The sequence below is a fragment of the Rhizobium sp. T1470 genome, assembly GCF_042140505.1.
Classification (GTDB): domain Bacteria; phylum Pseudomonadota; class Alphaproteobacteria; order Rhizobiales; family Rhizobiaceae; genus Rhizobium; species Rhizobium favelukesii.
In genome coordinates this window covers 346029-402966 of the sequence record NZ_CP148092.1, presented here as the reverse complement: position 1 = coordinate 402966, position 56938 = coordinate 346029, and the positions used below count along the sequence as shown (strand labels likewise).

Genomic DNA, 56938 nt, shown 5'->3' with positions numbered 1-56938 from the left:
CAAGCAGGTCGCATTTCCCTTTGCCGGTTATGCCAACGTGCTTGCCTATCGCAAGGATCTCTTCGACGCCGCCGGCCTGAAGGCGCCGACGACGATGGAGGAAATGGTCGAGGCCGCCTACAAGCTGACCGACCCCAGCAAGAAGACCTATGGCTTCGTCGCCAACGGCCAGAAGGGCCCAGCGGTCGCCCAGGATTGGATGCAGTACAATACCGAGATGGGCGGTTCGATCCTCGGCTCCGACGGCAAGCCGGCGCTGAATTCCGAAGCCAATATCAAGAGCCTGATCGTCTATAAGGACCTCTTCATGAAAGCGGCACCTCCCGGCGCCGTTAATTATGACTGGGGCGGACGCGAGGAAAGCTTCCGCCAGGGCATTGCCGCGACCATGCAGACATGGTCGGTCGGCGCGCCCGGCTATTATGATCCGTCGATTTCCAAGATCGTCGACAAGGTGGCGATCACGACGGCGCCCCGCGGCGCCGGTCTGCCGAAGGTCTATGGGATCGGCGGCTGGGGCATGGCGATCAACGCCGGCATCAAGGACACGCAGAAGGAAGCCGCCTGGGCCTTCATCAAGTGGCTGGTCAGTCCGCCGGTGCACAAGGAATTCAACATGATGGGCGCCGGCAGCTTCCTGCGCAAGAGCGAGATGACCGACCCCGATCTGCTGAAGAAGTTCCCCTTCCTGCCTGTCATCGCCGAAACCTTCGAGCATGGTGACGGCGAATATCGTCCGCGCATCCCGCAATATCCAGAGATTCAGGACCTGCTCGGCACCGCCGTCAACGACGTGCTCGTCGGCAATGCCGATCCTAAGAAGGCGCTCGACGCCGCTCAGGAAGCCGCTGCAAAGCTCTTCTAAGAACAAAACGGTTTCCTCCCCAGGGCCGCGGCCTATGTCGCGGCCCTGCCATTTCGAGACCATTGATCCGATGCGCCTCGGGCTTCATGATCGGGTGAGCCCGGGCTCGATCCCCGGGACGCGCATCGAACCAGGAACCCGATGGACATGACGTGACCCTATCCCTCACTTCCGCGCTGAAGCCCTCCCCGGCCTTGAGCGTTCCCTATCTGGAGCGCAGGCGGCTGTTCTTCATCCTGATGACACTGCCGGCCGTCATCTACGTGCTCGTCATCGGCGTCTGGCCGCTGGCGCAGGGCATCTGGTTCAGCCTCTACGAATATAATTTGCTCAAGCCAGCGCGGACGCATTTCGTCGGCCTCGGCAACTATGTCGACCTTCTCTCCGACCCGGTGACACGCGGGGCCTTCGTCAATACCGTCATCTTCACGGTCGGCGCTGTGACTGTCGAACTGCTGCTCGGCTTTGCCATTGCGCTGGCGCTCTGGCGCGACGACCGCTTCAACCGGATCTGCCTGGCGCTGATCCTGATACCGGTGACGATCACGCCGCTGGTGGTCGGACTGATCTTCCGGGCGCTGCTGCTCGCCGACTACGGACTCGTCGGCTATTATCTCGCCGAGTTCGGGCTTTCCGATCCGCGTGGGCTTTTCGCCAATCCGAGTTCGGCGCTGGCGACCCTTATCTTCGTGGACATATGGGAATGGACGCCGCTGGTGGCGCTGATCCTGCTTGCTGGCCTGAAAGCGCTGCCGGGCGATATTCTCGAGGCATCGGAAGTGGATGGGGCAACGGCGCTGCAGCGGCTGAGAATCATCGTCATTCCGCTGATGTTGCCTTCGATCCTGCTGGCGCTGACGCTGCGCACCATCGATGCCTTCCGCATCTTCGACAGCGTTTACGTGACGACGGGCGGCGGGCCGGGCAACGCGACCAACACGCTGATGCTGCATGCGGTGAAGCAGGGGCTGGAATTCTTCAATATCGGCCGCGCCTCGGCGATCTCCAACCTGACACTGGTCTGCATCGCCGTAATCGCGGCAGGCTTCATCCTGTTGATCCGCAAGGCGGACAGAAAGGCGAACGGGCGATGAGCACACGCACCCTCAGCCGCATCGGCGAGCGCGCCTTCATCCTTGTCATGCTCGCCTTTTTCCTGCTGCCCTTCCTGTGGCTGGCATCGACCGCCTACAAGCCGTCGCGCGACATCTTCTCGATCCCGCCAAAACTGACTTTTACACCGACCCTCGAGCAGTTCGCGACGGTCTTCCGCCTGTTCGACGTCTGGAGCCTCGTATCGTCAAGCCTGCTGATCGCCGGCGGTTCGGTGATCCTGTCGCTGCTTCTCGGCGTGCCGGCAGGCTATGCGCTGGCACGCTCGACCAGCCGCTATGCCATTGCAGTTGCCTATTTCTTCATGGCGATCCGCATGGTGCCGGCGGTGGCGGCGCTGATCCCCTTCTATCTGATGATGCGCGATGTCGGGCTGCTCGGCAACTGGGTCGCCGTCGTCCTCATCAACGCGATGCTGAATTCGGCCTTCGTCACCTGGATGATGTTTTCCTATTTCCGCAGCCTGCCGAAGGAGCTGGAAGAGGCGGCGCTAACGGATGGATGTACGCTGTTCGGCTCCTTCTGGCGCGTGGCGCTGCCGGCGGTGCGCTCAGGCGTCGTCGCCTCCACACTGTTCTGCCTGATGTTTTCCTGGAACGACTTCCTCTACCCGATGTTTCTCACCCGGCTCGATTCCAAGCCGATCTCGGTGGCGCTGCTTTCAGCCTATGGAACGAAGGACATCACCTGGGGCACACTCGGCGCGCTGGCGCATTTTTCGACGATCCCGATCGTACTGATCGTGCTCTTCCTCAACCGTTATTTCGTGCAGGGCCTGACAAAAGGCATTCACTAAAGAGACGATGCGCTCAAGCGCTGATCGCCGCTTCGGTCGCGGCATCGAAGACGTGAATGCGGGCGGGGTCGGCGGCAAGCGACAGGCGCTCGCCGATCTTGACGCGGCGGGTGCCGTCAATGATGAGGCGCAGGCGCGGGGCGGACAGCGCTACGTCGTCCTCTTCGGCCGAAAGCGACTTCAGCCGGTCGGCGGCCTCGACATCGACATGAACGAGCAAGTTGGCGCCGAGATCCTCGACGAAGGCAACGGTTCCAGTGAGACCGCCTGCGTCGACCGGCTGGAATGCTTCCGGTCGGATGCCGAGCACAACGGCGCAACCGACGGCGGAGGCGATGCGCGGCCGCTCGGCGAGCACCTCGCCCGAGAAAAGGATGGAGGCCTGGCCGAAGCGGGCCTCGGGGCCGTTCTCCGTCGCGAAGAGATCGGCCGCCAGCAGGTTCATCGCCGGCGAGCCCATGAAGCTCGCGACGAACAGATTGGCCGGCTGATCGTAGAGGCTGCGCGGCGTGCCGAGCTGCTGCAGGACGCCGCTTTTCATGACGGCGACGCGATCGCCCATGGTCATGGCTTCGACCTGATCGTGGGTGACATAGACCGTGGTAATGCCCGACATCTTCTGCATGCGGGCGATTTCAGCGCGCATCTGGCCGCGCAGGCGAGCATCGAGGTTGGAAAGCGGCTCGTCCATCAGGAAGGCCTGAGGGCTGCGGGCGAGCGCCCGGCCCATGGCGACGCGCTGGCGCTGGCCGCCGGAGAGTTGGGCGGGCTTGCGGGCGAGATAGTCCTCGAGCTCCAGGAGCTTTGCCGTCTCCTGCACCTTGCGGGCGATGTCGGCCTTGTCGAGGCCGCGGACGCGAAGGCCGAAGCCGATATTCTCTGCCACCGTCAGATGCGGGTAAAGCGCGTAGGACTGGAAGACCATGGCAATATCGCGATCGCGCGGGGCAAGGTCGTTGACGATGGCACCGTTGATCGTCAGGCGGCCATCGGTGATCTCCTCCAGGCCGGCGATCATACGCAACGCCGTCGACTTGCCGCAGCCGGAGGGGCCGACGAGGACCAGGAATTCGCTGTCGCGGATGGTCATGTTCAGGTTGCGGATCGCCGCATAGCCATCGCCATAGCTCTTGCTGATCTGGTCGAAGACGATTTCAGCCATGCTCTTTCCTTGCTGAACGGGAGGCCTGTTGCAGATCCTTGACGGATCAGGTCGTGTAAACGCCGCCGGTGACGTTGACGCCCTGCCCGGTCATGAAGCGGGCCGAATTCGAGCAGAGGAAAACGACGACATCGGCCACATCTTCAGGCGTTTCCAGCCGGCCGAGCGGCGTCTGGGAGATATAATCCGCAACGACGCGTTCGGGCGTGACACCACGCAGGCTCGCTTCCCAGGCGATCTCGCGTTCCTGCATGCCGGTCTTGACGAAACCGGGGCAGACGGCGTTGACGCGGATGCCCGAAGGCGCGAGCTCGCGGGCGAGCGCCTGCGTCCAGCCGAGCACGGCAAACTTGCTGGCGGAATAATGGGCCAGCAGCGGCGCGCCGATCTTTGCGGCGAGCGAGGCGGTGTTGACGATGACGCCGGTGCCGGTGCTCGTAAAGCGCCGGGCGGCAATCTGGTTGGTCAGAAAGATGCCGCGAATGTTGACGTCGAAATTATAGTCCCACTCCTCGTCGGTCAGTTCCAGCGCATGCTGCATCGTGGAGACACCAGCATTGGCGCAGAGGATCTCGTAACCGCCTGTCCTTTCGACCACCTCGGAAAAGGTCGCCTCGACGGAGGCGCGCTTGCGAACGTCGATCGCATAGGCAGTGGCGCCGTTGCCGATCTCGGCCGCCGTCTGTTCGGCGGCCGCCAGGTTGATGTCGCAGATCGCCACCTGGATCGACTGGCGGGAGAGCGCGGTCGCGATCGCGCGCCCTATCCCAGTCGCCCCGCCGGTTACGATCGCACGCTTGCCGGATAGTTCTGGAAAGCTCGGAGACTGCATGTTCGCCCTCATCGACTGGAAACATCACCGATCATATAACAACAAAATCATACACAACAAGAAAACTTTATGTTTGAATTTGTTCGAGTCATTCGATACATAGGAAGCAACAATCAGACAATCGTAGCCACGAGTTACGACGGCGGGAGGATGAGAACGGTTCATGGACGCGGAACAGCAGATGGTCGCCGCAGCGGAAAAACCGAAGGTTCTGGCCCAGGTGCGGCATGCGCGCATCCTGGAGACGCTGGCGCGCAAGGGCGCGGTCTCCGTCAGCGATGTCGCCTCCCAGCTTGCCGTGTCCGAAATGACCGTCCGCCGCGACCTGATCGAACTCGAAAAGGACGGCAGGCTGGTGCGCACCCATGGCGGCGCGGTGCGCAGCGGCAAGGCCTTCGAGCCGATCGCCAACGAGGCTGTCGACCGCGAGGAGCCGACTTTCGAATCCCGGCTGACGCGCAATGCCGCCTCGAAGCGGACCATCGCGATGGCGGCGGCAGGCGTTGCCGCCGGAGCGCGCACCCTGGCACTCGACGTCGGCACCACGACCTATCTGCTTTCCGGCCTGCTGCTCAACCAGCCGCACACGAAGATCTTCACCAACAGCGTGCGCAACGCCATGCAACTCGGCGCCGGCTTTGGCGAGGTCTACCTGCCGGGCGGGCGCATGCGTGGCGAGGAAATGGCGATCAGCAGCCAATCGGCCGTCACGCAATTCGAGGAGCTTTGGTTCGACATCGCCTTCCTCGGCGTGTCCGGGATTACGGAGCAGGGAATTTACGACTATTCCTTCGAGGACACCGACATGAAGCGGGTCTATCTGCGCCGCGCCACGCAGAAGGTGGTGCTTTGCGATTCCACCAAGTTCAAGCGCATGTCGCTGGTGCATATCGCGCCGCTGCAACAATTCGACATGCTGATAACCGATGCCATGCCGCCGGCCGATCTTGCCGATGCCCTCACCGCCGCTGGCGTCGAGGTGCGCATCGCGCCCGAGGAGCAGCCACTGCTTTGATTTGCTTTTCCACGCATCCGTCCCCCAGCGGATGCCCGTCCACTCGATTCCGCTTCAGGAGTTCTCGCATGGTCTTCGATTTTTTCGGCGTCAAGAAGAAGGCGGTCATCGCCATGGCGCATATCGGAGCCCTGCCCGGCTCGCCCGCCTATGACGCCGCCGGCGGTGTGAACAAGCTCGTCGACGACGTGCTTTCCGATGTCGAGAAGCTGCAGGCGGGCGGTGTCGACGCCATCATGTTCGGCAACGAGAATGACCGGCCCTACGTCTTCCAGGCGCCGCCGGAAGGGCTGGCGGCAATGACCACGATCGTCGAGCGGGTGAAGCCGCATCTGACCGTGCCGTTCGGCGTCAACTATCTCTGGGATCCCTCGGCAAGCGTTGCGATCGGTGCGGTGACGGGTGCAAGCTTCGTTCGCGAGATCTTCACTGGCGTCTTCGCCTCCGACATGGGCATCTGGCAGCCCGATTGCGCCAAGGCGGCACGGTTGCGGCATAGCCTCGGCCGCGGCGAGATGAAGATGCTCTTCAACATCAACGCGGAATTTGCCCATTCGCTGGACCAGCGCCCGATTGAACTCAGGGCGAAGAGCGCCGTGTTCTCGTCGCTCGCCGATGCCATCCTGGTGTCGGGACCACTCACCGGACAGGCCGTCGATCAATCGGACCTCAGGCGCGTTTGCGAGACGGTCAAGGATGTCCCCGTCTTTGCCAATACCGGCGTCAACAAGGATAATGTGCGCGACATATTGAGCGTTGCCAGCGGCGTCATCATCGGCACGCATTTCAAGGTGGACGGCAATACGTGGAACCCGGTCGACGGCGACCGGGTAAAGCGCTTCATGGAGATCGTCGAGAGGCTGCGCTAAGTGAAGGGAGCCGCTATGTCCATCACGCTCGGCCTCGATATCGGCACCACCTCCACCATCGGCATCTTGATCGAACTGCCGAACCGCGTCCTCGGCCTCACCTCACGACCGTCGACGCTTCATTCCCCGCAGCATGGCTGGGCCGAGGAAGACCCGGCGGAATGGTGGTCGAATGTCTGCGAGATCACCAGAGAACTGATTGCAACGAGCGGGATCGAGGCCGGGGAAATCTCGGCCGTCGGCGTGACCGGCATGCTGCCGGCCGTCGTGCTGCTCGATGACGCCGGCTACGTGCTGAGGCCCAGCATCCAGCAGAGCGACGGGCGCTGCGGCGAAGAGGTCGAGGAACTTAAGGCCGAGTGGGATGAGGCGGATTTTCTGCGCAGAGCGGGAAACGGCATCAATCAGCAGTTGGTGACAGCGAAGCTTCGCTGGATCGCCCGGCATGAGCCCGCTGTTTTCGAGCGCATTGCCACAGTCATGGGGTCCTATGATTTCATCAACTGGAAACTGACCGGCGAAAAGGCGATCGAACAGAACTGGGCGCTGGAAGCGGGCTTCGTCGATATCAATACCGGCAAGCTCGACGACGAACTGATCGGGCTTGCCAGAGTTCGGCGAGGCGCCATTCCTGGGAAAGCGGTGTCACATGCGGTACTTGGCCATGTGACCGACGACGCCGCCAAGGCGACTGGGCTTGCACCCGGAACGCCCGTCATCGGCGGGGCAGCCGACATGATCGCCTCGGCCTTCGGCGCGGGTATCAACAAGGCGGGCGACGTGCTGCTGAAATTCGGGGGTGCCGTCGACATCCTGACGGCGACGGATGCCGTGCTGCCCGATCCTCGCATGTTTCTCGATTATCACCTGGTGCCCGGGCTTTACATGCCGAACGGCTGCATGTCGACCGGCGGCTCGGGGCTCAACTGGTTCATCAGCACCTTCGCCGGACGCGAAGAGGTCGCGGCAAAGGCAGAGGGAATATCCGCGCACCGCTTTCTCGACCGGCTGGCCGCGCAATGCACGCCCGGTGCGGACGGGCTGACGATCCTGCCTTACTTCCTCGGCGAGAAGACGCCGATCCACGATGCCGGCGCGCGCGGCCTGATTGACGGGCTGACGCTGTCGCATCATATCGGCCATCTCTGGCGGGCGATGCTGGAAGCCTATGCCTATGCGTTGCGCCATCATATCGACGTGCTGAACGACATCGGTCATCCGACGACGCGTTTCATCGTTTCAGACGGGGGTTCGCAGAGCCGGATCTGGATGCAGATCGTTTCCGACGTGCTGCAGCACCCGCTACAGGGTCTCACCGGCCATCCCGGCTCCTGTCTCGGTGTCGCCTGGGCGGCGGCAATCGGTGCCGGACTGACCGAGGATTGGTCCGGTGTGACCGCCTTTGTCGGCCAAGGTGAAAGGATCGAGCCCAACCCCGACAATGCGGCGGTTTATGATCGGGGCTATCGGACCTATCGTGCGCTGTATAGGCGATAGACCGAGTGGGATTTGATCGCGATGACACTGACGGATCGGGATTCTAAAAAGCAGGTGGCCGGACGCGGTGGTATGGTAACAAGCCCGCATGCGCTGGCGAGCGAGGCAGGCGCGGCGATCCTGCGGGCCGGGGGCAATGCGCTGGAGGCTGCGATCGCCATCGGCAGCACGATTGCCGTCGTCTATCCGCATTTCTGCGGACTTGGCGGCGACTCCGTCTGGATCGTTGCCGATCGTATCGGGCGGAAGACATGTTTTCTTGGCATCGGCCAGGCGGCGCAGAAATTGCCGGATTTCGACGGCAGCATTCCGCTGCGCGGGCCGCTTTCGGCGCTGACCTCGGCCTGCGCCGTCGATGCGTGGCGGCACGCGCATGAGTATTCCGCGCAGCACTGGGGTGGAAAGATCGGTTTTCCTGCCTTGCTTGCCGATGCGATCCGCCACGCTGAACAGGGCTTTCCGATCACGCGCTCGCAGAGCTTCTGGCTTGCCTTCCGGCAAGAGGAGGCGGCCGGCTGGCCGGGTTTTGCCGCGCTCTTCATGCCGGATGGCGCGGCGCTGGAAACAAAAAGTCTGTTTCGGCAGAGGAATCTGGCGCGGTCACTTTCGCTGATTGCCGGCGACGGGCCGCGCTCCTTCTACGACGGCGAGCTCGGGACGAGCATTGCGGCAGGGCTGCAGGCGGCGGGTTCTCCGCTGACTGCCGACGATCTCAAGGCGACCCGAACACGCGAAGTGGCGCCGATCAGCCTCTCCTATCGCGGTTTGGAACTGCTTGCGCCGCCCCCACCAACACAGGGTCTGTCGACACTGGGGATCATGGGCATTCTTGCTCATTTCGATCTCGCCGTCCATACGGCCGGCAGCGCTGACCATCTGCACCTCTGCGTGGAAGCCGTCAAACGCGCCTTCCTCGACCGCGGCGGTATTGCCGATCCCGATGTCGCGCCGCAGCCCGTGGAGGAATGGCTGAGCGCGCAGCATCTCGCGCAGGTGGCGGCCTCCATCGATCCCGTGCGGGCACTCGAATGGCCAGCACTCTTTCGCAGCGGCGACACCGTGTTCTTCGCCGCCACCGACGCAGAGGGCGGCAGCGTCAGCGTCTTGCAGAGCACCTATTTCGACTGGGGCAGCGGCGTGGTGGTCGGCGATACGGGTATTCTGTGGCAGAACCGCGGGGCTGCCTTTTCGTCGGATCCCAAGCATGTCAATGCCATCGCACCCGGCAAGCGGCCTTTCTATACTTTGAATCCCGGCCTCGGCCTGCGCAACGGCAAGCCTGCGCTGCTCTACGGCACGCAAGGCGCAGACGGCCAGCCGCAGACGCTGGCAATGCTGCTGACCCGGCTGATTGACTTCGACGAAGAACCAGCAGCAGCGCTGGCCGGTCCACGCTTTCTCCTCGGCAAGACCTTTTCCGACAGCCGTGACAGCCTCAAGCTAGAAAGCGATGCCGGCGAAGCAGTGCTTGCCGAACTGGCCGCACGAGGCCACGCACTGTCACCGATCGAGGCGCAGAGCCCGCTTGCAGGGCAGGCAGGTGTGATCGTTATCGACGAGGACGGCATGGCGACCGGCGCACATGATCCACGTGGCGACGGACTGGCGATCGGGATCTCTTCCGGAGCATGAGTTATGGGATTACGCAGCGAGACGCCTTCAAACGCACGGAAGCGGGAAAAAGCTAATAGTTGATCAGACGGACCGCTGAAGACCCTTCCGGAGCATCGTACTCCTCGCAGATCGGCGATGTTCTCCGCATTGGAGGTACCACAAAGCAGCCAATGGGTTAGACGACCTCATCTGTCAGCTCACCCATGCGTCCGTCTTGACCCCCGAGCAGAGCGGTCCTACAAGATAGACTATGGCAACACACCTCTGATTGGCCGCGCCTTGCGGCATTGAGCGAAGCGCAGTCCCGCACGACACCGCGGGGCCAGTTCCACTTGCCAAGCCAGAATCAGAGATTTTCCAATGCCCACGCTCTACCTCACTTGCGGTCTTCCCGGTTCGGGGAAGACGTCGCTCGCCGAGATAATCGAATACGAAGCATCTGCCCTCCGGCTGACCGGAGACGACTGGATGCACAAGCTTTACCCCGGCATCTCTACGCCAGAAGCCGAAACTGGTCCGTGCCGAGGTCGGGTCGAGACCCTACAATGGCAGATCGCTCTGCGTGCCCTCAGGCTTCAGTGTAACGTTGTCGTGGATTGGGGAGTGTGGTCACGGGCAGAACGCGAAACCTGCCGGGAGGAAGCTCGCGCAACTGGTGCCCGCGTCGTCCTCTGCGTCCTCGACGTTCCCTTTGACGAGCTTTGGGACCGGGTCTCCCGGCGAAACGCCGAGCTTCCAGTCGGCACGTTCGACATCTCGCGGGCGGACCTGCTTAGGTGGTCGAAGCTGTTCGAGCCGCCAACCGCCGAGGAGTTGGCCCTTTACGATCGACAAATCCATCCAGCCATCACCGCCCTTACATGAAACGCCACAGCGCCAGGGTATTCTCAATCTGCGGTAGTCCGGACCAGCTCGTTGATTTCGCGTAAGATGACAGCGCAATTATTTATAGCAGCTTTCTGGCCGTCGTGCTCATGCTGCGAAGGTCTGCTTTGGGGTCGCGAGGGGTCCGACTGCTTTGCGCCTCATGCACGAACCCGCTTCGCGGGAGGGCGTGCGCGGTGAGGTTGGTGTGATTATCTGAAGTTCTGGGCAGGCTGTTGGTGTTGCCTGACCATTGAGTTCCCTTCAACGAGAGGAACGTTCAATGGCCAGCTTCTCCAATGATGCCCCGACCACCCCGCTTCGCCAGCGCATGCAGGAAGACATGGTGATGCGAGGGTTGGGATCCCACACTCAGCAGGACTACATCCGTCATGTCCGGCGCTTCGCCACGTTTCTTGGGCGTACCCCTGACACCGCAATGGTCGAGGACATACGACATTTCCAGTTGTATCAGCATGAGAACGGTGTGGGTCCGGCCACGATCAACGGCACGGTTTCGGCGCTACGCTTTCTGTTTGCGGTGACGCTAAAGCGGCGGGATCTGGCGCGAGCGCTGGTGATAACCCGCAATCCACGCAAGCTACCCGATGTGCTGAGCATGGAGGAAGCTGCGCGGTTGCTCGAGGCGGCGCCAGGCATCAAATACAAAGCGGCGCTTGGCGTGGCCTATGGCGCGGGCTTGCGCGTCTCCGAGGTCGCGCATCTCAAGGTCGATGACATCGACTCGACGCGCATGCTGATCCGCGTTGAACAAGGCAAGGGACGCAAGGATCGCAATGCCCTGCTTTCTCCGCAACTCCTTGAACTGCTGCGACTGTGGTGGCGCGAAGGAAAGCGGCGCGGCGTGATGCTGCCTCATGGCTGGCTGTTTCCGGGGCGCAGTCGCACCGACCCGATCTCGTCGCGGCAACTGCATCGCGCGGTTCAGGAAGCTGCGGAGGTCGCCGGCATCCACAAGCGCGTCAGCCCGCATACCCTACGGCACAGCTTTGCCACCCACCTTCTGGAGGATGGCACCGATATCCGCGTCATCCAGGTTCTGCTCGGACATAGCAAGCTGGAGACGACCGCGCTCTATGCGAAGGTCTCCACCCGGACTATTCACGCGGTCGCAGGGCCCCTCGACCGGCTGATGGCGCTGATGGAAGGCAAAACGCCCGACGGCTGAGCCATGCGCACCTCGATTGAGGTCGCCGATATCTTCCGTGTTGCCGGGCCGACCTATCGGAAAGCCCATGGGGGACACCTCAGCTTGGCCCAGTTCAAAGTGATGTCGGCGGTCGAGCACTGCCGCACCGCTGCATTGGGCGGCCATGTCGAGGCCTGCGAGGATTGCGGAGAGTGGCGCATTGCCTACAATTCCTGCCGGAACCGGCATTGCCCGAAGTGCCAGGGCGCCGCCGCACGCACATGGCTCGCCGAGCGCGAGGCTGATCTCTTGCCGGTCGGATACTTCCATGTCGTCTTCACGCTGCCTGCCGAGATCGCCGCGATCGCCTTCTACAACAAGGCGCTCGTCTACGACCTTCTGTTCAAGGCCGCATCGGAAACGATGCTGACAATCGCCGCCGATCCGAAGCATCTCGGCGCGCGCATCGGCATGACCGCCGTGCTGCACACATGGGGATCGGCCATGACCCATCATCCCCATGTTCACATGATCGTGCCAAGCGGCGGCATCTCCCTTGATGGGTCACGCTGGATATCGTCACGTCCTGCATTCCTCTTGCCGGTGCGTGTGCTAGGCAAGCTCTTCCGGCGCTTGTTCCTCACGAGACTGCTCCAACTCCACGATGCCGGGCGGCTCGCCTTCTTCGGTTCGGCTGCGCATCTCACTGACCGTCGGGCATTCGTACGGTACCTGTCGCCGGTGCGAAAGAAGCGTTGGGTCGTTTATGCCAAGCCGCCCTTCGCGGGACCTGAGGCGGTTCTTGCCTATCTGTCACGATATACGCACCGGGTGGCCATCTCGAACAGTCGTCTGATCTCGTTCGACGAGACCGGTGTCACCTTCCGCTACAAGGACTACCGCCGCGACGGCCGCGACCGGCAGCAAATCATGACGCTCGCGACCGTCGAGTTCATTCGCCGCTTCCTGCTCCATGTCCTGCCGCGCGGGTTCCACCGCATCCGGCATTACGGTCTGCTCGCCGGCAGCTCCCGAAAGATCAGCATCGCTCGCGCCCGCTGACGACGCAACCGATGAGCCGAACGATATCCGCCCGCCATGCCCATGCTGCGGCGGACGTATGATCGTCGTCAAGGTGTTCGAACGCTGGCGGCAACCGCGCGGACCGCCAGATAAGGCAACAACGAACCGGGAGAGTGCGTCATGACCCGGCATGGCAGATCCATTCATATGGTCCACTCAAAACAGAGCCGGCCAACGGGAGGGCCTGCGCCAGTCCGAATGGCGCTGGCTTCCAACCGGCCAAACGCTCTCCCAATCACCACGAAACTCTCGGCCGTCACACCCGAAAACACCAATCTTCACCCGCTGGGACCGACAAGCGACGCTGCGAGCAGCGGCCCGCCGGAAGATCCGATACACAAAACCCCATAGCTCACGGAATGCCGACCGCGGGTTCCTGCATGAGAGGCTTTCGTACGCCTGACGGCACCCGAAACCCTTCACCATGTCGGTCGTTAAGACACCGGTTTGTCGTTCTGAGAGCTGCCGGTCGACTACGAAAGCGATAATGCCGCCTGTGAGCCGTTCAGACGGCTAGCGTTCCCACAATAATCGAGTGCTCCCCATCCCATTCTCAATACTTTCAGGGCGTCAGGTGAGTTGAGCGAGGATATCGTCGACGACACTTGGGACGGTACCCGCCGTGTCGATATTGATGCCGACGGGAAGATATTCCCGGGTATGATGGTAGCGGAGTACCAACGCCCGCTCGGCCGGCTCGAAGCCCGGCTCATTCGGCCGCCCATCTAATCGTCGGTTCAACGTCTCTACGTCGATGTCGAGTACGAAAACCTTGTCGAATAGGTCCAGGAATTTGTGGACATTGCGCGAGCCGCCACAGAAGAAGGTGGCAGGATATGTGGTGTCGGCAGCAATAGCGTGGACCTTGTCGACAGGCCAGATCCAGTGCGCGTATCCCCAAACGATGCGGTCCGCGCCTTCGGGCGGTCCTGCGAGTGCCTGGCCTGTCTCGGGGTCGCCGACGTAGGCCAAGACCCGGTCACCATGGACGACATGGTAGCCCCGCCGCTCCAGTTCGGTAGCGACCGATGTTTTTCCAGTGCCGGAACCGCCTTCGATCAGATAGTTTTTGATTCCCATAGGCGCCGTTTATCATGGCCTTCAATCTGGTGAGAAGACACTCTACCTGGGAACGCTCCGCCAACGAGCTGACCTGATCAAGGTATTTCGGCACTTTTCGAATTAGCGGCGAATGTCTGGCGGATACGCGCCCACGCTCCGGCCAGAAAGGCCGGTGGGGTCACTTCCCAAGAGCAGACGTTCCCCCGAGGCGAGTTTCCCGACCCGCGCTACTCGCCTATGCTGGAAAGCAATTCGTCGAGCTGATCCAACTGCTCCGGCAATGCGGCCGCCGAGCCCTGTAGTGCTTCCTCAAGCGCCTCCTTGGACGGATAGACTTCGTGGAAATTCACTAGTGTCCTCCCGCCTTGGTCCTCGAAGGTCACGGTCGTGATCGCGCCCTCTTCGCCCTCGTCGTTGGTCCAGACGATGCGCTCGTTCGGCACCACCTCGAGATACTTGCCATAGAAGGCCATGGTGTCCGAACCCGTGGCGGCAAATTCCAGCCGATATTTGCCGCCGGTACGGACGTCCATATCGCACGATACGAGCGAAACGCCGGACACCGATTTTGGCACCCACCAGCGCTGGAACAGCTCAGGCTGGCTCCACGCCCTGTAAACCGTGCTCAGCGGCGCATTGAATGTCCGCGTTACGACGAGTTCGCGATCCCCTCTGCGCTCGACTGACGTGCGGTTCTGCGCACCACCTGCACTGTTAACTTGCTGAGTCATGGCTTCCCGCCTGTTTCATTTCGCTGATGATTTCGTCCAATGCTTCGAAGCGAGCCTCGAAGAGCTTGCGATGCGCCTCGATCCACTCGGCCTCCGCCTTGAGGCCGCGTTTCCCAAGCTTGCATGTTCTCACCCGTCCGACCTTCTGCGTGACGACGAGCCCCGCACGCTCGAGAACCTGGACGTGCTTCTTCATGCCGGTCAGCGTCATCTGGAACTCATCCGCGAGACTGGTGATCGACGCATCCCCTCGCCCAAGCTGATCGATGATCCCGCGGCGGGTCGCATCGGACAGCGCCGCAAACGAGAGATCGAGGGGAGGACTTAAATACTGAACCATCTAGTTCAGCATGTAACCCGCTCGCGCAGAAAGCGCAAGCGTCCCGAACTTTCCTGCCGTAGACTGGTCATTCGAGGTCATGCACCGCGGCGGGCAGCAAAATCGTCTGCTGCGGGTCAAGCGGACCTTCGAGCCGCTAATGAACGAATGTCAGCTTTCAGCGCCTGCTCCCCGAAAGCAGTCCGCCGGCTACGGCCCCGTCGCTCCTTGCGTTCGCACGTTTTTCCGACGGCCAATGGTGGCCGAAGGAGAACTCAAATGGGTACCGCGCAATACGATCCTGCTGCACTCGGTCGACCGGCATGGAACGTCGGCCGGAAGGTCGGCGTAAAGAAGCCCCTGAAGCGGCGCCAGATTTGGGCAATTCGTTTCTTCCTCGCTAGGGAGGGGCGCATGCGAGACCGGGCGCTGTTCGATCTCGCAATCGACAGTAAGCTACAAGGCTGCGATCCGGTTAAGATCAAGATCGGAACCCTCGTCACCGAAGCGACGGGCAATCTTCGTGCAATCCAGATCCTGCTTGGACATACCAAGATCGAGAAACGGTTAGGTACCTGGGCGTGGACATCGAGGATGCGCTGGAACTGGCGGAGCATACAGAGATTTGACAATGTGCGGCCCCGCTGCGTGCGGGGCCAAGCTGCTTGGGGAAAGCATTCTGGATTCTCGCAGTCCTATCGAGCGGCTATGCGCCCTCACTGCGGTCATTCGCGGTACAGATCGACGTTCCCGGAACCGGCCCTTCTTTTGGCGCAGGGAACAGATGAAAGGGCTCGTCGAGGATAAGCGTTATGGTCGGCTATCCAGAAATGACGAGAGGATTGCCATGTGCGTTTCTCCTTCGAGAACTGCTATTTTCACATGGGGATACAGGACTGACGGGCGGGAAAAGAACTGGTCCCTACTTCCGAGGACCACCAATACATCCGGTCCCTCAGCTTCAGGCGTTGCGGAGAGGGTCAGTTGCTCCCATTCCCATTGATGACCTCAGAGCCGGCCATGACACAGATGCCTTACTTGCAGTCCGGACGGTCGGCATATAAATTATCCCAATGCTTGATCGTTCATCCCAGTCTCCGACGCAAATTCCTACGGACGCACTAAGCGAAGTTCTACAGGACTTTCGCCTGAGTGGAGTCAACTACGGCCGCTGCGAGCTACGTCATCCATGGAGCATCGCCTTTCCGCAGCAACAGCTGCTTCGCTTTCATTTCGTCAGTGAGGGGCCATGCTGGATCCATACCGAAGCCCAAGGATGGCAGGAGTTGCAAGACGGCGATCTGGTGTTGTTGCCACAAGGTGTCGAACACCGACTGGCCAGTAAGCCTGATGTTGTCGGGGACTCGCTTAAGAGCTGCCAGGTCACCAAGTTGGGGGGCAATGTCTGCGAAGTGGTGCAGGAAGGAACAGGAGCGACGAGCACCTTGTTCTGCGGTTCCATGGCTTTGGGTGCGAATGCCCTCAACCCGTTGATCGCTCTGATGCCACCGATCATCAAGGGTTGTGATGTTGCTGGCAATGATCCGATCGTCGGCCCCCTCCTCGCCGCCATGACGGCAGAGGCGTCGCAGCCCCAGATAGGCAGCGCCACGGTCTTGTCACGCATGGCGGACGTACTCGTCGCGCGGCTTATTCGCTGCTGGGTCAATTGCAGCGGAGCCTCGACCAGCGGCTGGCTCGCCGCGATCCGTGATCCTCATATCGGTCGTGCGCTGGCAGCCATGCACCGAGATCCCGGCCATGACTGGACGCTTGAGACTCTTGCTGGCGTGGCAGGTCAATCGCGCTCGATCTTCGCGGAACGCTTCAGCGCCATCTTAGGGGAAGGCGCGGCACGGTATCTCGCCCGTCTGCGCATGCAGCTTGCACGAGAGTTGCTCGGTCAAAACATGTCGGTTGCCGAGGTCGCTTCTCAACTGGGCTATGAATCTGAAGCTTCTTTCGCTCGCGCCTTCAAGCGCATCACCAGCGTTTCACCTGGCGTTGTGCGCCGCACCATTTCCGGACGAACGGACATAGAATTCGGACTTTAGGACACATATCATCCTGTTAGACTCCGCTATTAAGACCTCCAAACCTTGGAGGTACTTCAATGACGGACACAACATCACAGCTTGACGGCCCCGCGATTGGCCTCGATTCTACCGTCCCGAGTACATGGAGCCCCACGACCTGGTTTGCCGTTATTTCAATGGCAGCCACAAGCTTTGCGCTGGTGTCGGCTGAATTCCTGCCGGCAGGTCTGTTGACGCCAATGGCGCGTGACCTTGGCGTCAGCGAGGGAACCGCCGGTCAGGTTGTCACCGCCACCGCGTCTGTTGGCGCGGTGACGGCCTTGTTGAGCAATGTTCTCATCGGCAAACTGAACCGGAAGACTGTCCTGGTTGGCCTAAGTGCCTTGGCTATCGGCTCCAATCTCGTGGCCGCGCTCGCGACGGATTTTTGGCTATTGTTGTTGGGCCGAGCCGGGCTGGGCATCGCGCTCAGTGGTTTCTGGGCGCTTTCAGTTGCCGTCGTGGCGAGATTGGTTGGCACCAATGCGACAGGTCGGGGTATGGCTATAGTCACCCTCGGCGTCTCTCTTGCCACCATAGCTGCACCATCTATGGGTGCTTTGATTAGCGATTGGCTCGGCTGGCGTGCCGCCACGGCCATGACTGCAGGGCTCGCAGCGATTGCGATGCTGCTGCAGATACTCAGCTTGCCGACGCTACCCGCAAGCACAAGCAATAGTCTTTCCGACGTCTTCCGGCTGACGAAACGGCGCACTGTTCAACTTGGAATGCTTGCCATCCTCTTGCTGATGACGGGACATTTTGCCGGCTCGGTCTACGTGCGACCCTTCCTCGAACAAGTGACGCTCCTTGGCACCGGGCCGATTGCCTTGGCGCTCCTCGGGTTTGGCATCGCCGCTGTGATCGGCAATGTCGCCGGCGGCCGACTGGCAGACGCAAATATCCGCATGGCGCTCGCTGTCACCGGCGTATTGATGGCGTTTTCGGCGCTTGCTCTCGTACTCTGGGGTGCACATAGCGGCATCGCGTTTGCCCTGGTTACACTTTGGGGTTTCGCTTTTGGGATGGCTCCGGTGGTACTGCCTACCAACTTGTCCCGGGGCGCAGCGGACGCCTTGGAGGCTGCTGGCAGCCTGATGGTCGTTTCGTTCCAGGTCGCCATCAGCATCGGTGCGCTATTCGGCGGCTATGTGGTCGATCACTATGGTGCCTCAGCGCCATTGACATTTACAGCCGTCTTAGCGGCATCGACTATCGTTCTGGCGTTGCTTCAGCCCCGCAGCTGACTCTTGGAGCTCCGGCCAAGGTGAGCAGAAGAGGCGAGGTCTCAAGTGGCCGGAGTGTCGGGTGAGGCTAAATCCGTGACATGGCGGTGCTTTCTCGTTCCGGCGAGGAAGCACCGCCCGATCGCCGATGACCGCGACAACAACAATCTCGATTAAGCGGCGTGGAAGATCGGCGCTCACGACTAGCACGGCCGGTGTGCGCCTCATGTCGATCGTTAAGACACCGGTTTGTCGTTCTAAGAGCTGCCGGTCGACTACGAAAGCGATAATGCCGCCTGTGAGCCGTTCAGACGGCTAGCGTTCCCACAATAATCGAGTGCTCCCCATCCCATTCTCAATACTTTCAGGGCGTCAGGTGAGTTGAGCGAGGATATCGTCGACGACACTTGGGACGGTACCCGCCGTGTCGATATTGATGCCGACGGGAAGATATTCCCGGGTATGATGGTAGCGGAGTACCAACGCCCGCTCGGCCGGCTCGAAGCCCGGCTCATTCGGCCGCCCATCTAATCGTCGGTTCAACGTCTCTACGTCGATGTCGAGTACGAAAACCTTGTCGAATAGGTCCAGGAATTTGTGGACATTGCGCGAGCCGCCACAGAAGAAGGTGGCAGGATATGTGGTGTCGGCAGCAATAGCGTGGACCTTGTCGACAGGCCAGATCCAGTGCGCGTATCCCCAAACGATGCGGTCCGCGCCTTCGGGCGGTCCTGCGAGTGCCTGGCCTGTCTCGGGGTCGCCGACATAGGCCAAGACCCGGTCACCATGGACGACATGGTAGCCCCGCCGCTCCAGTTCGGTAGCGACCGATGTTTTTCCAGTGCCGGAACCGCCTTCGATCAGATAGTTTTTGATTCCCATAGGCGCCGTTTATCATGGCCTTCAATGTGGTGAGAAGACAAGGCCCCTCAGCTCACCGCTGACGGGAAACCTGTCGTTGACAAGGTGACTGCGATCCGATCTGCGCGGGGTTCATGAACGGCTCCCTGGGCGTCGTCACGAAGTCTCATTCTAAGGGTGCCTGGGTACGGTTCGACGACGGCGCTGAAGATGTGATCACTACGGCCGACCTTGAGAAGCTCACCCACGGCTGGGCGATCAGCGTCCACAAGGCTCAGGGATCGGCGTTCAAGCGGGTCATAATCCCCGTCGTCCGGTCGAAGCTGCTGGACCGAACCATGCTCTACACCGCGATAACACGCGGCATAGAAACCGTCGTTCTCGTCGGCGACATCGATGTCATCAACGAGATAGTCGCGGCGGCTCCAGCGAGCCTAGCCAGAGGACACGGTCTTGAGTTTGATGTTTAAGTGCATGATTATGTTCCTTGGTTTTATAATCAGATATATTTGAATTGGGGATTGTATTGGAACGCTTCGCATTACGCCGCCTCCGCAGTGATGACGCGTCGGCATTCAGGCAAGTCCGCCTCCGGGCACTTCGCGAGCATCCCGAGGCGTTTGGAGCCTCTTGGGAGGAAGAGCAGGATCAGCCCGAATCTCGCTTTGCCGAACGGCTCGAAAACGGACATGTCATCGGCGGTATATCCGAAGGGGAAATGATCGTAGGGACCATAGGCATCTCCCGCTCCAAAGGCCAGAAGACGCAACACATTGGGTCCATCTGGGGAATGTACGTGAGCCCGGCTGCGCGGGGAAAAGGTTTGGCTCGGCAGTTACTCAACGCGGCAGTAGCGGAATTTGGACCATCAGTAAGATCGCTTCGGCTTTGCGTAGAAGCAAACAACGATCCGGCTATCAAGTTGTATGAATCAGCGGGCTTTAAACGTTGGGCCCTGGAAGCGGAGGCCCTCAAGGTCGGCGACACATTCCATGATGAAATATTGATGCGCTTGGACGTGAGATGAAATCGGGGAAATAGGTCTCGACGGCCCCGAGATCGGTCCCCCCAACCACAGCCTCCACTTAGGTGGATAAAAGACTGATAACTTCATCTGTCGGCCGCACATCGCCAAAGCTCCGATAGATATTGTGAAGTGCTGCGTTGTGGTCCTGATCGCGCCTTGCAGCCGTCCCGTCAGCTACGAAAACTACCCGGAACCCGCTGGCGTAGGCGTCTCGGGCCGAGGACTCACAGCAGATGTTCGTCACGGTTCCGGTGATGATGACCGTGTCGATTCCGCGAGCGCCAAGGGCCGCAGGCAGGTCTGAAGAGCCAGGGAAAAACGCGCTATAGGCGGACTTCTCGAAATACAGGTCTTCCGCTTGCGGTGACAGGCCAGCCCACACTCTCCCCGATATCGGGCCAGCGCCGCCTGACGTCCTGAATACTTCGGTTACCTCTTCGCCAAAGAACTCCCGTGTGAGGTCTGGGTGAGGTTGATCGGAGCCCGGAACAACCCACGCCACGGTGCCACCAGCGCTGCGAAGGGCGTCTCCGAGGCGAATGACGTTGGGCAGTATCCCTCTGCAGTAGCCGCTTTCCTCAACGAAAAACGGGACCATATCGATTACGATCAGGGCCGTGCGGCGGGCGTCGACAGATTCATATGCATACCGTCGCCCACGTCTCTGCTCCTGCCGGTCATACTCACGCTCCTCAATCATCCAATTGTGGAGCTTTGGGCGTGGACCGGAAACATTCGGCACAATTGCTCTGCCCTGATCAGAATCCATCTCGGCGAATCCTCGTACGATGCAAGGATGATCACCGTCCTTTACTTGCGCGTCAACGACTTCACACCAAGCAGTCTTAAAGCCACAGACGGGTGTTTGGACCTAGACCGTATGTTCGCTTGGTGAAGGTGGCCCGCCCCCGCGTTAAGCTAAAATCGGGGGTTGCTCTGGATAGGCCGGAGCCTTGCCCCATGCTTAGCGAGGGCGAACCATGAAAGAGGATAGCGTAATTTTCATCGGCTTGGATACGTCGAAGTTGAAGATTTCGGTGGCGATTGCTGACGGAGCACGCAACGGCGAGGTACGGTTTTTAGGCGACATCTCCTCGGAGCCGGCGTCGGTGGCATCAATGGTCAATAAGCTTTCCAAGCGCGGAGCCAAGCTTCACTTTTGCTATGAGGCGGGTCCCACGGGGTAAGGATGCAGCTTGAGACAAGTCGCCATGAACCCGGGCTGTTCCCCCGACGCCGCCAAAGGTGATATTTCAAATGACCTTCAAACCGATCATGTGTCGGAAAATTAGTCCGGTCAGTTGGAGCGAGCGCCTTTAAATAAGCATCAAGCCTAGATAAGTGCGCTTAATTAACGAGACGACCGTCCATCTCCCAAGCGCGGATTCAGAGCAAGCCGCATAGATTTCAATGACAATGGATTTGGCCAGCATTCAACGTGCCGCGTCCCACTCCGGAGTGCGCGCTGCTTCCTCCGCTATTCCCCGTTGCCGAAGGAAAGCCGTTTACACCATTGGCAAGTGAGCGTTGGTTACGAGCTGCGCTTTTAGACGCGCCGTCTCCAACCCGAGCTCCATGAACCGCCGCGCATGCTCGGCAAGTGCAACATTGTCGCTCCAGAGGTTCCTCCAGATCGCCGTTTTTAACGACAGGTCCTTGTCGACGATTGTGGTGGAGAATGACTCAAATGTGACAAAGTCATCCCATCCAATTGATATGAGGGCGTCAAAGATCGCGACAAAATCGATGTTCCCCGTACCGAGGTAGCCACGGTGGCTTTCACCGATGTGAACGTAGCCGATCTTGTCCGCAGCATTGCGAATCGCCAGACCCACGTCGGCCTCCTCGATGTTCATGTGGAATGTGTCGAGGTGAAGAAAGACGTTCGAGGCGCCTGTGTCCTTGATGTAGGCAAGACCCTGGGCGGCGGTATTGAGCATGTTGCTCTCGAAGCGATTGACGATCTCCAGGTTCAAGGTAACGCCAGCCGACTTCGCACGTTCCGCGACTTTCGACAGCGTCCTTACGCTTGTGTCCCAGGCCTTTTTGGTCAGCGCGTTCTCCTGCTTCCCATGTGCGGAACTCAGGATACCTGCAAGCTTCGATCCGCCGAGGTCCCTGACGAGGGCAACCGCACGGTCGAGAATATCGACACCGTTGGCGACGACGGATGCATCGTCACTGGAGATATCCCCTTCCGCCGGCAGCCCCATGCTGATCGCGACATCCAGGTCGAGTTGTTCGATACGCGAGGCGAGCCATTTCACGTCGACCTGTTTTGGATCGAGATACGAGAATTCGACAAGCTTGAAGCCAAGCTCGCGGGAGCGTTCAAGAGTTCTCGCCAGCTCGTCTTTCGAGGAGCCGGCGCTCCAGACGAAGGAGTGGACGCCGATTTTGGACATAAGACCGTATTCCTGATTGCTTGAGATCACGACCCGCCGAGCACAGAGGCATCGGCGGGCCGCGCGGGAGGAGACCTTAGCGAGCTGCAGTCCAGCCCTTGTAGTCCTTGATGTTGTCGGCCGTGATCAGCTTCGGATCCAACAGAACGGTGTTTTCGGCAGGCTTCTTGCCGTTCAGCACGTCGACAGCCATCTTGAGCGAGTCACCTGCCATGACGTAGGGGTCCTGGGAGGCCGAGGCCTTGATCATCGACTTGCCGCTGGCGAGAGACTTTTCGATATCAGGGGCGCCATCGACGGCAGTGATGATGAACTCGTTACGGTTCAACTGCTTTGCCGCCAGTTCAGCGCCGATACCGGTCGGGTCGTTGATCGCGAAGATCGCGTCAATCTTGTCGAAGCGGGTTAGAAGCCCCTGCATGACCGCAAGGCCGCCGTCGCGCGAGCCCTGGCCGTTCTGATCGTCCGAGAGGATCTTGATATCAGGGCTCTTGCCGAGAACATTCTTGCATCCCTGAACGCGGTCGATGATCGACGACGATGCCGGTCCGTTGATGATGATCACGTTGCCCTTGCCCTTCAGCTGATCAACGATGTACTGGCAGGCTTCCTCGCCGGCCTTCACGTTGTTAGTCATGACGGTGACGTCGGCACCCGGTGCGGAAACGTCGAATGCGGCAACGATAACACCGGCAGCCTGTGCCTTCTTGACGGCTGGAGCGATCGCCTTGGCGTCGACTGCGTTCAGCATGATAATGTCGACACCGGCAGCGATGAAGCTGTCGATCTGCGATACCTGCTTGTTGAGGTCATAGTCCGCGGAAACCGAGGTTACCTGAACGTTCGGATTGATTTCCTTGGCGCGGTCCTCGATGCCCTTGATGGTGGCGACGAAGAAGGGGTTGCCGAGAAGGCCGACGGAAATGCCGATCTTTTCGAGGTCCTTTGCAGCCGCCGGCATTGCGATCGATGCAGCCAGCGCGCTGGCGGCGAGCAGTTTCGAAATCATGCGCATTCTTTCCTCCATTGGGCGCCTCCTGCGCCTTGTTATCCGGTAACCCCCGGTCCCATCAGCCGCACCTTACGTGCGGCTAAGCCCCTTCAGCCGATAGCGGTCGAGCGCCACGGCCACGATGATGACAAGTCCCTTGATGATGTACTGCCAGATGTCCGAGACACCGACGAGGATGAGACCGTTCGACAAGACGGCGATGATCAGGGCACCAATGAGCGTGCCCCAGATCGAGCCGACGCCGCCGACGAAGCTGGTACCGCCAAGAATGACAGCTGCAATCGCATCGAGTTCGTATGCCTGGCCAAGCTGAAGACCATTGGCCGCGTAAAGCCGCGCTGCCGACATAACCCCGCCAAGACCGGCAAGAAGACCAGACATCGAATAGACGAACAGCAGGACGAGCGGCACCTTGATGCCTGTCAGGCGCGCGGCCTCGACGTTGCCGCCAACCGCATAGATCCAGGTACCGAGGACGGTTCGCTTGAGGATGAACCCGGAGATCAGGATCGTCGCAAGCGCGATGATGGCAAGCCATGGCACGCCGAGGAAGCTTCCGTTTCCTATGAAATCGAAGGGCAGATCGGGATTGAACACGGTCGTGTCGTTTCCGATCAACCGCGCAATGCCGCGCATGGCAGTCAGCGAGCCGAGAGTCACGATGAACGGCGGCAGCTTCAGAGCCGAAATGATCGTCCCGTTGATAACGCCACAGGCAAGGCCAACGGCGATCGCAGCCGGAATCCCGAGCATGCCGATATCGGGCCAAAGTGAAACGATGACGCCGACCATGGCGGATGCCGCCAGGATCGAACCCACGGAAAGATCAATCCCGCCGGTAAGGATGACAAAGGTCATGCCAGCGGCAAGCACCGTATTGATCGATGCCTGCTGCATGACGATGGACAGATTGTTGACGCTTAGAAAGCGTCCGCTGAGAAGATGGAATCCGATTGCCAAAATGACCAGGACTGGAAGCATGCCAAGCGCCGTCAGCGTTGATCGGAACCTGGCCTTGCTGGCGTTCAGCTGTTCGGTTGATGTCGCGGTCATGCTTCTTGTCCCGTCTTTTTGAATGGGCGAACTCAGGCGACTTTCGGCGCAGAGCCGGTCGAGAACGCCATGATGGCTTCCTGGCGGATTGGTTGCTCGGGCGTCGACGACACCTCGCCTGCGATGTGGCCCTCGCGCATGACAAGAACGCGATCGGCAATCCCGATGATTTCGGGAAGGTCGCTGGAAATGACGACAATCGCGATGCCGGTCTGCGCAAGTTCGTCAATGATCCGGTAGATCTCGGACTTCGCGCCGACGTCGACGCCGCGCGTCGGTTCGTCGAAGATGATGGCCTTCGGCTTGGTTTCCAGTAGGCGCGCGATCAATGCCTTCTGCTGATTTCCACCCGACAGCGCTCCAACATTGATGCTGGCACTCAGCGTTCGGATGGAAAGTGAGGAGATCGCCTTTGCCGCGCGTTCGCGAGCCGCCGCGAAATTCAGAATGCCACCCTTCGCCGCGTCCTTGCCGATCACACCGATGTTGATGTTTTCGTTGATCGTCATGTCCAAGAACAGCCCCAGACCCTTCCGGTCTTCGGTAAGATAGGCAATACCGGCATCCATGGCATCGCGCGGGCCGCCGATCGTCAATTCGCGGCCTTCGAGCAGCACGGTTCCCGAGATCTTTCTGTCGGCCCCGAAAATCAGGCGGGCGAGCTCGGTTCGGCCGGAACCAACGAGACCGGCGATCCCGAGGACTTCCCCGGCTTTTGCATCGAAGGAACATCCGTGGACGCGTCGGCCGTCTCCGATATCGCGGACGGACAATATCGTCCGAGCGGCCTGCTGCGGCGCGCGGTGCTCCTTCTTGTAGAAAGACGACAGGTCGCGACCGACCATCATAGAGACGAGTTTTTCGGCCGAAAGCTCGGCGCGCTCCAGCGTTCCGACATAAGCGCTGTCGCGCAGAACGCTGACACGATCGGCGAGTGCATAGACCTCTTCCATACGGTGACTGATATAGATGATGGCGATACCGCGGGCCTTGAGGCCGGCAATGACGTCGAACAGGCGCTCGGTCTCTCTCGACGTGAGGGAGGTCGTCGGCTCGTCCATGACGATGATCTTCGCGTTGGTCGTCAGCGCGCGCGCGATTTCCACCATCTGACGCTCGCCGAGAGACAGGGCCGCGACAAGCTGTGACGGGCCGAACTCAATGCCGAGTTGCTTGAGGATCGGTTCGGCGCGCTCGCGCGCTGCCGACTTGTCGATCACCCCGAAGCGAGCGGGCTCCGCACCGAGAAACATATTCTGGGCAACCGTCAGGTTCGGCGCGAGAGACAGTTCCTGATAGATGACCGCAATACCATTTGCCTTTGCGCGAATGGGATCGCCAGAGACGATCGGCTGACCATCAACCGCAACAGTGCCGCCTGGATCAGCCGTATAGGCGCCTGACAGCACCTTCATCAGCGTGGACTTTCCAGCACCGTTCTCACCCATCAGGGCGTGAACCTCGCCTGGGTAGGCTGTCAGCGACAAGTTGGTCAGAGCTCTCGTGTTGCCAAACGTCTTGCTGATGTTCTTCATTTCAAGAACGGGCGCATTCGCCCTTGGCGCTGCCGCACTCATGCGTGGAGCTCCTTTTCTGGCTGCATCGCGGACGCGTCTTTGATTTCCAAGAAGCCGCTCCAGCCGCGCCGGTAGGCATCAAGGCCCTCGACACCGAGCGAGGCAGCCTCAACCGTCTCGTTGGCGAACGGATGCTGGCCGAGTTCATCGAAAACGAGCGCGGCGGCTCCGAAAGCGCTTCCTTCGGCAGTCGTGCTCGTGAATATCGGCTGGGCCGGACGCAATTGGGCAAGCAACTGTGCAAACAAACCGGTCTTGACGAGGCCGCCGTCGATAACGATGGGGTTGCTTGAGCGTATGAGGTCAAGCGAGAGGTCGGTCATCAGCACGACATAGAGAAGAGCAGCAGCCGCCCTCTCTTCGCCACCGACAACAGGCCCGACAAAGCGACCATCGAACCCTTGCATTGGCCCACCGGGGGCAAATGAGGGCAATGCGAACGCGCCCTTGGCAATCACGCGCAACAAGGCTTCCAGGCTGACGGGCTTGTTCCAGCCACCGCTCGCGATCTCGTATTCCCGACCACCCATGAAGCGAATGGTCGGCGCGGGCCTACCATCGACAGTCACATTGGCGAGCATGTCGCGGTGTTCATCCAGCGCCTCAAGAGGGCAAGTGGAGTTGAAGATCACAACCCAGGTCCCCGTGGACACCAGCGTGAAATCATCGAACCCGACCGAGCGATAGAAATAGAGGGCCGCGTTGCTGTCGTGGACTCCGTTATGAACCGCGACCGGAACAGCCTCACCGGATTTCGTCTCAACCGGAAATGTGCCGAGCTCGTCGCCCGCCTTCGCAAAGGCCGGCATTTTCTCCCGCCAACCCCTGTTGTCGACCAGACTACTGAAATCTCCGATCAGAGGCGCCCAGAGATGGGAATGGCAACCAATGTAAGAAACTTCCGACACCTTCCGGCCTGAGAACGTCCAGGACCAGAATTGAGGATAGGACAAGATGGCATCTGCCTGAGCCAGAAGCCCAGGCCTCGTCGCCTCGACCCAGAGAATGTGCCGACCATAATTGAACCCGAGTGGAAGGCGAGGCGAATAGGTCTCGCTGAAGGTCGGAACCAGCATGTCGATGCGATCGGTGACCTCGCGGGGCGGCTCCTGCTCGTAGTCGAGGATCGGATGGACAAGGCTGTCACCCTTAGTCAATGCGAAGGTGCAGCCATGTCCGGAAAAGGTCACGTGCCGTGCCCCATGATCTTCAACAGCCGTCTTCAATACGTCCTTCATCCACGCGAAGAGCGCCTGATCGTCAAGAACCCGAATTCCATCATGATCGACCCAGCTTGGCTTGCTGCGAGCGTCCCAAAGTATCGAGCCATCGTGACCGAGGACGAACAGTTTCGAGTTCGTCTTGCCGAGGTCAAAGACCGCTACTGCTGCCTGCCCGGTCATGACGGCACTCCGATCGCAGCAATCAGGATGGTTATGCCGGCATCCTCGAGCATCTTTGCGCCAGAGTCGGACAGGCTATCGTCGGTGACGATCGTCCCGATCCTGGAAAGCGGCAGAACGATGTTACGCGGCTGGATCGAAAACTTCCGGCTGTCGGCCAAAAGGACGATCTCGTCAGCGCAGGTGCTGAGCTCGCCAATTGCCTTGGTCAGGAGCGGATGCGATTCCAACAGTCCTTCGGCACTGATGCCTTGCGTGCCGAGAAAGAAGCGAGACGCAAAGAAATCCGGCGCGCCAGCGGAAGGGTCGTGAATTATGCCCGGCTCGCGATAAAGTTCACCGCCGGCGAGCGTCAGGTGACACGTTCCGTGCTCCCCGAGATAGGCAGCGAGCGGCATAGAATTGGTGTAGATGCGGACGTTGCGCCGAGCAAGCTGCTGCCCGAGCTGATAGCAGGTGGAGCCGGCGTGGACGATTATGGAGTCCCCGTCCCGGACAAGGCCGGCCGCCTTCTCCGCGATTGCACGCTTTGCGTCCACCGCAATGTCGCGATTTTCATCGTAGGGCCGCGCGGAGAGACGCCCGGTCGCAGAGACATCATTTGCGGAAATGCCGCCATAGACTTTCCGCGCCTTGCCGATCTCGTGAAGCTTGTCGATATCACGCCGAATGGTAGCCGGAGACACGCCAAGGCGCTCCTGCAGATCGCGCACCGATGCGAAAGGCGTTTCGAGCAGCATCTCGGTGATCAGGCGATGGCGATCGGAATCGTTCAAGAAGTGCCTCCATTCGCGCTTCTCCTCAAGCGCTATGACGAACTATAATCACACTGACGTAACTGTCGCAATAGATTAGACTGAAAATCTTCACAGTTGACGATCTTCGATCACGTTTATAGGATCGCGCCAAAGTTTGCTCAGCATATCCAGCACGGTTGAGCAAATGCGCATTAGGAGGAGAACCAGATGACAATCCCGGACTTGCGGAAAACCGACCTGTTCGGGGATTTCCTCCACCTCTCAAGCGGGATCGGCAACGACATACAGAAAACCCAGGGCGCCGGCGGCAATACCTCGATCAAGCATGACGGCGTCATGTGGGTGAAGGCCTCGGGAACCTGGCTTGCGAAGGCCGGCGAACAGGACATCATGGTTCCCGTTCTTGTGGATCCGCTGGTCACGGCACTGCGGGAAGGCGACGCCAGGGCCGAAAAGTCGATCGATTTCGTCGTTGACGAACTGAACTCGAGCGGCCTGCGGCCGTCGATCGAGACAAGTTTCCATGCCGCGCTGCAGAGCCCGGTTGTCGCCCACTACCACTGCGTGAACGCAATTGCGCTTGCGGTGCTGGACCGGCGCGACGAGGTGCTGGCGGCACGGATGGCAGCTGTTCCCGACCTGAAATGGGCCTCTATACCTTACAGGCGCCCCGGCACCCCTCTGGCTCGAGAGATTGGAAAAGCCGCGTCAGCAAGGCCCGATATCCTGATCCTCTTCAACCACGGCATCATCGTTTGCGGCGACACGGTAAGCGAAGTCGCCGAACGGATTGATCGCGTCACCGAGGCCCTTCGTTCAGAACCGCGTGCAACCGCTGCACCCGATCTCGACGCCCTGGCCACTGCGGCAAAAGGATCAACCTTTCATGCCGCAAAAGATCTCGAAAGCCATGCGATTGCGCTACCGGGGATCAACCAGGCGCTCGCCCTTGGCGGCTCGCTTTATCCCGACCATGTGATCTTCCTCGGAATCGAGATCGGTACGCTCACGCCCGGACAGAACGCCACCGATCTGGAAGCGGCCTGCGCCAGGGAGGGACGCGAGCTGCCCAAGCTGGTAATCGTTCCTGGCAAAGGCATCCTGTTGTCGAATACGCTGACGGCCGGAGGCGAGGTCATGGCCCGCTGCCTTGCAGAGGTCGTCGGCCGAATTCCTGATGGCGAGAAGATCGCCTATCTCTCTGATGCCGATGAATACGAACTGACACATTGGGAAGCGGAACAATACCGCCAGGCACTCGACCGACAGTCAACGAGGCACTCGGCGTGAACACCGGTTCTGAGCAGGCATATGCGCTTGGCATCGACATCGGCACGTCGGGTGCGCGGGCGAGCGCCGTCGACCGGCATGGAAACCCAATAGGCTTCGCGGCTGCGCCATTTGAAAGCCCTGCCGAGACTCGGCAGCCCGACGCGTGGTGGACACGTGTGCGCCAGGCCGTCGAAAACCTCAACTCCAAGGTCGACCTGACAGCTGTCAGAGGCGTTGCCGTCGATGGCACGTCCGGCACCGTGCTAGCACTCGACAGCCGCGACCGTCCGACGGGCTCGGTGCTGATGTACAACGAGCCCTGCCCCGAGTCTGAGATCGCCAGCCGGATCGCTCGCCATGCTCCTGCGGGCAGTACTGCGGTCGGCGCCAATTCGGGGCTTGCACGGGCCATCTACCTGTCCCGGGGGCAAGACGCCGTTACCGCCGTTCACCAGGCTGATTGGATCTTGATGATGCTAGGTTGCCCGGCGCGCATCAGCGACGAGAACAATGCTCTGAAAACAGGCTATGATCTCGCCTCGGAGCGTTGGACTGAGTGGATCGAGCGCGCCGGGATGGATGTGGGCGCACTGCCCAAGGTCGTGCGCGCCGGCAAGAAAGTCGCACCGGTCGCAGGCTATTTGCGTGACCTCGGCCTTCCGAAATCGGCGTTTTTCCATGCCGGCACGACGGACGGATGTGCGTCATTCCTCGCGACGGGAGCATCGGAGATTGGCGACGCGGTAACGGCGCTCGGCTCGACGATCGTGCTGAAACTCGCCTCCGCCCGCCCGATCAACGCCCCGGAATTCGGCGTCTATTCCCATCGGGTGGGCAAGTTTTGGCTGCTCGGAGGCGCTTCCAACAGCGGTGGCAACGTGGTTCGAGCCTTGATCGGCGATAGCAAGCTCGGCGAATTGACCGCCCGGACCAACCCCGAGCAGCCGCTCGGTCTCAACTACTATCCCCTTCTACGGCCGGGCGAACGGTTTCCTTTCAACGATCCTGATTATCAACCTCGGCTAGATCCGCGGCCTGCCGATGACGCGCAATTCTTCCAAGCCATTCTGGAGGGGATGACCGAGATAGAACGTCTTGGCTACCGACGCCTCGAGGAACTGGGCGCCATGCCTCTCAAGACCTTGAGAACTGTCGGGGGCGGCGCACGCAATCCGGCCTGGACGTTAATGCGGTCGCGCGCCCTCGGCGTCGAGCCTTTGACGGCCAAATCGCTGGAGGCCGCCGTCGGCACGGCATCTCTGGTTATTGCCGCGCTGGAGCAGGAAGATGCCTAGACCTGTCACAGTGAACATGGCGTCGCGATTGAGCGCTGAGTATGACGTGTTCTTCGTCGATCAGTTCGGCGTCCTTCGAGACGACATCGGGCCGTATCAGGGCGCGGTCGATGCCCTTCGGCAACTGAGCCACGCGGGCAAGAGGATCGTGATCCTCTCAAATTCAGGGCGGAGCGGCGAGTACAACGCCGAACGGCTGGTGAAGCTCGGCTTCGCGCCGGAAAGCTTCGACTTCTTCGTGACATCGGGTGACGTTGCATTTGAGATTCTGTCACGTCCCGGTGTCGCCATCTACCAGGGATCGCGAGCGCTGACGATCTCAAGCGGTGGGGATACCAACCTCGCCGATCGATTGGGACTAACCTCCATACGTAGCGGGAAGGAAGCAGACATCGTCATCATCTCAGGCAGCGAGGCCGAGCGCATTTCCATGCACGACTACCGCGAGATGTTGAGGCCGGCTGCCGAAAACAATGTGCCGTGCTACTGCACCAATCCTGATATCCACAAACTCCACGAGGGTTCCGTTGCGCCGGGTGCTGGCAGCATTGCCATGCTCTATGAAGCGATGGGCGGAAAAGTGGTCTGGATCGGAAAGCCCTATCCTGAAATCTACGATCACGCGCTTAGGCTTGCCGGCGTTGAGGACAGGAGACGCGTCGTCTGCATAGGCGATAGCGTCGAGCACGACATCCTCGGAGCGGCGTCTGCCCGGTTGGACAGCGTACTCGTCAGAACCGGAATACTGGCCGACATGAGTGACGGCGAACTCGACCGCATCATCACCGACACCGGTGCGTCTCCGACCTATGTGATGCAAGCCTTCGTGTTTTAAGACACAAGCTCCAAGGACCGTCGCGTCGGACCGAGTCTTCACCAGGGGCCTGGGCCTGAAGGTTCGTTTCATCGGATTCGACGTCTCAAATGACCCTGCGTTCGCAACCGAGAACGGCAGGCACGCAGTCGAGGACACCTGCCTCTGCTTCCTGACAGACGATGGTCTTGCTGATGACGCAGCAGGCGCCGCCGAGCTAGTCGATCGGCGGATGCTTGACATCGACGATCTGGCGCTCTGCCAAAGTTAGATCAGGAGTGTTTTCGGCCATTGTTCATCTCTCCGGCAGTAGCTTGAAGGGCCTGCTTCGCCTCTTGAAACAGATTAGGTGTTCTCCCGCATAACATTCCTTTCTGCCGGCTCTATTTCGTTGTTCGGCAGAATTTACTCGCGGCTTCGAGCAAAGTGGACTGATCGTAAGGCAATATCCACACGACCGGCAGTCGCCGCATGTTCGAAGAAGCGGTCACCCGCGTCACGACGCTGCTGGTCCGCCACCCAATGGCGTGCTTGGAGCAGCAATGTGCCTCGTTGCGATTTTTCTGCCCGGATTCTTGCTACTCGTCGGTTCCTTGCCGTTCTGGGACAGCTTTCCGGAAACGACCCCATGCCCCAGGCTGCGATGCGCGGCGCCAACGCCGCCGTCGTCGGAATTCTCGGGGCGGTTCTCTACGGCCCGGTTTGGACCAGCGCCATCCTGAACCCCTACGACTTCGCGCTTGCACTGATCGGCCTCAACCTGCTGGTCGTGTGGAAGACCCCGCCATGGGTGGTTGTCCTGCTGATGGCGGCAAGCGGAACAGTGCTTCACCTCATCAGAATTTTGCGCGAGCTTCCACGAGCAGCGTCCCGGAGCGCATGATGAACCCGGCATGTGACGCCCGAAGACTGCGACCGGCATTTCGCCATCAACACGCGCGGCGAGCGCCGGATCCTGCGATAAGGGCGAATGTACCTGTGGACCGGCAAGGACAATCAGACGTCCAGCCCTCATGTCCGTCTTTGAGACGAGCCAACCCGACAAGCCCTTGGTGAACAAAATTGGGGCACTTCAGACGAGCGCTAGCGTCCGTAGCAAGCCATCGAAAGTCACGTCCGATTTCATATTATCCTTCATCCCACGCAAGGCTTGATCGCCGGGGGCATTTCGCTTGAATATGTTGCTCGGGCTGTATCCAAAGTGTTGTGTGAACGCGCGGCTGAAATTCGCAGCGGAATCGAAACCAATTGTCAAACCAATTTCAGCGACTTTACGATTATCCGCGGGATCCGCGAGCATGGCGTGAGCTGCGAGGAGACGGCGGCGGCGGATATAATTTGCGACGCCACCGGACGCCTCAAACAGTTCGTAGAGACGCGTTCGTGAGATCGCGAGCTCTTTGCAAATACCTTCGATAGTCAGATCGGGAGAAGATATATTCCCGAGGATAAAGCGCCTGGCCCGCGTCATCAATCCAATTTGCGAAATATGATCGTGGCCTTGATCACGGTCCACCAAAGGAGTCACTGCATCGAACACCATGTCTCGCATACGATCCTTCACGGTCGGCAAATCGCCCTCCGTGAAATGTGTGAGATTTGTTTCCACGCTGGAAATATAATCCAGAAGCAGCTTGACCCGATGTCCTCCCAAGATGACGTTGTTGCACGCAGCCGGCAGTCCGCCGTGATTGGCAAATAGATCGGCAGGCATTATCAAGCTGACGGTCGTGGTTGCTTGTTTTCGTCCACGAAATGGACGACCAAGCGAACGAATAGACATCATACCCGGTTTGTTTTCGGCTACATGACCATCCGCTTCTACCCAACTGCATCCCGTTCGAAGAAATGTAATGTACCAATGATCGATCGGACTGAGGCGCACCATTTCGGGTGAGCGGACGAAGCTGAATGCCGGGGTTGTTTGCTGCAGGAGCAATACCCCGCCCAAATTCCAGATCGCTTGTTCCGCGAGAAACCCACTTTCTGGGTCAGCATGGTCCGGCAACCGACAATCCATCAGCGCTGCCATGTGTTCCCTCCACGTGGGAAACTGCCGAAAAGCTGGAAGCGACGACGTTTCAAATCGCAACGGAGTGAGGGTTCCTTCTTTGCCCTCCTCGACACCCAGGGCTTCTTTGGCCACACGCGGGTGGCGCCTGCGTTCAACAAATCCTGGTGATAATGGGTTGTCCTGATTACTCATCAACTAACTCCCAGCTGCCACGCGAAACGATGGAATGTCCTTTTAAGTATTCAGCCGATCTTGAACCGACCTTAAAAGCCGCCCTCACGCAAGAGCTGCCCTACGACATAAAAGATGTCATTGACATGTAGGGAGAGCACGACCTGCGGAGGAGCTTAGGTTGTACGGGGCTATTAGTCGAGCATTCAGCAAGGACTTTGCCGCCATCCTCGGGCAGTTTTGATGACTGCCCAGTGTAGCCAGACGTTCGACGTGGCGACATCCAATGCGCCACTGGGATAGCCAAGCTCGTCTGTAGGCTCCTTTCCGGTACTTGCGCTGCCGCCGACATTCCGACCCTGATAAAATTCACAAGGGCATTCAATGCCTTCGCACATCCAATTGCGACAACGATTGCCGTGGATGTCCAATTAGCGACAAGAAAGATCCGCTCACAGTTGATGCAATGACGGGGATCGTGAGCGACGTAGTGGGCCGGCGAGGGGTGGTTCTGGCTCTCCCCTGCAGACGACTTCATCAATGCCACTCCGGCAGGCAAGAGCTCCGCCTTGCGGAGCAATGATTGATCGCGTTGCGTCGTCCCCCTCCAAGCCGCGAATCAAAAATGGATGTTTTGAAAAGTTCGCGGATTCGTTGATATCGCCGCTTTAGGTAGTGATCGATATCTATTGGACATCAAATTCGCAATAAAAACGAAGAGCGAGATAAGAACTGAAGAGTTGGCGGTAGTAGAAATCTATTCGTCGCTTGGACGCTTAGCAAAGCACTTCTTCATATACTGGAGGACTCTTGGAAATGATTTCCAATATATCGAACGGAAATTCCCTGAACACATCCGCCCGCCGCATTCTCGTTGCCGGAGGCGCAGGGTTTCTTGGGTCCCATCTTTGCGAAAGACTTCTGAATCAGGGCCATTCCGTTGTCTGCCTGGACAACCTTTCCACTGGACGAATGGAAAACCTTAGCCATCTTCTGAGTTTTGACAGGTTCAGTTTCGTTCGACACGACATTGTCGCATCACTCGACCTGCCGGTGGACGAAATCTACAATCTTGCCTGCCCAGCATCGCCGCCACATTATCAGGCCGACCCGATCCACACGATGAAAACGAACGTGATTGGATCGCTCAATCTCCTGGAGCTGGCCACTCGCTACCAGGCCAGAATCTTCCAGGCTTCCACCTCGGAAGTGTACGGAGACCCCCATGTGCACCCGCAGCCGGAACACTACTGGGGAAATGTCAATTCCTTTGGTCCGCGCTCCTGCTATGACGAAGGCAAGCGTTCCGCCGAAACCCTGTTCCACGACTTCCATCAGCAGCACGGTGTCGATATCCGTGTTGTGCGTATCTTCAACACCTACGGTCCGCGCATGCGCCCGGACGACGGCCGGGTCGTATCCAATTTCATCGTGCAGGCACTGAAGGGCGAGGATATCACGGTCTATGGCGACGGCTCCCAAACCCGTTCCTTCTGCTACGTCAACGACCTGATTGAGGGTTTTCATCGTCTGATGTACAGCCCGAACGCCATTCACACGCCGGTCAATATCGGCAATCCCGACGAATTCACTGTCGGGGCGCTAGCAGAGCAGATCATAGATATGATCGGGTCGCGCTCCAAGGTCGCCCATCGGCCATTGCCCGTTGACGATCCGCGCCAGCGCCGTCCGGATATCGAGGTGGCGAAGCGAGAACTTGGATGGCAACCGACAGTCGAGCTGGCTGACGGCCTGAGGTCGACGATCGCTTACTTCGAGCGTCAACTGGCTAAGCGGACAGGGAAACTCGCAGCGGCAGCCTAAGGGGCCAACGTCCATTCACACCCCAAAACACAGATGAACAGCAATGAACGATGCGTATCTGTCAGATGCGCAAACGGTTCGATGCGCTCCGGGAAATTACAATAATGACCAACAAGACAGTATTTGTGGTCGGGGGGGCAGGCTTTATCGGCAGCCACACCGCTAAACTTTTGGCCAAGCAGGGCTATGAGCCAATCGTCTACGACAATCTTTCGACCGGACATCGCGCATCCGTTCGCTGGGGAACCTTGGTCGAGGGAGACATCCTTGACACACCGCGTCTGATCAAAGCCGTTGAAAGACACGACCCGATCGCGGTTATTCACTTTGCGGCTTCCGCCTATGTTGGGGAATCGGTCGGAAACCCCGCAAAATACTACCGGAATAATGTCAGCGGCACGCAATCCCTACTCGAGGCATGCCGGTTGACCGGCGGCCGGAACATCATCTTTTCATCCAGCTGCGCGACATACGGGATTCCAGAACGGCTTCCTATCCGCGAAGGTGAGGTTCAGCGTCCCATCAATCCCTATGGCCGCACGAAGCTGATCGCGGAGCACATGCTCGCTGATTACGCGGCTGCCTACGGATCGCGCTATGTGGCCCTTCGTTATTTCAATGCGTCCGGAGCCGATCTGGACGGCGAACTGGGGGAAGCCCACGATCCGGAAACGCACCTCATTCCGCGCGCGTTGATGGCCGCTGCCGGCAATATCGATTTTCTTGAAGTCTACGGCGAAGATTACGACACAACAGACGGCACCTGCATTCGCGACTACATTCATGTTACCGACTTGGCGCGCGCACATGTGCTCGCGGTCGAGCATCTGGTCAATGATGGAGACAACCTCGCCGTCAATCTCGGCAGCGGACACGGCACGTCCATCAAGGAAATCCTTGACGCCATCAGCCGCCTGACTGGCCGCGAAGTGCCGGTTGCGATGCGCGCGCGCCGTGCAGGCGATCCGCCTGCACTTTACGCCGACCCCGCTCTCGCTGCCGAGAAACTCGGCTTCCAGACTGTCTATTCCGACCTCGACACCATTATTCGCACAGCCGCTCCACACTTCGGGCTGGAGGTGCGCGCATGAGAATTTTCCAAAAGAAGAGGAAACCCACAAACGCTGAGCCCCTATCCGTGTCGATTTTCACGGGCTGGCAACGGAAAGAGTATCTGGTCAGTGCAGGGCTTTGGGCGATAGCACTAGCATATTTCTGGCGCTGGTGGCTTTCCCCCGCCAATCATATCCATCTTCTCGGATCCATCCTAGTGACTGCTATCCTGGCATGGGTCACACTCTTGCCCGCCTATTTCATTGTCGTGTTCTTTCGCGCGCGGCGCCCAAGCGGTCCTTTGAATCTTCCTTCGGGTAGCCGTTTTGCTATGGTTGTGACAAAGGCACCGTCCGAACCGTTCCCCGTCGTCGCCGAAACACTCCGCGCCATGCTGGCCCAGGATGTGCCGCATGACACATGGCTTGCCGACGAGGATCCAACTCCTGAAACACTCGCATGGTGCGAGGCTCACGGGGTCTTCGTTTCCACTCGCAAGGGCCGGTCGGATTACCATCTCCAGACTTGGCCGCGACGCACTCGCTGCAAGGAAGGCAATCTTGCTTTCTTCTACGATCAATATGGCTACGAGCGTTACGATTTCGTGGTGCAGCTCGACGCCGATCATGTTCCGGAGCCAGGCTATCTGTTCCAGATGCTGCGCCCGTTTGCCGACCCCGCGATTGGCTATGTCTCTGCGCCAAGCATCTGCGACCGAAATGCGGCTGAGAGCTGGTCGGCACGTGGCCGCCTGTATGCAGAAGCCAGTATGCACGGCTCACTTCAGGCCGGATATAACAGTGGTCTTGCCCCGCTTTGCATCGGATCGCATTACGCCGTTCGCACTGCCGCATTGTGCGAAATTGGGGGTCTGGGCCCTGAGTTGGCGGAAGATCATTCCACCACGCTCATGATGAATTCCTATGGTTGGCGTGGAGCGCACGCGCTCGATGCTATCGCTCATGGCGACGGACCGCGTACGTTTGCCGATCTCGTCACCCAGGAATTCCAGTGGTCGCGCAGCCTTGTGATGCTTCTGCTGCAATATTCGCCCAGGTTCGTTCGCCCCCTGCCAGCGCGACTGAAGTTCCAATTCCTGTTTTCGCAGTTCTGGTATCCGCTGTTTTCCTTCTTCATGGCGCTGATGTTCCTTCTGCCGATCACGGCACTGCTGACGGGAGATAATTTGGTAGGCGTCACCTATCCTGATTTCCTCAGCCATTTCCTGCCTCAATCGCTCATGCTGATCTTTATGGCCTACCGCTGGCGCGCTTCGGGAACCTACCGCCCTTACAACGCGAAAATTCTCAGCTTTGAGAACACGCTCTTCGTGTTTGCACGCTGGCCATGGGCGCTCGCAGGAACGCTTGCGGCGGTGCGTGACTGGTCAACCGGTTCGTTCGTGGATTTCCGCGTGACGCCGAAGGGGGCAGCCGATGTGGATCCACTTCCGTTCCGTGTGCTGGCCCCGTATGGCTTCCTTGCGCTGACCTCCGTCCTGCCGGTGCTACTGGTGCCGAATGCCAGCGATGCCACGCGTGGTTTCTACGTTTTCGCCATCTTCAACGCAGCCATCTATGCCCTGCTGCTGCTTGTCATCGTCGTGCAACACGCTCGCGAAAATCGGGTGCGCTATCGTACTCGCATCTATCGGCCTGCGCTTGCAGCCAGCCTGCTCGCCCTTGTGACACTGCCGGGTTTGGCGGCTGTTGAACACGGACGCGATGGCGTTGAGGCGCTTGCCTGGGGCACTCGCAGTTTCTCTCTTTTTGATGACCACTTCTCAGTGGCCGGAGCAGGCATTGGCGGCAAGAACGTACACAAGACCGTCTTCAACCCCCGTTGGCGCGGCTACGCCGGCAGCAATTCGATCCAAGAATAAAAGGCAACTACGTATGAAGATCGCAGTTATTGGAACCGGCTATGTCGGATTGGTCAGCGAGACCTGTTTCGCAGCTTGGGGCAACGAAGTGGTGTGTGTCGACAAGAACACCCAGAAGATCAACGCTCTGGAACTTGGCGTTGTGCCAATCTATGAGCCCGGTCTCGACGAACTCGTCGAGCGGAATGTAGCTGCAGGCCGATTGAGCTTTACTTGCAACCTGGCAAACGCCGTAAAGGGTGCAGCCGTTGTGTTCATCGCCGTCGGTACACCGCCCCGCGCCGGTCACGGCGATGCAGATCTGTCATTCGTTTACATGGCAGCACGCGAACTCGCACCTCTAATCGACGACAATGCCGTCGTTGTGGTGAAGTCTACCGTCCCGGTCGGTACGGGCGATGTTGTGGAGAAGATTATCGGTTCAGTGCGCAAGGCTGGAACGTTCTCCGTGGCATCAAATCCGGAGTTCCTGCGGGAAGGCGTTGCAATCCGCGACTTTATGGAGCCTGACCGCGTAGTGATTGGCGTCGAGGATGAGCACGCGCGCAAGGTGGTCACGGAACTCTATAACGCGCCGCTCGAAGTACAGATGACTCCGATCGTGGTCACACAGCGCCGCACTTCAGAACTGATCAAATATGCCGCCAATGCGTTTCTGGCGACCAAGATTACCTTCATCAACGAGCTTGCCGATCTGTGCGAACAGGTGGGAAGCAATGTCAGTGAACTAGCACTCGGTATGGGGCTCGACAAGCGTATTGGAACAAGCTTCCTCAATGCCGGCCCAGGCTATCGCGGCTCGTGCTTCCCCAAGGACACGATGGCACTTCTGCGCACCGCCCAGGACTACGGGGTTGCTGTGCGGATCGTGCAGGAAACCGTTACCGCCAACGAAGCACGAAAGCGTCGCATGGCCTTGAAGGTGATGGACGCGCTCGGAGGTGAGGTCGATGGCCTGACCATCGCGGTTCTCGGTCTCACGTTCAAGCCCGATACGGACGATATGCGCGACGCTCCTTCGGTTCCGCTTATCGAAACCCTACAGCGCTTTGGCGCTCGCATTCGCGCCTATGATCCAGTCGGGATCGAGAATGCCCAGCAGATCCTATCAGATGTCGAGCTAATCGAAGACCCGTATGAATGCGCCCGAGGAGCCGATGCTGTTGTCGTCATTACTGAGTGGGGCGACATCCGGTCTCTTGACCTCTCGCGCCTGAAGACGATTGTTCGCCAACCAGTTCTGGTCGATCTCAGAAATGCTTACGAGCCGGGCGCCGCTGAGAAGGCCGGGTTTCGGGTTTCGGCAATTGGTCGCTCCACTTCGGCGCGACATGATGCGCGGAGCTCCGAACTCCTGCCGCATCCAGCAGATGTCGTCACTTCCAGCCGAGGCGCCAGCGGGGTTCATTGCGACGTGATGGGAGGCTCCGTTGACAATGGCTAAGTTCCAACAATCTCGAACTCAAAGCGGCGTCCGATTGCTGACGGCGATCGCTACGTTGGCGTTGGCTCTCTCCGGATCGACCTACGAAGCTACGTCCCAGGACGCTGTTTTACCAGCGAGCGCGCAGGCAATGACCGCCGGCGAAGTTCACGAACTTTTCAGCAACAAAAGCTGGAAGTGGGAAAACGGCGCCGGACGGATGAAAGCCGAAGGGCGGCGATTCAGCGCATGGGTCGATGGCGAGAATGACAAATCCTGGGCAGAGGGCCGATGGCTCGTTACCAAGACTGGTCAAATGTGCCTCGATGCCACATGGCATTCGGCAAGCGGCGCTTTTCCCGCCAGAACGTGTTTCTCGCACATGGTTGACGGCGGAACCATTTACCAAAAGCGCGAACCCGACGGCAAATGGTTCGTGTTCCGTCATGTCCCACCCCAGGGCGGGGATGAGGCGAACACGTTGCTTGCCACAGACCTCGTGTCCGGACGGCTGAAAGACATGAAGGCTGCCGTCGGTCCAACAATGCAACCGTCCAAGGAATAGAAAGGAGAGAGCTATGAAAGGTCTCTTGAAACTCAGCGCGGTCTTGCTCGGGAGTGGGATCATTTCCGGTGCGGTCTACGCCGCCAGTGGCGTATCCGGTGCCAGTGTCGACAGTCGCAATCTTTTTCACGACAAACGGCCTGTTATCACCGCGGATTCAGTTACGGCTGGTGCCTATGATCCCAACGGAGACTACACCAACGACGCGAACTCGAAAATTGAGCACCTCTTCCTTCCCTGGGAAGATGTGGATTTGGCAACCCTAAGCGCCGCAGATGACTATGCCGGCCAGCGCGGCCGATCCCTGCAGATCACCGTTGAACCGTGGTCATGGGCTCGTGACTGGCGTGTCAGCCCGGACGACCTGTTGGACGGGATTCTTGAGGGTCGCTACGACTCGAACATGTCCGCTGTCTGTTCGGCAGCCTCCAAGCTGAAGAGCCCTGTAACCATCCGCTGGGCGCAGGAAATGGATGACAAGGAAGGGCAGTTCAGCTGGTCCTTCTGGAAGCCGGAAGACTATGTGAAGGCCTATCAACACGTCGTCGATATCTGCCGCAAGGATCTTCCTCATGCTCGATACATGTGGTCGCCGCAAGGGGATGAAGGTCTGGAAGCTTACTATCCGGGCAACGAATATGTTGACGTTATCGGATTGTCCGTCTTTGGCTACCAGCCCTACGACAAGTTGGTAGTGGGTCGGGACACGACGTTCGTCGAGCGCACAAAGCCGGGATACGATCGTGTCGCTGCCTTTGGTAAACCCGTCGTGATTGCCGAGCTCGGTTATGCCGGCAACGACAACTATGTACGAGACTGGGCGAAGGAAGCCAACAAGCCGCACGCCGAATTCCCTGCGTTGACAGCCGTTGTCTATTTCAACGATCGCGAAGTCTATCCGTGGCCGCAAGGCGTCGGACGGCCCGATTGGCGCGTCGCAAACCATCCGCTGGATTGACCGACGTAACGACCAGAGCGGTTCGCGTTCGCAGGCTACGCTGAGCCGCTCTTCTCTTTGCTCTGTGCAGTTCCGCCCAGGGCAGTTTGCTGAAACCACTCGATCGACAGGAAAGAAAAATGATACGGAAGTGTTTCACCATCGCGAGCGCAGTCATGTTCGCTCTCTTGCTGGTAGGCAATGCGAGCGCAGCCCCCAGGCCCAAGGCTGAGGATCCGATTGCCCGGCTTGCTGTGAAGGCGAGCCCGATGAAAGCCAATGCACTTGAAAAGCTCTACGCCGGGCGCACGTGGAAGTGGACTAGTGGAGGAGGATATTTCTCTGCCGAGAAAACCAAAGTTTGGCTGCTCCCAGCAAGCCGCAATAAGTTTGCAGCTCAAGTCCGCAACGGTACCCATTGGTCCTATGCGGAAGGGACTTGGCGCGCGACCGACGACGGTGAGCTATGCATGCGTGCGAGTTGGTTCTCCAACGACTACAGAGCCGGGACGCAAGCGGTCACCTGTTTTCTGCACCGCGAAACAAATGGCGTGATTTACCAGAAGCCGTCAATCGGCGGGAAATGGTATGTCTTCCGGAACAATCCCGTTCGGAAAGACGATGAGGTGCGCAAGCTGGTCAATGGTGACCGGGTGAGCACGGCTGTCGCACGGATCAAAGCCAGCGGCCGCTAAGAACGAGACGCCGGTGTGGGTTTCCTGAGTTCGCTCGGGAGCTCTTGTAAGTCTACCTGTCCCAGCCTCTCCGCATCAATCGATGAATAGTTTAACGTAGAAGGTGAAATCATGATGATGAAGAATAGCGTCTCCCCATATTTTGCATCGCGCCTCGGCAAGAACTGCGCACCGATCATGGCTGCCTTGGTAGGTGCGATGTTGACCTCATCAAATGCGATGGCTGAGGACCTTGCATGCGGCACGCCGGAAACTGGCCAAGAGCGTCTGAGTCTGCGTCTGCCGGAAAATGTCCGGCCAATGACGGCGGTGGAGCTTCACGAGCTTTACCGCGACAAGAGCTGGAAGTGGTGCGATGGCGCAGCCTACATGCAGGATAAAGGCCGGGTCTTTAAGGGATGGTCGGGTTCGGGCGATCGCGCGTCCTGGGCTGATGGCCATTGGACCGTGGCCAACTCGGGAAAGCTGTGCTTCGAGGCTGATTGGCACGTTAAGTCCGGCCCAACGGGCGGCACCACATGTTTCCTGCACATGACAGATGGCCAGACGATCTACCAGCGCAAAGAGCCGACCGGCGGCTGGTATGTGTTCAAGCATTCCGAAGCCCAGGACAATGATGAGATTTCGAAGCTTGTCCCCGAGGACCTGGCGTCGGAAAAGATCAAAGGTATCCGCAATCAATAGGCCGCTGTGCTGTACATGAAAAGAGCTGTCGGACACCCGTCCAACAGCTCTTTGATGATGCCCCAACGTAGCGGAGGAATTCGCTCTAGAGCGACAGGCCACGCACGTAGCAGCGCGCCTTCTGGCCAAACCCGCTCGGCGTACAGACATAGGGATTGCTTTTGATATATTCAGAAGCAGAAACGTTGATGATGACTTTCTTGCCTGGATTCTTGTTGTATCGCACCTGACTGCCTGAGCCGGACTTGACGAGGTACACCGCGCGAACCACCGGATTGCCATTTCTGGCTCCGCCGGCTTCAGCTCCGGTGGCAAGTATTGCTGCCACTGCCAACCCGAGCGCCACGGCCTTGGCGAAGTGCTTGCAAGCTCTGTTTGCACTGGTGTGATTCATATTCTACCGCCTCCAGATGTGTGTCTGGGGATGTTTTACCCATCCCAAATTAATGTATCGGGTGAACAATCATTAGAATTGTCCTCATTGACAATGATGACAACGGTCGGATGCCGGACAAGTGAAAATACCGAGGTTACGACCTTCCGGTGTCGGTCCGGGGCCACCGCCAAGGCGGCGCACAAAAGGCGTGCGTCATTGCGGCTGCTGCAAAGTCCGTTCTACGACATCGCAAAATTCGGCTTTGATGAACTGATGTTCCCGGGTGAAGAGCAGGGACGAGCATGATGAACGAATGTCGGAGGCCATATTCTCCTTCTCTCTGGCCATCCGGTCCGCCTGGTCGCCATTCTCTGACGAGCCTGTCCATGAATGAAAGCCGTCTGTCGCAGCTTCTCTGCAAAGCACGTCCAGTTCATCCGGTAGGGCGATGTCACGTTGTTCGCTTAATCCCCGACAAGGCGTTTGCCGATGAACTTACGCAGTTGCGCCGGTCACGGCTTTCCAATGCGCTATTGTGCGGATGCGATGAATGCGAGTGGCGAGGGCTGAGCGTTTCTGGTGCGACGGGACGAAAAGATTTCTGATTGCTGAAAAGACCGAGATGAAGCGCGCCCTGGCGCCGCCCAGCCATGCTTGCGGCTGCCGCCGCCGCCAGCCGGGCATAAGCCTTGATATTGACATCGAGCAGCCGATCGAGACCCGGCGTATGACCATGAGCAAGCAATCCAGCCGACGGCAGTTCGAGATTGTTGACAATGAGGTCAACCCCGGCGAGCGCGGCCTCGACATCTTGTAAGCCGCGCTCCCTCGTCAGATCGTTGACGCTGACGTCGATCGCTGCCCCGGTTTCGCGTCGAAGATCACGCGCAAGCGCGGCCGAGCGCTCGCGATGGTGTGTGAGCAGCACAAGATCGTATCCGCGGCGCGCCAGGCGATCGGCGTAGACCAGGCCAATCGCACAGGATGCATGGATGATGAGAGCTCTGGGGCGTGTTCGCGACATGACGGTTCGTCCTTTCGCGGTCGGTCTAACGCGTTCCCTGCCTTTGGGAACTTGCCAAATTCAAGAGGCTGCCTCTCGGCTTGACTCGCTACCGCCGGCGCGGGAATTGCGCGATCTTCGCAGCACTAACCCGAGATCGTGGCCTCAAGAGGTAGCTACGATCTCCCATCCAGCCAGGAGACCGACGTGAACACGCATCTCAAACGCAAGATCGCCTTCGCCCTTTCGATGGGTATCCTAACCACGGGACTGATCTCTTTCGCGCTGCTCGCGCTCAATCTGGGATTCTGGAGCGGCTTCGTCCTGACATGGCTACGCTCGTGGAGCATCGGCTACCTCATCGTCATCCCCGCCATCCTGCTGATCGGCCCTCGCCTTCAGGCGCAGGTCGACCGCGTCGTCCGTTAACAAGCCGAATGTGGAGCAGCCGACATGACAATGGGTACCCTTAGAACGCTGTTTGCCACCACCGCGATCGTTTCCTCCATCGCGACCGTGACCCACGCCGACGGCCGCTCGCAGCAACCGCTGGCGAATATCAGCTTTATCCAGATCGACAACGATATCACGCTGAGAAGGATGGTCGTGCATAGTCCCGACCCAAAGGGGACCGTGCTCTTCCTGCATGGCTTCCCGGAAACCATATATGCCTGGAAGGAAGCATCCCTGGCGCTTGCCGACGATTACGAGGTCCACGCTTTCGATTGGCCCGGCTATGGGTTTTCATCGCGGCCGGCGACGGACCGCTTCTCCTATGCGCCGATCGATTACGCACGCGTCCTCGACGGCTATATCGAGAAGGCTCGCATCGACCGATCCAGGCTAACGATCTATGCCACAGATATCGGCGCCCTTCCGGCCCTGTTGCTGGCCCTGGAGAAGCCCGACATTGCACGGGCAATCATCGTTGGCGACTTTGCGCCCTTCGACCGGCCGGACTACATGTATGACAGCCTGCTGAAGCTGAAGGTGAAGCAATCGGCGGCTCAGGCTCGCGAATACTTCAACAACAACAGTGCCGAGATTCTGGAGGACACATTCAGGAGAGGTCTGGCGAAGGAGGCGCAGTTCGAGGTCTCCGCGCAGTTCAGGAAGGACATGGCGGGTGGCTGGTCCCATGGCGCGCTGACAACAGCAGATGCCTTCGCGAGCTACTACGCGCATTTCACCCGGGACCAGGATTATTTCGAGGCCAACCTGGACAGGCTCAAGACGCCGGTAAAGGTGGTCTGGGGTGAGAAGGACCTCTACATCAACAAGGCCATGGGGGCAGAACTAGCCGAACGGATCGGGGCCGAATTCTCGGTTCTCCCGGGCATCGGGCACTATCCGCACCTCCATGACCTGGATCGGACGGTCGAGGAAGTGCGCGCTTCATTCCGCTGACGGCACATCGCCATAGTTGCCGCAAGCCGCGCGAAGTCGGGGCAGGACCCAATCGATGAAAGTGCGCACCTTGAGCGCAAGCAGGCCCTGACGGGAATAGACGATGTGGATCGGCTTGGGATCGCCATCGTAGTCCTTTAGGATCTGCACCAGCGCGCCCGAGGCCATTTCCTCCGGAACCTGATAGTCGAAGAGGCGGGCGATCCCGGCACCATGTCGCGCGGCGACGACGCAGTTGGCCGCCGTGGTGACCTCGATCCGGTTCCGCGGCATCACCTCGAACGGCGCCCCGTCGATCTCGAAATTCCAGAAGAACGACCGGTTGTGGAACATGATTCCGTCGTGGCCGGCGAGCTCGCTGGGATGCTGGGGGGTGCCACGCCGTTCCAGATAGGCTGGGCTTGCGCAGGTCAACAGACGGAATTCGCCGGCCTTGACGGCATAGAGCGAACTGTCGACCAGTTCGCCAAGCCGGATCGCGACATCGACCTGCTCGTTGACCAGATGAACGGTACGATCGATGGAGAGAATGTTCAATGTCACTTCCGGATGCCTGTTCATGAAGTCGAGTGCGATCGGTAGGACGTAGCGGTGGCCAAACTCGATCGGCATCGTGATGGTCAGCAGTCCCCGCGGCGTCTGATACTCGCCCGACGCTCTGCGTTCGACCTCCTCCACGTCGGCGATAATCTTGCGCGCCGCCTCCACATAGTCGCGGCCGGCATCGGTGAGCTGCAGGTTGCGGCTTGTCCGGATAATGAGGTTTGCGCCGAGATAGCGCTCGAGATCGGCGACCTTGCGGCTGACACTCGGCAGCGGCGCATTCAGCTTCCGACTGCCCGCCGACAAGCTGCCGGAGTCAACCACCGCAAGCAGAACCCGCATTGCATCAAGCCGATCCATGACACCCCGCCGACTGGAATCCCCGATGTCGAGGATAAGGGAAATCGGCTCTGCTGAACAGGCGGCACGCCCGTCCGCGTGAATCCAATCCCGATGATGCCGCGATCACCACTTCGAAGCGTTGCACACGCATCGCGACCCCGCGATGCAGCACCGGGTCACGACCCAGGTGATGACCATCGAGAGGGTGGTTCTCATTTTCGCCGGCTACCGACCAGGGCGCGTGGCCGGTAAATTTTCCCCATTCGATCAAGCATTTCACTTCATTGCCAAACGGCACAGTCGGTGCCGCGGAGGCCAGGGCTCGGTGACGCAACTTCAAAAGGGTGAACACTATGGACAGACTTTTCTATGTTGGCGTGTCGGCCGCTCTCTTCGCGGCCTTTGCCTTTTCGCTCAACTTCGTCGTGCCCTTCATCATCGGTGACTATTCCACCTTTGATTTTGCCCTCATCCGTCACATCGTCTCGGCGCTCGTCGGGCTTTACATTCTGTTTTCCGAGAAGGGTGTCATACGCCACATCACGCTTCGGAACTGCCTGCAAGCCATCTGGCTCGCCTTCGTCGGCTATGTCGGCTACTTCCTGACGGTGACCGGAGCGGCAGTCTTTGCCGGCCCGGTCATCGCTCCGGCCTTTCTCGGTCTGGTACCGATCGTATTGATGGTGGCTGGCAATCAGCGTCAGGCATCATTGCCATGGCGATCCCTCATGGTGCCTCTGGCGCTGGTGCCGGTTGGCCTCGTTCTCGTCAATGGCACGGCATTCACGGCCGATGGACTGGACTCTGTGCAATCGTTGTGGATTGGCGTGCCACTGGCTCTTGCTGCCGTGGGACTTTGGGTCTGGTTCGCGCTTGCCAATCAGGCAGCGCTCGCCGCCCGGCCGGACATGCCCTCCGGTGTGTGGTCGGCGCTGATACTGGTCGGCGGCGGCGTCCTGATGCTGGCCTTCTATCCCATCGGTGCTACGATGGACCTCTTCCGCCTTCCGACATTGGGATTCGGCTGGAGCGCTGCCGGAAACCTCTATGTCTGGGGCGTATCTCTCGCGCTGCTGGCCACCGTAGGCGGCGTCTGGGCCTGGAATATTGCGTCAAGGACCCTGCCGGTTGCCTTGGCCGCGCAATTGATCGTCTCCGAGACTGCCTTCGGCGTGATCGGCGGACTTGTCGTGCATGCGCGCTGGCCAACGCCGATCGAAGTCGTCGGCGTTGTTGTCCTGATCGCCGGCGTCGTTCTTTCGGTTCGGATGTTCTATGATCGCCAATTTGCATCGGGAAAGACAGTGCTTGCAAACGAGTGACCCGCTGGACGCAGGGCCAAAACAGGCGCAGGCATCAGAGATGCAATCACGTTCAACGTAGTATTCGCTTTTGACGCAAACATACCGCATCGCCAGTCCAATGCATTGTCCGGCGATGTCACGTTGTCTGCAGCTTAACGGTTGAGGGATAATTGGGCGAGGATGAGCTCGACGACGATCAGTTACAAGAACCACCGCTTTCCACCGCAGATCATCGCCCATGCGATGTGGCTGTACTTCCGGTTTCCTTGAGCCTGCGGTTGGTCGAGGAAATGCTGTTGGAGCGTGGCATTGTCGTATCGTACGAAACGATCCGGCGATGGGGCCGTAAATTTGGGGCGGCTTATGCCAAGCAGTTGCGCAGAAAGAAGCCGTCGCAAAAGGATATCTGGCATTTGGACGAGGTGGTGATGTCCATCGGCGGCCGGAAACATTGGCTTTGGCACGCGGTTGACCAGGACGGCTACGTTCTCGACGAGATCGTCCAGGCCCGCCGCGATACCAAGGCTGCCAAGCGATCGCTGGTCAGGCTGCTGAAGAAGCAAGGCCTGTCGCCGCAGCGCATCGTCAGCGACAAACTGCGCTCATACGGAGCGGCAAGGCGCGATGTCATGCCCGGCGTCGAACATCGATCCCACAAGGGCCTGAACAATCGCGCGGAGAATTCTCATCTACCACTACGAGAACGAGAAAGAATGATGCAGTGCTTCCGATCCGTCGGCGGCTTGCAACGCTTCATCTCGGTCTTTTCAGCAATCAGAAATCTTTTCGTCCCGTCGCACCAGAAACGCTCAGCCCTCGCCACTCACATTCATCGCATCCGCGCAATAGCGCATTGGAAAGCCGTGACCGGCGCAACTGCGTAAGTTCATCGGCAAACGCCTTGTCGGGGATTAAGCGAACAACGTGACATCGCCGTGCAGGCCGATGAGAAGGCCTAACAGCCACCGAACTGACTGAGACGCGTGCAACTTCCCAACCCCGGTTTTCCAGGGTTTTTTTGTTTGTCATAGCCCTGAAGTATCAGGTCGGGCTCTGTTATAAGGTTTTGGCAGAAACTTATAACGTTGACATCAGAGGTGGGAGTTATAAGGTTTTGGCAAACACTTATAACAGCGGGTATTAGATGAGCGGAGACGATTTCGTCAGAAGAAGGCAAGAGCGCATGGACAAGGCGTGGGCCGAGTTTGTCGCCGAGAGAGCCGCCGCACTCCAGAAGGAAGAAATGCCAATGATGAAAGAGATCGACATCAGCTACCGAACGATGTTCGCGGAGCTGGCGCAGCGTACTCTCGACGCGCAATTCGCGGCAGACTTCCCCATGGAGGGATGGTTCGTAACCGTCACCGTGAAGGACCGCGATTACTGGTATTTCGATCTCCCTACTCCCGAGGGAAAGGACAAGCGAAGCTATGTCGGCCCACACAGCGACGAAGCGATCACGGCGCGGGTAAAGGCCCACAAGGAGATCAAGGACAACATCCGGGAGCGGAGGCGCATGGTGAGTACGCTGCGCCGTGCTGGCCTTCCCGGTCCCGATGCATTTGCGGGCGACGTCACGAAAGCCCTCGCTGATGCCGGATTGTTCCGGCTGCGTGCTGTCCTAATCGGGTCGGTGGCATTCAGTACCTACGCAGGGATGCTAGGGGTCCGATTGCCCTCGTCGGCAATGCAAACGGGCGACGCGGATTTCGCGCAAGACTTCGCGATCTCGGCCGGGGTCGAAGACAGCCTGCCTCCGGTGTTGGAAGTCCTCCAGTCGGTCGATCCCGAATTCCGAGCAGTTCCGCACCAGGCGGACAAAGCCAAGGTGGTCGCCTTCCAGAACGCCAAGGGCTACCGGGTGGAATTCCTGACGGGAAACCGGGGATCGGACGAATACACGGGCAAGCCGTCGCCCATGCCTGCCCTCGGCGGTGCGTCGGCGGAAAACCTGAGGTTCCTCGATTACCTGATCTATGAACCTATCCGCACGGTGCTTCTCCACCGCGAAGGCGTGAACGTGCTAGTCCCCGCCCCCGAGCGGTATGCCGTCCACAAGCTGATCGTGTCGTCCAGAAGGCTCACAGACACGCTTGGACGCGTGAAAGCGGACAAAGACCTGACGCAGGCCGCCTTGCTCTTCGAAGGCCTCGTGGAGACGCGGCAGAGCGATGCAATCGCTATTGCGTGGGAAGAAGCATGGGATCGAGGGGATGCGTGGAAAGAGGCTATCGGCAAGGGCATCGCGAGGCTGCCGGAAAAGGGCATCAAAGCCCTCGGAAAGGCTCTCGGTCCCGAAGTGGTGGAAGACCTGGTAAAAAGATAATCGGACCTATGGGAGGCAGGGAGTAGGAACATGACGGCTGTCGGGATCGATTGACATCTACGTGGCGATCCGGCCAGACCTCGAATGGAATGGCCTGCCGATCCACGGTAGCGCTGGCCTACTAGGAGACGCCGAACTTCCTTCGCAACATGCCCACGCTGTTCCGCAGCGGCTGGGGTTCGCCGAGGTCGATCAGATGTGGAGGCTCTGTGAGAGATAGTCGCGGATCTCGAACAGATTGACGGCGAAGCGTTCGGCGTCACCGGGATAGATGACGATCGTGAGTTTGTTGGAGAACACCTTCTCACGAGAGGCGTCCGCGAAGGACTGCGCGATCCTTTCCGCGATTTTCTTTCGAGACAGCGCCACTCGACCCCGACCTGTGCCGACCAATGCGATTGCGATATCCCCGAACTCACCCTGGGTGGCGATATACTCCCACAGACCCTCAAGGGCTGCGTCTATAATCTTCGGCGTCGATTTCGCCGTTCCCTGCGCGTTAAGCTCCGACATGGCAAGAAAGCAGAAGGCCTTTCCCGTGTGTCGAAATTTTCGCAACGCTGCCGATGGGGTATCGCTCTTTCCGGTTTCCGCTCAGCCTACGAATGGTCGAGGATATGCTGGCAGCTCGAGGCATCATGGTCTCTCATCAGACCGTGAGATTGTGGGCGGAGAAATTCGGCAGGCACTTTGCCAATAATATCCGGAAGCGTTCAGCCGGCAGGCTCGGTGACAAATGGTACCTCGACGAGGTCGTCATCACCATTGGGGGAAAGAAACACTGGTTGTGGCGCGCCGTCGATCAACATGGCTTCGTCCTCGACGTTCTGGTCCAAAGCCGCCGTGATGCCAGGGCTGCCAAGCGTTTGATGCGCAAGCTTCTGAAAGGCCAAGCTTCTGCCCCGCGCGTTATGATCACCGACAAGCTTCGGTCCTATGGTGCGGCGAAGCGGGAGATCATGCACGGCGTCGAGCATCGTTCGCACAAGGGCTTGAACAATCGGGCGGAGAATTCTCATCAGCCTATTCGACGACGCGAGAGGATCATGAAGCGGTTCAAGTCAGCCAGACAGCTTCAGCGCTTCGTCTCGATCCATGATCCAATCGCCAACCTCTTCCAAATTCCCCGCCACGAGATCCCATCTCCCCATTACCGCGAGCTGCAAGGGGCCGCGATGCAGATGTGGAGCGAGATCGCCCATCTGCAGGCCGCTTGATCACAGACCTCCTGCCCTACCTTGACCCGACGCCGATAAGTTTACAGTGCCCAGTGAGGCGCCTTGAGCCGCCCTGCCGCATCCATTTTCGGCAGAGACAACCCTACCTAAATCTTGTCGGAGCCGAAAAGCTGTCGAAAAGGCCGAAATCGATGGAACAACGGCGCTGGGTGGCAGTTGTGCCTGCGACCCGGTCGACCCGTGCTCTCTGCATAGGACTGTCTGGCAGTAATGCCGACCGGCTTTCTCTCCTTTGTGGGTTGAGACGACGTCCTGGAAACGGACGTCCATCATTTCTTGCACGGGAACATCCACCATCACGCGGAGTTTCGTGCCCGCAAATGCCATAGGGAGGACACCATGGCTGCCGAAAAGACCCTCAACGACCTTTTCCTTGATACTCTCAAGGACATCTATTTCGCTGAAAAGCAGATCCTGAAGGCCCTTCCCAAGATGGCTCGGGCGGCACAGTCCGAAGAAGGCAAGGGAGGTTTCCTGCAGCATCGCGACGAAACACAGGGACAGATTGAGCGCCTCGTGTTCGAGTTAATCGGCAAGCCAGCTCGTGGCAAGACCTGCGAAGCGATCCAGGGCATCCTCGCCGAAGGCGAAGATATCATGGAGGAATACAAGGGCTCGATCGCGCTGGAGGCCGGCTTGATTTCGGCTGCTCAGGCGGTCGAGCACTGCGAGATTGCGCGCTATGGCACCCTGATCGCCTGGGCCAAACAGCTCGGCCGCAACGAAGCGGTCCCGCTTCTTCAGGCAACCCTTGCCGAAGAGGAAGCCACCGACAAGAAGCTTACCCAACTCGCACAGGCGTCAGCGAATCCCAAGGGCAAGAAAGCCGCCTGAACAGAGGCAAGCCGCCCAGGAAGGCCGGTCCTTCGGGCGGCCTTTTCCTATTTCGACCTCGTGCGACATCCCAAGGGAGCCAAGATATGGCCAAGAAACCTAGAGCCACACAGTCCAACACCGTCACCATTCACGATCAAAAGCTCCACCGCGGCGAAGGCAGCGAGCTCCATCAGTTCGCGGAAGCCGGACAGCCGATTCTCACAACCGCCCAAGGCGGGCCAGTTGCCGATGACCAGAACTCGCTTCGCATTGGTGCGCGCGGTCCCATCGTAGTCGACGACTTCCATTTCCGCGAGAAGATCTTCCACTTCGACCACGAAAGGATTCCCGAGCGGGTCGTCCATGCTCGGGGGTACGGCGCGCACGGATTCTTCGAAACGCATCAATCGCTCGCGGCGTACACCAAGGCGGATCTCTTCCAACGGCCAGGTGAGAGGACACCTGCCTTTGTCCGTTTCTCGACTGTCGCGGGCAACAAAGGATCTGCAGATCTCGCCCGAGACGTTAGGGGCTTCGCGGTGAAGCTGTACACCCAGGAGGGTAACTGGGATCTGGTGGGGAACAATATCCCGGTGTTCTTCATCCAGGATGCAATCAAGTTTCCCGATCTCATCCATGCTGCCAAGCAGGAGCCCGACAGAGCGTTCCCACAGGCACAGACCGCCCATGACAATTTCTGGGATCTCATCAGCCTGACGCCGGAGAGCATGAACATGATCATGTGGATCATGTCGGATCGCACCATCCCGCGCTCCTTCCGATTCATGGAGGGCTTTGGCGTCCATACCTTCCGCCTGGTCAACGCCAAGGAAGAGTCGACCTTCGTCAAATTCCACTGGAAACCAAAGCTTGGCCTGCAGTCAGTCGCCTGGAACGAAGCGGTCAAGATCAACGGCGCCGATCCGGACTTCCATCGCCGGGATCTCTGGCAGTCGATACAGTCCGGCAACTTTCCGGAATGGGAACTGCAGGTCCAGCTCTTCGACCAGGACTTTGCCGATAGCTTCGACTTCGATGTGCTCGACCCGACAAAAATTATTCCGGAGGAAATCCTACCCCCGCAGCCGGTCGGTCGCCTGGTGCTCGATCGTATGCCTGACAACTTCTTTGCAGAGACCGAGCAGGTGGCATTCATGACCCAGAACGTCCCGCCGGGCATCGATTTCAGCAACGATCCGCTGCTGCAGGGCCGCAACTTCTCCTACCTAGATACACAGTTGAAGCGGCTTGGCGGGCCGAACTTCACGCACCTGCCGATCAATGCGCCGAAGTGCCCTTTCGCACATTTCCAGCAGGACGGGCACATGGCGATGCGTAATCCGGTTGGCCGGGTCAACTATCAGCCGAACTCCTTCGGCGAGGGACCTCGGGAGTCGGCCGTCAAAGGGTATCGCCATTTCCCCGCTGAAGAGCAGGGTACGAAGGCGCGGCTGCGCCCGGAAAGCTTTGCCGATCATTACAGTCAGGCCCGGCAGTTCTACATCAGCCAGACATCAGCGGAACAGCGCCACATCGCGGCCGCGTTTACCTTTGAACTCGCCAAGGTCCAAACATCAGCCATCCGCGAACGGATAGTTTCGCACCTTCTGAACATAGATGAGACCCTCGCCTCCACCGTCGCCCACAAGCTCGGTTTCCAGTCGATGCCGAAGCCGGCTGATGCAGCGGTGCCAACTCGCCAGGACCTCCACCCTTCGCCGGCCCTCAGCATCGTCGAGCGTGGGCCGAAACGCTTTGAAGGACGAAAACTCGGCATACTCGTGACCGATGGCGTGGACGCACAGCTTCTGAATGGCCTTGCGGCAGCAATTACAAAGGAAAAGGCCGACTTCGAGCTAATCGCGCCGAAGGTGGGTGGTGTTACGGCCTCTGACGGGACATGGGTAGAGGCCCACCATATGATCGATGGCGGGCCATCTGTCCTCTTTGACGCTGTGGCTCTTCTCACGTCGTCCGCCGCCATGGACGACCTCGTGAAGGAGGCAACCGCGCGTGACTTCGTCGCCGACGCCTTCCAGCACTGCAAGTTCATCGGCTATCACCAGTCGGCGCTGCCGCTCCTTGAAAAGACTGGTATTGCGGACGCTCTCGACGAGGGCGTCTGGATGCTACCGGGAGACGAGGGCCTTGCTGCCTTCGTCGTCGAGCTTGGCAAGCTGCGAGTGTGGGGACGTGAGCCATCAGTGAAGCTGGGCAAGGCATCGGCGGAGATCAAAGCATGACTGGCGAAGCCACGCACCGTTTCCGCGCCAGCGGCGGCCTCAACAGTCTGGGATAGCCAAGATCTGGCACACGCCGTCGCCACCCAAAATCATCTCGTCCGATCACCCTGGTCGTCGCTGGGTTTGCGAACGGCTCGTTCCAGGGAACTGTCGCTGGGCTGCATGGTTCTCAGAGCAGTACCAACCCCGTCGCAAAGTGTTGCTTGCGGCGGTCGGCGTTGCGGGGAAGGTGAGTTGAAGGAAGTCGAGAGTCGGAGGTTGCGCCGAGCAAAGCGTCGCGAAAAGCAGCGGCAAGCAAACGTCTTGCGCGCCAGTAAAATGCATCATCTCAGGTTCACTAATCCGTCGAGCGCTTCAACGGCCGGACAGGGTCTCTGCCGTCCCATCCACATCGGTTGCTCCGGGTGGTACTACTGGCACTTGAAAGGGAAGTTCTACCCGGCGGAAGTGGCTCCAGACCAGTGGTTTTCCATTTATCAGAACGAATTCGATACGGTGGTGCGGATTCCGACGTGAAGCCGGCCGCCATTCCGATCAAAGACCGGCCGGTTTTCGGCACTGAAGATTACCTCCTGGGTCAGTAACTTTGGCATCAAATACCTCGCGATGAACGGGGACATTTTGATGCCGGCAAAGAGAAGGCCGACCATGAGACAGTTAAGACAAATGCTTCGGCTTGCCGGAAGCGGGACGAGCTCCCGCGAGATTGCAGTCGCATTGGGAATAGCGCGCAGTACGGTGCAGGATAATCTGCAGCGCGCAGCAGCAATTGGATTGAGCTGGCCGTTGCCGGGCGAACTCACTGACGATGCTCTCGAGAACAAACTCTTCGCTCGCAACGGCATCAAACAGGGCACGAGACGACGCGTCGATCTTGCCGTCGAGCTCAAGAAGCCCGGCGTGACGTTGCTCATCCTGTGGGAGGAGTATCGTGGGTCGCACCCCGAGGGTTACGGTTACAGCCGTTTTTGTGAGCTCTTCAGAAGCTTCGAGCAGCGGCTTTCGCCGACAATGCGCCAGGAGCATGCGGCCGGCGACAAGGTCTTCGTCGACTATTCCGGCAAGAAGATCCCGATCGTTGATCGCAAGACCGGTGAGATCCGTGAGGCAGAGATCTTCGTGGCTGTGCTCGGTGCATCCAACTTCACCTTTGCGGAAGCGACCTGGACGCAAACGCTCTCCGACTGGATCGGCTCGCATGTGCGAATGTTTCGTTTCTTCGACGGCGTTCCGCGACTGATCGTCCCCGACAATCTGAAGTCGGGCGTCAATCACGCCAGCTTCTACGACCCCGAGATTAACCGCAGCTACGGCAGGATGGCATCCCATTATGGCGTCGGTGTTCTTCCGGCACGGCCAAAAAACCGCGGGATAAATCGAAAGTTGAGAACGGAGTCCGTTTTGCCCAGACCTGCATCCTGGGGCGGTTGCGTAAGCTGACTTTCTTCTCGCTGGCTGAGGCCAATGCCGCTATTGGCCAAGCACTTGATCGCATCAACGATCGCCTCATGCGTCGATTGGGTGTTTACCCGGCGGCACGTATTTGAAAGTGTCGAACGTGCTGCGCTCGCTAGCCTTCCGGTGAAGACTACGAATTCGCCGAATGGCGTCTGGTCCGTGTCTCGACCGATGATCACGTCGAGTTCAAAAGCTTCTTTTATTCCGTCCCCATGCCCTCATTCGCCAGCAGGTCGATCTGAGAGCAACGGCGCGTACCATCGAGATCTTTTCACCGCGGCAAGCGCATCGCCGTCCATCAGCGCCGCTATGGCGGCCCTCGTCATGGAACCGACCCAGATCACATGCCCAGTTCCCACCGGCGATACGCTGAGTGGACACCGGATCGCTTTCGGCGCTGGGCCGCATCCATCGGGCCCCAGACAGAAGGATTGGTCATCGCAATCCTTTCCAGTCGTCCGCACCCCGAGCAGGGCTTTCGAACATGCCTGGGTGTTCTGCGCCTGTTTCGCGACATCGACCGCAATCGTGCCGAAGCGGTATCAGCCCGCGCTGTCGAGATCGGTGGGCTGAACTGCAAAAGCATTGCGTCGCTCCTGGCCAATCACAAGGCCGCCCGCCATTCCACCGAACCGACCGCCATCGTCGATCACGCCAATCTGCGTGGCCCTGATTACTTTCATTGAGGAAACAAACCAATGCTGATCAATCCTACCATCGATATGCTGCGCGAACTCGGCCTTTACGGTATGGCCACAGCCTTCCAGGAGCTCGACGCACAATCTGAAGCGCGCGGCCTCGAGCATGGAGGGTGGCTTGCCATACTGCTCGAACGAGAGGCTACCATGCGCGGCCAGAAACGTTTCGAAGCCCGCGCCAGGGCT

Annotated in this window: 49 protein-coding genes and 8 pseudogenes (2 of these 57 only partly in view); 38 read left to right on the top strand and 19 right to left on the bottom strand. The window is 59.3% G+C overall.

The window, feature by feature from the left end:
* From WGT02_RS22990 to WGT02_RS22980, 3 genes are all read left to right on the top strand, one after another.
* Positions 1-865: the 3' portion of a sugar ABC transporter substrate-binding protein gene (locus tag WGT02_RS22990; protein ID WP_024318459.1), read on the top strand. The gene continues 422 nt to the left of window position 1, outside the view; the window shows 865 of its 1287 coding nt (coding positions 423-1287); its start codon lies beyond the left edge, outside the window; it ends in the stop codon at positions 863-865.
* A 152-nt stretch (positions 866-1017) separates the two neighbouring features.
* Positions 1018-1959, top strand: coding sequence for a carbohydrate ABC transporter permease (locus WGT02_RS22985; RefSeq protein ID WP_225039988.1), 942 nt, complete (start codon positions 1018-1020; stop codon positions 1957-1959).
* Positions 1956-2774: a carbohydrate ABC transporter permease gene (locus WGT02_RS22980; protein ID WP_024318457.1), complete on the top strand. Its 819-nt coding sequence runs from the start codon at positions 1956-1958 to the stop codon at positions 2772-2774. Before WGT02_RS22985 ends, WGT02_RS22980 begins: the two co-directional genes overlap by 4 nt.
* A 13-nt stretch (positions 2775-2787) precedes the next feature.
* On the opposite strand, the gene WGT02_RS22975 is transcribed toward WGT02_RS22980, so the two are convergent.
* Together WGT02_RS22975 and WGT02_RS22970 are read right to left on the bottom strand one after the other, a co-directional pair.
* A complete protein-coding gene (locus WGT02_RS22975) occupies positions 2788-3936 on the bottom strand; it encodes an ABC transporter ATP-binding protein (RefSeq protein WP_024318456.1) in 1149 nt (382 codons plus the stop codon).
* Between the two features lie 46 nt (positions 3937-3982).
* Entirely contained in the window at positions 3983-4768 is a 786-nt protein-coding gene (locus WGT02_RS22970; protein ID WP_024318455.1) for an SDR family NAD(P)-dependent oxidoreductase, read from the bottom strand.
* 163 nt (positions 4769-4931) lie between these two features.
* Between WGT02_RS22970 and WGT02_RS22965 the strand changes: the two genes are divergently transcribed.
* The 7 genes and pseudogenes from WGT02_RS22965 (at position 4932) to WGT02_RS22935 (ending at position 12984) form a co-directional block, all read left to right on the top strand.
* Positions 4932-5783 carry a DeoR/GlpR family DNA-binding transcription regulator gene (locus WGT02_RS22965; protein ID WP_024318454.1) on the top strand — a complete coding sequence of 284 codons (852 nt, stop codon included), beginning with the start codon at positions 4932-4934 and terminating at the stop codon, positions 5781-5783.
* Between the two features lie 68 nt (positions 5784-5851).
* Positions 5852-6652, top strand: coding sequence for a BtpA/SgcQ family protein (locus WGT02_RS22960; protein ID WP_024318453.1), 801 nt, complete (start codon positions 5852-5854; stop codon positions 6650-6652).
* 15 nt (positions 6653-6667) lie between these two features.
* Positions 6668-8149: an FGGY-family carbohydrate kinase gene (locus WGT02_RS22955; protein ID WP_024318452.1), complete on the top strand. Its 1482-nt coding sequence runs from the start codon at positions 6668-6670 to the stop codon at positions 8147-8149.
* Positions 8150-8221: 72 nt separating this feature from the next.
* Positions 8222-9781 carry a gamma-glutamyltransferase family protein gene (locus WGT02_RS22950; RefSeq protein ID WP_024318451.1) on the top strand — a complete coding sequence of 520 codons (1560 nt, stop codon included), beginning with the start codon at positions 8222-8224 and terminating at the stop codon, positions 9779-9781.
* A 342-nt stretch (positions 9782-10123) separates the two neighbouring features.
* A complete protein-coding gene (locus WGT02_RS22945) occupies positions 10124-10627 on the top strand; it encodes an AAA family ATPase (protein WP_208246928.1) in 504 nt (167 codons plus the stop codon).
* 283 nt (positions 10628-10910) lie between these two features.
* Positions 10911-11816: a tyrosine-type recombinase/integrase gene (locus WGT02_RS22940; RefSeq protein ID WP_040680778.1), complete on the top strand. Its 906-nt coding sequence runs from the start codon at positions 10911-10913 to the stop codon at positions 11814-11816.
* A 3-nt stretch (positions 11817-11819) separates the two neighbouring features.
* Positions 11820-12984, top strand: a pseudogene (locus WGT02_RS22935) (IS91 family transposase).
* A gap of 446 nt (positions 12985-13430) precedes the next feature.
* Here the strand turns inward: WGT02_RS22935 and WGT02_RS22930 are convergent.
* The 3 genes from WGT02_RS22930 to WGT02_RS22920 all read right to left on the bottom strand — a co-directional run bounded on the left by WGT02_RS22930 (position 13431) and on the right by WGT02_RS22920 (position 14993).
* Complete coding sequence (locus tag WGT02_RS22930) at positions 13431-13940, bottom strand: nucleoside kinase (protein ID WP_040680883.1); 510 nt, start codon at positions 13938-13940, stop codon at positions 13431-13433.
* Positions 13941-14149: 209 nt separating this feature from the next.
* The gene (locus WGT02_RS22925; protein ID WP_024319143.1) at positions 14150-14653 is read right to left on the bottom strand and encodes an SRPBCC family protein; all 504 of its coding nucleotides are present in this window, start codon (positions 14651-14653) and stop codon (positions 14150-14152) included.
* On the bottom strand, positions 14637-14993 hold the full coding sequence (locus tag WGT02_RS22920; protein ID WP_024319144.1) for a helix-turn-helix transcriptional regulator: 357 nt from the start codon (positions 14991-14993) through the stop codon (positions 14637-14639). The genes WGT02_RS22925 and WGT02_RS22920 overlap by 17 nt, the downstream gene beginning before the upstream one ends.
* A 258-nt stretch (positions 14994-15251) precedes the next feature.
* Between WGT02_RS22920 and WGT02_RS22915 the strand changes: the two are divergent.
* The 3 genes and pseudogenes from WGT02_RS22915 (at position 15252) to WGT02_RS22905 (ending at position 18294) form a co-directional block, all read left to right on the top strand.
* A pseudogene (locus WGT02_RS22915) lies at positions 15252-15601 on the top strand (hypothetical protein).
* 444 nt (positions 15602-16045) lie between these two features.
* Positions 16046-17026 carry an AraC family transcriptional regulator gene (locus tag WGT02_RS22910; protein ID WP_024319145.1) on the top strand — a complete coding sequence of 327 codons (981 nt, stop codon included), beginning with the start codon at positions 16046-16048 and terminating at the stop codon, positions 17024-17026.
* A 59-nt stretch (positions 17027-17085) separates the two neighbouring features.
* Positions 17086-18294, top strand: a complete 1209-nt coding sequence (locus tag WGT02_RS22905; protein WP_024319146.1) for an MFS transporter — start codon at positions 17086-17088, stop codon at positions 18292-18294.
* A 351-nt stretch (positions 18295-18645) separates the two neighbouring features.
* Here WGT02_RS22905 and WGT02_RS22900 read toward each other — a convergent pair whose 3' ends face one another.
* Positions 18646-19155: a nucleoside kinase gene (locus WGT02_RS22900; RefSeq protein WP_040680883.1), complete on the bottom strand. Its 510-nt coding sequence runs from the start codon at positions 19153-19155 to the stop codon at positions 18646-18648.
* Between the two features lie 113 nt (positions 19156-19268).
* Between WGT02_RS22900 and WGT02_RS22895 the strand changes: the two genes are divergently transcribed.
* Both WGT02_RS22895 and WGT02_RS22890 read left to right on the top strand, forming a co-directional pair.
* Entirely contained in the window at positions 19269-19604 is a 336-nt protein-coding gene (locus tag WGT02_RS22895; RefSeq protein ID WP_024317137.1) for an ATP-binding domain-containing protein, read from the top strand.
* Between the two features lie 56 nt (positions 19605-19660).
* Positions 19661-20161 carry a GNAT family N-acetyltransferase gene (locus WGT02_RS22890; protein WP_024317138.1) on the top strand — a complete coding sequence of 167 codons (501 nt, stop codon included), beginning with the start codon at positions 19661-19663 and terminating at the stop codon, positions 20159-20161.
* Positions 20162-20219: 58 nt separating this feature from the next.
* Here the strand turns inward: WGT02_RS22890 and WGT02_RS22885 are convergent, their stop codons facing one another.
* On the bottom strand, positions 20220-20930 hold the full coding sequence (locus tag WGT02_RS22885) for an isochorismatase family cysteine hydrolase (protein ID WP_024317139.1): 711 nt from the start codon (positions 20928-20930) through the stop codon (positions 20220-20222).
* Between the two features lie 211 nt (positions 20931-21141).
* Between WGT02_RS22885 and WGT02_RS22880 the strand changes: the two are divergent.
* Positions 21142-21345 (top strand): annotated as a pseudogene (locus tag WGT02_RS22880) (IS110 family transposase); the annotation flags it as partial.
* 321 nt (positions 21346-21666) lie between these two features.
* Here the strand turns inward: WGT02_RS22880 and WGT02_RS22875 are convergent.
* The 6 genes from WGT02_RS22875 to WGT02_RS22850 form a co-directional block, all read right to left on the bottom strand.
* Entirely contained in the window at positions 21667-22566 is a 900-nt protein-coding gene (locus tag WGT02_RS22875; protein WP_024317141.1) for a sugar phosphate isomerase/epimerase, read from the bottom strand.
* Positions 22567-22642: 76 nt separating this feature from the next.
* On the bottom strand, positions 22643-23581 hold the full coding sequence (locus tag WGT02_RS22870) for an ABC transporter substrate-binding protein (RefSeq protein WP_024317142.1): 939 nt from the start codon (positions 23579-23581) through the stop codon (positions 22643-22645).
* A 66-nt stretch (positions 23582-23647) separates the two neighbouring features.
* A complete protein-coding gene (locus WGT02_RS22865) occupies positions 23648-24631 on the bottom strand; it encodes a ribose ABC transporter permease (RefSeq protein WP_024317143.1) in 984 nt (327 codons plus the stop codon).
* A gap of 32 nt (positions 24632-24663) precedes the next feature.
* Positions 24664-26208: a sugar ABC transporter ATP-binding protein gene (locus WGT02_RS22860; protein ID WP_208246926.1), complete on the bottom strand. Its 1545-nt coding sequence runs from the start codon at positions 26206-26208 to the stop codon at positions 24664-24666.
* The gene (locus tag WGT02_RS22855) at positions 26205-27611 is read right to left on the bottom strand and encodes an FGGY-family carbohydrate kinase (RefSeq protein WP_024317145.1); all 1407 of its coding nucleotides are present in this window, start codon (positions 27609-27611) and stop codon (positions 26205-26207) included. Before WGT02_RS22855 ends, WGT02_RS22860 begins: the two co-directional genes overlap by 4 nt.
* Positions 27608-28387: a DeoR/GlpR family DNA-binding transcription regulator gene (locus WGT02_RS22850; protein WP_024317146.1), complete on the bottom strand. Its 780-nt coding sequence runs from the start codon at positions 28385-28387 to the stop codon at positions 27608-27610. The genes WGT02_RS22855 and WGT02_RS22850 overlap by 4 nt, the downstream gene beginning before the upstream one ends.
* A 189-nt stretch (positions 28388-28576) precedes the next feature.
* Between WGT02_RS22850 and WGT02_RS22845 the strand changes: the two genes are divergently transcribed.
* The 4 genes and pseudogenes from WGT02_RS22845 to WGT02_RS22830 form a co-directional block, all read left to right on the top strand.
* Positions 28577-29659, top strand: coding sequence for a class II aldolase/adducin family protein (locus WGT02_RS22845; RefSeq protein ID WP_208246924.1), 1083 nt, complete (start codon positions 28577-28579; stop codon positions 29657-29659).
* On the top strand, positions 29656-30936 hold the full coding sequence (locus WGT02_RS22840; protein ID WP_208246922.1) for an FGGY-family carbohydrate kinase: 1281 nt from the start codon (positions 29656-29658) through the stop codon (positions 30934-30936). The genes WGT02_RS22845 and WGT02_RS22840 overlap by 4 nt, the downstream gene beginning before the upstream one ends.
* On the top strand, positions 30929-31771 hold the full coding sequence (locus tag WGT02_RS22835; RefSeq protein ID WP_024317149.1) for a TIGR01459 family HAD-type hydrolase: 843 nt from the start codon (positions 30929-30931) through the stop codon (positions 31769-31771). Before WGT02_RS22840 ends, WGT02_RS22835 begins: the two co-directional genes overlap by 8 nt.
* Positions 31772-32259: 488 nt before the next feature.
* A pseudogene (locus tag WGT02_RS22830) lies at positions 32260-32633 on the top strand (chromate transporter); the annotation flags it as partial.
* Positions 32634-32822: 189 nt separating this feature from the next.
* Here the strand turns inward: WGT02_RS22830 and WGT02_RS22825 are convergent.
* Positions 32823-33956 carry a helix-turn-helix domain-containing protein gene (locus WGT02_RS22825; protein ID WP_029710275.1) on the bottom strand — a complete coding sequence of 378 codons (1134 nt, stop codon included), beginning with the start codon at positions 33954-33956 and terminating at the stop codon, positions 32823-32825.
* 795 nt (positions 33957-34751) lie between these two features.
* On the opposite strand from WGT02_RS22825, the gene WGT02_RS22820 reads away from it, so the two are divergent.
* From WGT02_RS22820 to WGT02_RS22785, 8 genes are all read left to right on the top strand, one after another.
* Positions 34752-35759, top strand: a complete 1008-nt coding sequence (locus WGT02_RS22820; protein WP_029710276.1) for a UDP-glucuronic acid decarboxylase family protein — start codon at positions 34752-34754, stop codon at positions 35757-35759.
* Positions 35760-35863: 104 nt separating this feature from the next.
* The gene (gene galE / locus WGT02_RS22815) at positions 35864-36850 is read left to right on the top strand and encodes a UDP-glucose 4-epimerase GalE (RefSeq protein WP_024317153.1); all 987 of its coding nucleotides are present in this window, start codon (positions 35864-35866) and stop codon (positions 36848-36850) included.
* Positions 36847-38694, top strand: coding sequence for a glycosyltransferase family 2 protein (locus tag WGT02_RS22810; protein WP_024317154.1), 1848 nt, complete (start codon positions 36847-36849; stop codon positions 38692-38694). The genes galE and WGT02_RS22810 overlap by 4 nt, the downstream gene beginning before the upstream one ends.
* Positions 38695-38707: 13 nt before the next feature.
* Positions 38708-40138 carry a UDP-glucose/GDP-mannose dehydrogenase family protein gene (locus tag WGT02_RS22805; protein ID WP_208246920.1) on the top strand — a complete coding sequence of 477 codons (1431 nt, stop codon included), beginning with the start codon at positions 38708-38710 and terminating at the stop codon, positions 40136-40138.
* Positions 40131-40682: a DUF995 domain-containing protein gene (locus tag WGT02_RS22800; RefSeq protein ID WP_029710277.1), complete on the top strand. Its 552-nt coding sequence runs from the start codon at positions 40131-40133 to the stop codon at positions 40680-40682. Before WGT02_RS22805 ends, WGT02_RS22800 begins: the two co-directional genes overlap by 8 nt.
* 13 nt (positions 40683-40695) lie before the next feature.
* The gene (locus WGT02_RS22795; RefSeq protein ID WP_024317157.1) at positions 40696-41640 is read left to right on the top strand and encodes a glycoside hydrolase family 26 protein; all 945 of its coding nucleotides are present in this window, start codon (positions 40696-40698) and stop codon (positions 41638-41640) included.
* Positions 41641-41759: 119 nt separating this feature from the next.
* Positions 41760-42314 (top strand): DUF995 domain-containing protein, encoded by a 555-nt coding sequence (locus tag WGT02_RS22790; RefSeq protein ID WP_024317158.1) that lies wholly within the window; start codon positions 41760-41762, stop codon positions 42312-42314.
* A gap of 111 nt (positions 42315-42425) precedes the next feature.
* The gene (locus WGT02_RS22785; protein WP_024317159.1) at positions 42426-42998 is read left to right on the top strand and encodes a DUF995 domain-containing protein; all 573 of its coding nucleotides are present in this window, start codon (positions 42426-42428) and stop codon (positions 42996-42998) included.
* An 85-nt stretch (positions 42999-43083) separates the two neighbouring features.
* On the opposite strand, the gene WGT02_RS22780 is transcribed toward WGT02_RS22785, so the two are convergent.
* The 3 genes and pseudogenes from WGT02_RS22780 to WGT02_RS22770 all read right to left on the bottom strand — a co-directional run.
* Entirely contained in the window at positions 43084-43392 is a 309-nt protein-coding gene (locus WGT02_RS22780) for a hypothetical protein (protein ID WP_024317160.1), read from the bottom strand.
* 477 nt (positions 43393-43869) lie between these two features.
* Positions 43870-44016: pseudogene (locus tag WGT02_RS22775) on the bottom strand (IS6 family transposase); the annotation flags it as partial.
* Between the two features lie 46 nt (positions 44017-44062).
* A pseudogene (locus tag WGT02_RS22770) lies at positions 44063-44398 on the bottom strand (SDR family NAD(P)-dependent oxidoreductase); the annotation flags it as partial.
* Positions 44399-44584: 186 nt separating this feature from the next.
* Here WGT02_RS22770 and WGT02_RS22765 point away from each other — a divergent pair.
* Positions 44585-44806 (top strand): DUF2798 domain-containing protein, encoded by a 222-nt coding sequence (locus WGT02_RS22765; RefSeq protein WP_024317162.1) that lies wholly within the window; start codon positions 44585-44587, stop codon positions 44804-44806.
* Between the two features lie 30 nt (positions 44807-44836).
* Positions 44837-45784, top strand: coding sequence for an alpha/beta fold hydrolase (locus tag WGT02_RS22760; RefSeq protein ID WP_374046207.1), 948 nt, complete (start codon positions 44837-44839; stop codon positions 45782-45784).
* Here WGT02_RS22760 and WGT02_RS22755 read toward each other — a convergent pair.
* Entirely contained in the window at positions 45773-46687 is a 915-nt protein-coding gene (locus WGT02_RS22755; protein WP_024317164.1) for a LysR family transcriptional regulator, read from the bottom strand. The two genes, WGT02_RS22760 and WGT02_RS22755, sit on opposite strands and share 12 nt — an antisense overlap.
* Before the next feature lie 335 nt (positions 46688-47022).
* On the opposite strand from WGT02_RS22755, the gene WGT02_RS22750 reads away from it, so the two are divergent.
* The 3 genes and pseudogenes from WGT02_RS22750 to WGT02_RS22740 all read left to right on the top strand — a co-directional run bounded on the left by WGT02_RS22750 (position 47023) and on the right by WGT02_RS22740 (position 50299).
* The gene (locus WGT02_RS22750) at positions 47023-47991 is read left to right on the top strand and encodes a DMT family transporter (RefSeq protein ID WP_024317165.1); all 969 of its coding nucleotides are present in this window, start codon (positions 47023-47025) and stop codon (positions 47989-47991) included.
* Positions 47992-48106: 115 nt separating this feature from the next.
* Positions 48107-48857, top strand: a pseudogene (locus WGT02_RS22745) (IS6 family transposase).
* 365 nt (positions 48858-49222) lie between these two features.
* A complete protein-coding gene (locus WGT02_RS22740; RefSeq protein ID WP_024317166.1) occupies positions 49223-50299 on the top strand; it encodes a GSU2403 family nucleotidyltransferase fold protein in 1077 nt (358 codons plus the stop codon).
* Positions 50300-50491: 192 nt separating this feature from the next.
* Here WGT02_RS22740 and WGT02_RS22735 read toward each other — a convergent pair whose 3' ends face one another.
* Entirely contained in the window at positions 50492-50812 is a 321-nt protein-coding gene (locus WGT02_RS22735; RefSeq protein ID WP_051166721.1) for a macro domain-containing protein, read from the bottom strand.
* Positions 50813-50865: 53 nt separating this feature from the next.
* Here WGT02_RS22735 and WGT02_RS22730 point away from each other — a divergent pair, with 53 nt between their 5' ends.
* The 5 genes and pseudogenes from WGT02_RS22730 to istB form a co-directional block, all read left to right on the top strand.
* Complete coding sequence (locus WGT02_RS22730) at positions 50866-51516, top strand: IS6 family transposase (RefSeq protein ID WP_375679458.1); 651 nt, start codon at positions 50866-50868, stop codon at positions 51514-51516.
* A gap of 360 nt (positions 51517-51876) precedes the next feature.
* Positions 51877-52371: a ferritin-like domain-containing protein gene (locus WGT02_RS22725; protein WP_024317167.1), complete on the top strand. Its 495-nt coding sequence runs from the start codon at positions 51877-51879 to the stop codon at positions 52369-52371.
* An 86-nt stretch (positions 52372-52457) separates the two neighbouring features.
* On the top strand, positions 52458-54596 hold the full coding sequence (gene catE / locus WGT02_RS22720; RefSeq protein WP_208246917.1) for a catalase: 2139 nt from the start codon (positions 52458-52460) through the stop codon (positions 54594-54596).
* A gap of 624 nt (positions 54597-55220) precedes the next feature.
* Positions 55221-56740: pseudogene (gene istA, locus WGT02_RS22715) on the top strand (IS21 family transposase).
* Positions 56741-56752: 12 nt separating this feature from the next.
* Positions 56753-56938: the beginning of an IS21-like element helper ATPase IstB gene (gene istB / locus WGT02_RS22710; RefSeq protein ID WP_024317169.1), read on the top strand. The gene runs 570 nt beyond the window's last position; the window shows 186 of its 756 coding nt (coding positions 1-186); it begins with the start codon at positions 56753-56755; its stop codon lies beyond the right edge, outside the window.

Excerpts from the sequence above, each read along its gene's own strand:
- WGT02_RS22825 (WP_029710275.1), bottom strand. The coding sequence starts at position 33,956 with ATGAGTAATCAGGACAACCCATTATCACCAGGATTTGTTGAACGCAGG.
- WGT02_RS22810 (WP_024317154.1), top strand. The coding sequence starts at position 36,847 with ATGAGAATTTTCCAAAAGAAGAGGAAACCCACAAACGCTGAGCCCCTA.
- WGT02_RS22910 (WP_024319145.1), top strand. The coding sequence starts at position 16,046 with ATGCTTGATCGTTCATCCCAGTCTCCGACGCAAATTCCTACGGACGCA.
- WGT02_RS22865 (WP_024317143.1), bottom strand. The coding sequence starts at position 24,631 with ATGACCGCGACATCAACCGAACAGCTGAACGCCAGCAAGGCCAGGTTC.
- WGT02_RS22740 (WP_024317166.1), top strand. The coding sequence starts at position 49,223 with ATGATGAAAGAGATCGACATCAGCTACCGAACGATGTTCGCGGAGCTG.
- WGT02_RS22730 (WP_375679458.1), top strand. The coding sequence starts at position 50,866 with ATGGGGTATCGCTCTTTCCGGTTTCCGCTCAGCCTACGAATGGTCGAG.
- WGT02_RS22860 (WP_208246926.1), bottom strand. The coding sequence starts at position 26,208 with ATGAGTGCGGCAGCGCCAAGGGCGAATGCGCCCGTTCTTGAAATGAAG.
- WGT02_RS22950 (WP_024318451.1), top strand. The coding sequence starts at position 8,222 with ATGGTAACAAGCCCGCATGCGCTGGCGAGCGAGGCAGGCGCGGCGATC.
- WGT02_RS22885 (WP_024317139.1), bottom strand. The coding sequence starts at position 20,930 with ATGGATTCTGATCAGGGCAGAGCAATTGTGCCGAATGTTTCCGGTCCA.
- WGT02_RS22875 (WP_024317141.1), bottom strand. The coding sequence starts at position 22,566 with ATGTCCAAAATCGGCGTCCACTCCTTCGTCTGGAGCGCCGGCTCCTCG.
- WGT02_RS22960 (WP_024318453.1), top strand. The coding sequence starts at position 5,852 with ATGGTCTTCGATTTTTTCGGCGTCAAGAAGAAGGCGGTCATCGCCATG.
- WGT02_RS22920 (WP_024319144.1), bottom strand. The coding sequence starts at position 14,993 with ATGGTTCAGTATTTAAGTCCTCCCCTCGATCTCTCGTTTGCGGCGCTG.
- WGT02_RS22805 (WP_208246920.1), top strand. The coding sequence starts at position 38,708 with ATGAAGATCGCAGTTATTGGAACCGGCTATGTCGGATTGGTCAGCGAG.
- WGT02_RS22980 (WP_024318457.1), top strand. The coding sequence starts at position 1,956 with ATGAGCACACGCACCCTCAGCCGCATCGGCGAGCGCGCCTTCATCCTT.
- WGT02_RS22965 (WP_024318454.1), top strand. The coding sequence starts at position 4,932 with ATGGACGCGGAACAGCAGATGGTCGCCGCAGCGGAAAAACCGAAGGTT.
- WGT02_RS22790 (WP_024317158.1), top strand. The coding sequence starts at position 41,760 with ATGATACGGAAGTGTTTCACCATCGCGAGCGCAGTCATGTTCGCTCTC.
- WGT02_RS22855 (WP_024317145.1), bottom strand. The coding sequence starts at position 27,611 with ATGACCGGGCAGGCAGCAGTAGCGGTCTTTGACCTCGGCAAGACGAAC.
- WGT02_RS22800 (WP_029710277.1), top strand. The coding sequence starts at position 40,131 with ATGGCTAAGTTCCAACAATCTCGAACTCAAAGCGGCGTCCGATTGCTG.
- WGT02_RS22845 (WP_208246924.1), top strand. The coding sequence starts at position 28,577 with ATGACAATCCCGGACTTGCGGAAAACCGACCTGTTCGGGGATTTCCTC.
- WGT02_RS22795 (WP_024317157.1), top strand. The coding sequence starts at position 40,696 with ATGAAAGGTCTCTTGAAACTCAGCGCGGTCTTGCTCGGGAGTGGGATC.
- WGT02_RS22925 (WP_024319143.1), bottom strand. The coding sequence starts at position 14,653 with ATGACTCAGCAAGTTAACAGTGCAGGTGGTGCGCAGAACCGCACGTCA.
- WGT02_RS22780 (WP_024317160.1), bottom strand. The coding sequence starts at position 43,392 with ATGAATCACACCAGTGCAAACAGAGCTTGCAAGCACTTCGCCAAGGCC.
- WGT02_RS22975 (WP_024318456.1), bottom strand. The coding sequence starts at position 3,936 with ATGGCTGAAATCGTCTTCGACCAGATCAGCAAGAGCTATGGCGATGGC.
- WGT02_RS22895 (WP_024317137.1), top strand. The coding sequence starts at position 19,269 with ATGAACGGCTCCCTGGGCGTCGTCACGAAGTCTCATTCTAAGGGTGCC.
- catE (WP_208246917.1), top strand. The coding sequence starts at position 52,458 with ATGGCCAAGAAACCTAGAGCCACACAGTCCAACACCGTCACCATTCAC.
- WGT02_RS22870 (WP_024317142.1), bottom strand. The coding sequence starts at position 23,581 with ATGCGCATGATTTCGAAACTGCTCGCCGCCAGCGCGCTGGCTGCATCG.
- WGT02_RS22750 (WP_024317165.1), top strand. The coding sequence starts at position 47,023 with ATGGACAGACTTTTCTATGTTGGCGTGTCGGCCGCTCTCTTCGCGGCC.
- WGT02_RS22755 (WP_024317164.1), bottom strand. The coding sequence starts at position 46,687 with ATGGATCGGCTTGATGCAATGCGGGTTCTGCTTGCGGTGGTTGACTCC.
- WGT02_RS22970 (WP_024318455.1), bottom strand. The coding sequence starts at position 4,768 with ATGCAGTCTCCGAGCTTTCCAGAACTATCCGGCAAGCGTGCGATCGTA.
- WGT02_RS22945 (WP_208246928.1), top strand. The coding sequence starts at position 10,124 with ATGCCCACGCTCTACCTCACTTGCGGTCTTCCCGGTTCGGGGAAGACG.
- galE (WP_024317153.1), top strand. The coding sequence starts at position 35,864 with ATGACCAACAAGACAGTATTTGTGGTCGGGGGGGCAGGCTTTATCGGC.
- WGT02_RS22900 (WP_040680883.1), bottom strand. The coding sequence starts at position 19,155 with ATGGGAATCAAAAACTATCTGATCGAAGGCGGTTCCGGCACTGGAAAA.
- WGT02_RS22735 (WP_051166721.1), bottom strand. The coding sequence starts at position 50,812 with ATGTCGGAGCTTAACGCGCAGGGAACGGCGAAATCGACGCCGAAGATT.
- WGT02_RS22785 (WP_024317159.1), top strand. The coding sequence starts at position 42,426 with ATGATGATGAAGAATAGCGTCTCCCCATATTTTGCATCGCGCCTCGGC.
- WGT02_RS22930 (WP_040680883.1), bottom strand. The coding sequence starts at position 13,940 with ATGGGAATCAAAAACTATCTGATCGAAGGCGGTTCCGGCACTGGAAAA.
- WGT02_RS22835 (WP_024317149.1), top strand. The coding sequence starts at position 30,929 with ATGCCTAGACCTGTCACAGTGAACATGGCGTCGCGATTGAGCGCTGAG.
- WGT02_RS22820 (WP_029710276.1), top strand. The coding sequence starts at position 34,752 with ATGATTTCCAATATATCGAACGGAAATTCCCTGAACACATCCGCCCGC.
- WGT02_RS22955 (WP_024318452.1), top strand. The coding sequence starts at position 6,668 with ATGTCCATCACGCTCGGCCTCGATATCGGCACCACCTCCACCATCGGC.
- WGT02_RS22760 (WP_374046207.1), top strand. The coding sequence starts at position 44,837 with ATGGGTACCCTTAGAACGCTGTTTGCCACCACCGCGATCGTTTCCTCC.
- WGT02_RS22905 (WP_024319146.1), top strand. The coding sequence starts at position 17,086 with ATGACGGACACAACATCACAGCTTGACGGCCCCGCGATTGGCCTCGAT.
- WGT02_RS22940 (WP_040680778.1), top strand. The coding sequence starts at position 10,911 with ATGGCCAGCTTCTCCAATGATGCCCCGACCACCCCGCTTCGCCAGCGC.
- WGT02_RS22725 (WP_024317167.1), top strand. The coding sequence starts at position 51,877 with ATGGCTGCCGAAAAGACCCTCAACGACCTTTTCCTTGATACTCTCAAG.